The 54,394-nt window shown below is 60.6% G+C and carries 68 protein-coding genes (2 of these 68 running past the window's edge); 26 read left to right on the forward strand and 42 right to left on the reverse strand.

Going from position 1 to position 54,394, the window contains the following annotated elements; translation table 11 throughout:
• The 38 genes from AC4BBN_RS20645 to AC4BBN_RS20830 all read right to left on the reverse strand — a co-directional run.
• Positions 1–4,422 carry the 5' portion of an LPD38 domain-containing protein gene (locus tag AC4BBN_RS20645; RefSeq protein WP_490593894.1) on the reverse strand. 4,398 nt of this gene lie to the left of the window's left edge, so 4,422 of the gene's 8,820 nt are visible here — the first part of the coding sequence; its start codon is at positions 4,420–4,422; its stop codon lies beyond the left edge, outside the window.
• Between the two features lies 1 nt (position 4,423).
• Complete coding sequence (locus AC4BBN_RS20650; RefSeq protein ID WP_490593895.1) at positions 4,424–5,887, reverse strand: hypothetical protein; 1,464 nt, start codon at positions 5,885–5,887, stop codon at positions 4,424–4,426.
• A 66-nt stretch (positions 5,888–5,953) separates the two neighbouring features.
• The gene (locus AC4BBN_RS20655; RefSeq protein WP_490593896.1) at positions 5,954–7,849 is read right to left on the reverse strand and encodes a hypothetical protein; all 1,896 of its coding nucleotides are present in this window, start codon (positions 7,847–7,849) and stop codon (positions 5,954–5,956) included.
• A 23-nt stretch (positions 7,850–7,872) separates the two neighbouring features.
• Positions 7,873–9,531, reverse strand: coding sequence for a discoidin domain-containing protein (locus tag AC4BBN_RS20660; RefSeq protein ID WP_490593897.1), 1,659 nt, complete (start codon positions 9,529–9,531; stop codon positions 7,873–7,875).
• Between the two features lie 12 nt (positions 9,532–9,543).
• Entirely contained in the window at positions 9,544–11,823 is a 2,280-nt protein-coding gene (locus tag AC4BBN_RS20665; protein WP_490593898.1) for a hypothetical protein, read from the reverse strand.
• A 3-nt stretch (positions 11,824–11,826) separates the two neighbouring features.
• Positions 11,827–12,591 carry a hypothetical protein gene (locus AC4BBN_RS20670; RefSeq protein WP_490593899.1) on the reverse strand — a complete coding sequence of 255 codons (765 nt, stop codon included), beginning with the start codon at positions 12,589–12,591 and terminating at the stop codon, positions 11,827–11,829.
• Between the two features lie 15 nt (positions 12,592–12,606).
• Positions 12,607–13,776 (reverse strand): hypothetical protein, encoded by a 1,170-nt coding sequence (locus tag AC4BBN_RS20675; protein WP_490593900.1) that lies wholly within the window; start codon positions 13,774–13,776, stop codon positions 12,607–12,609.
• 52 nt (positions 13,777–13,828) lie between these two features.
• Positions 13,829–14,491: a phage adaptor protein gene (locus AC4BBN_RS20680; protein ID WP_490593901.1), complete on the reverse strand. Its 663-nt coding sequence runs from the start codon at positions 14,489–14,491 to the stop codon at positions 13,829–13,831.
• On the reverse strand, positions 14,488–15,813 hold the full coding sequence (locus AC4BBN_RS20685) for a glycosyltransferase family 9 protein (RefSeq protein ID WP_490593902.1): 1,326 nt from the start codon (positions 15,811–15,813) through the stop codon (positions 14,488–14,490). Before AC4BBN_RS20685 ends, AC4BBN_RS20680 begins: the two co-directional genes overlap by 4 nt.
• A 1-nt stretch (position 15,814) precedes the next feature.
• The gene (locus tag AC4BBN_RS20690; RefSeq protein WP_490593903.1) at positions 15,815–16,189 is read right to left on the reverse strand and encodes a hypothetical protein; all 375 of its coding nucleotides are present in this window, start codon (positions 16,187–16,189) and stop codon (positions 15,815–15,817) included.
• A gap of 1 nt (position 16,190) precedes the next feature.
• Positions 16,191–16,403 (reverse strand): hypothetical protein, encoded by a 213-nt coding sequence (locus tag AC4BBN_RS20695; RefSeq protein ID WP_490593904.1) that lies wholly within the window; start codon positions 16,401–16,403, stop codon positions 16,191–16,193.
• Positions 16,404–16,463: 60 nt separating this feature from the next.
• The gene (locus AC4BBN_RS20700) at positions 16,464–17,471 is read right to left on the reverse strand and encodes a major capsid protein (RefSeq protein WP_490593905.1); all 1,008 of its coding nucleotides are present in this window, start codon (positions 17,469–17,471) and stop codon (positions 16,464–16,466) included.
• Positions 17,472–17,499: 28 nt separating this feature from the next.
• Positions 17,500–18,555, reverse strand: a complete 1,056-nt coding sequence (locus AC4BBN_RS20705) for a hypothetical protein (RefSeq protein WP_490593906.1) — start codon at positions 18,553–18,555, stop codon at positions 17,500–17,502.
• A 23-nt stretch (positions 18,556–18,578) separates the two neighbouring features.
• Positions 18,579–18,869 (reverse strand): hypothetical protein, encoded by a 291-nt coding sequence (locus AC4BBN_RS20710; RefSeq protein WP_490593907.1) that lies wholly within the window; start codon positions 18,867–18,869, stop codon positions 18,579–18,581.
• The gene (locus AC4BBN_RS20715; protein ID WP_490593908.1) at positions 18,866–21,028 is read right to left on the reverse strand and encodes a portal protein; all 2,163 of its coding nucleotides are present in this window, start codon (positions 21,026–21,028) and stop codon (positions 18,866–18,868) included. The genes AC4BBN_RS20710 and AC4BBN_RS20715 overlap by 4 nt, the downstream gene beginning before the upstream one ends.
• Positions 21,025–21,369 (reverse strand): hypothetical protein, encoded by a 345-nt coding sequence (locus AC4BBN_RS20720; protein WP_490593909.1) that lies wholly within the window; start codon positions 21,367–21,369, stop codon positions 21,025–21,027. The genes AC4BBN_RS20715 and AC4BBN_RS20720 overlap by 4 nt, the downstream gene beginning before the upstream one ends.
• Positions 21,370–21,481: 112 nt before the next feature.
• The gene (locus tag AC4BBN_RS20725; RefSeq protein ID WP_490593910.1) at positions 21,482–21,613 is read right to left on the reverse strand and encodes a hypothetical protein; all 132 of its coding nucleotides are present in this window, start codon (positions 21,611–21,613) and stop codon (positions 21,482–21,484) included.
• Positions 21,606–21,803, reverse strand: coding sequence for a hypothetical protein (locus AC4BBN_RS20730; protein WP_490593911.1), 198 nt, complete (start codon positions 21,801–21,803; stop codon positions 21,606–21,608). Before AC4BBN_RS20730 ends, AC4BBN_RS20725 begins: the two co-directional genes overlap by 8 nt.
• A 2-nt stretch (positions 21,804–21,805) precedes the next feature.
• A complete protein-coding gene (locus AC4BBN_RS20735) occupies positions 21,806–23,479 on the reverse strand; it encodes a hypothetical protein (RefSeq protein WP_490593912.1) in 1,674 nt (557 codons plus the stop codon).
• Positions 23,476–24,075: a hypothetical protein gene (locus AC4BBN_RS20740; protein ID WP_490593913.1), complete on the reverse strand. Its 600-nt coding sequence runs from the start codon at positions 24,073–24,075 to the stop codon at positions 23,476–23,478. Before AC4BBN_RS20740 ends, AC4BBN_RS20735 begins: the two co-directional genes overlap by 4 nt.
• A gap of 143 nt (positions 24,076–24,218) precedes the next feature.
• The gene (locus tag AC4BBN_RS20745; RefSeq protein ID WP_490593914.1) at positions 24,219–24,704 is read right to left on the reverse strand and encodes a hypothetical protein; all 486 of its coding nucleotides are present in this window, start codon (positions 24,702–24,704) and stop codon (positions 24,219–24,221) included.
• Between the two features lie 11 nt (positions 24,705–24,715).
• Positions 24,716–25,342 (reverse strand): nuclease domain-containing protein, encoded by a 627-nt coding sequence (locus tag AC4BBN_RS20750; protein ID WP_490593915.1) that lies wholly within the window; start codon positions 25,340–25,342, stop codon positions 24,716–24,718.
• A complete protein-coding gene (locus AC4BBN_RS20755) occupies positions 25,339–25,494 on the reverse strand; it encodes a hypothetical protein (RefSeq protein ID WP_490593916.1) in 156 nt (51 codons plus the stop codon). The genes AC4BBN_RS20750 and AC4BBN_RS20755 overlap by 4 nt, the downstream gene beginning before the upstream one ends.
• Positions 25,495–25,496: 2 nt before the next feature.
• Positions 25,497–25,922, reverse strand: a complete 426-nt coding sequence (locus tag AC4BBN_RS20760; protein WP_490593917.1) for a crAss001_48 related protein — start codon at positions 25,920–25,922, stop codon at positions 25,497–25,499.
• Between the two features lie 54 nt (positions 25,923–25,976).
• Positions 25,977–26,186 carry a hypothetical protein gene (locus AC4BBN_RS20765; RefSeq protein ID WP_490593918.1) on the reverse strand — a complete coding sequence of 70 codons (210 nt, stop codon included), beginning with the start codon at positions 26,184–26,186 and terminating at the stop codon, positions 25,977–25,979.
• Positions 26,183–26,626: a hypothetical protein gene (locus AC4BBN_RS20770; RefSeq protein ID WP_490593919.1), complete on the reverse strand. Its 444-nt coding sequence runs from the start codon at positions 26,624–26,626 to the stop codon at positions 26,183–26,185. The genes AC4BBN_RS20765 and AC4BBN_RS20770 overlap by 4 nt, the downstream gene beginning before the upstream one ends.
• Positions 26,623–26,775, reverse strand: a complete 153-nt coding sequence (locus AC4BBN_RS20775) for a hypothetical protein (RefSeq protein WP_490593920.1) — start codon at positions 26,773–26,775, stop codon at positions 26,623–26,625. The genes AC4BBN_RS20770 and AC4BBN_RS20775 overlap by 4 nt, the downstream gene beginning before the upstream one ends.
• Entirely contained in the window at positions 26,772–27,335 is a 564-nt protein-coding gene (locus AC4BBN_RS20780) for a hypothetical protein (protein WP_490593921.1), read from the reverse strand. The genes AC4BBN_RS20775 and AC4BBN_RS20780 overlap by 4 nt, the downstream gene beginning before the upstream one ends.
• Positions 27,332–27,652 carry a hypothetical protein gene (locus tag AC4BBN_RS20785; RefSeq protein ID WP_490593922.1) on the reverse strand — a complete coding sequence of 107 codons (321 nt, stop codon included), beginning with the start codon at positions 27,650–27,652 and terminating at the stop codon, positions 27,332–27,334. The genes AC4BBN_RS20780 and AC4BBN_RS20785 overlap by 4 nt, the downstream gene beginning before the upstream one ends.
• The gene (locus tag AC4BBN_RS20790; protein ID WP_490593923.1) at positions 27,649–27,849 is read right to left on the reverse strand and encodes a hypothetical protein; all 201 of its coding nucleotides are present in this window, start codon (positions 27,847–27,849) and stop codon (positions 27,649–27,651) included. Before AC4BBN_RS20790 ends, AC4BBN_RS20785 begins: the two co-directional genes overlap by 4 nt.
• Complete coding sequence (locus tag AC4BBN_RS20795; protein WP_490593924.1) at positions 27,850–29,214, reverse strand: replicative DNA helicase; 1,365 nt, start codon at positions 29,212–29,214, stop codon at positions 27,850–27,852.
• On the reverse strand, positions 29,211–30,023 hold the full coding sequence (locus AC4BBN_RS20800; protein WP_490593925.1) for a YdaU family protein: 813 nt from the start codon (positions 30,021–30,023) through the stop codon (positions 29,211–29,213). Before AC4BBN_RS20800 ends, AC4BBN_RS20795 begins: the two co-directional genes overlap by 4 nt.
• A complete protein-coding gene (locus AC4BBN_RS20805) occupies positions 30,020–30,274 on the reverse strand; it encodes a hypothetical protein (protein WP_490593926.1) in 255 nt (84 codons plus the stop codon). The genes AC4BBN_RS20800 and AC4BBN_RS20805 overlap by 4 nt, the downstream gene beginning before the upstream one ends.
• Positions 30,271–31,965, reverse strand: a complete 1,695-nt coding sequence (locus AC4BBN_RS20810; protein ID WP_490593927.1) for a DUF4942 domain-containing protein — start codon at positions 31,963–31,965, stop codon at positions 30,271–30,273. The genes AC4BBN_RS20805 and AC4BBN_RS20810 overlap by 4 nt, the downstream gene beginning before the upstream one ends.
• Entirely contained in the window at positions 31,962–32,246 is a 285-nt protein-coding gene (locus AC4BBN_RS20815) for a hypothetical protein (protein WP_490593928.1), read from the reverse strand. The genes AC4BBN_RS20810 and AC4BBN_RS20815 overlap by 4 nt, the downstream gene beginning before the upstream one ends.
• Entirely contained in the window at positions 32,243–32,548 is a 306-nt protein-coding gene (locus AC4BBN_RS20820) for a hypothetical protein (RefSeq protein ID WP_490593929.1), read from the reverse strand. The genes AC4BBN_RS20815 and AC4BBN_RS20820 overlap by 4 nt, the downstream gene beginning before the upstream one ends.
• 12 nt (positions 32,549–32,560) lie before the next feature.
• On the reverse strand, positions 32,561–32,746 hold the full coding sequence (locus AC4BBN_RS20825; protein WP_490593930.1) for a hypothetical protein: 186 nt from the start codon (positions 32,744–32,746) through the stop codon (positions 32,561–32,563).
• Entirely contained in the window at positions 32,747–32,995 is a 249-nt protein-coding gene (locus tag AC4BBN_RS20830) for a hypothetical protein (protein ID WP_490593931.1), read from the reverse strand.
• Between the two features lie 73 nt (positions 32,996–33,068).
• On the opposite strand from AC4BBN_RS20830, the gene AC4BBN_RS20835 reads away from it, so the two are divergent.
• The 6 genes from AC4BBN_RS20835 (at position 33,069) to AC4BBN_RS20860 (ending at position 36,885) form a co-directional block, all read left to right on the forward strand.
• A complete protein-coding gene (locus AC4BBN_RS20835) occupies positions 33,069–33,551 on the forward strand; it encodes a hypothetical protein (protein WP_490593932.1) in 483 nt (160 codons plus the stop codon).
• Positions 33,552–33,792: 241 nt separating this feature from the next.
• Entirely contained in the window at positions 33,793–34,590 is a 798-nt protein-coding gene (locus tag AC4BBN_RS20840; RefSeq protein WP_490593933.1) for a hypothetical protein, read from the forward strand.
• Positions 34,587–35,105, forward strand: a complete 519-nt coding sequence (locus AC4BBN_RS20845) for a DUF4124 domain-containing protein (RefSeq protein ID WP_490593934.1) — start codon at positions 34,587–34,589, stop codon at positions 35,103–35,105. Before AC4BBN_RS20840 ends, AC4BBN_RS20845 begins: the two co-directional genes overlap by 4 nt.
• Before the next feature lie 125 nt (positions 35,106–35,230).
• Positions 35,231–35,377, forward strand: a complete 147-nt coding sequence (locus AC4BBN_RS20850) for an HNH endonuclease signature motif containing protein (RefSeq protein WP_490593978.1) — start codon at positions 35,231–35,233, stop codon at positions 35,375–35,377.
• 93 nt (positions 35,378–35,470) lie between these two features.
• On the forward strand, positions 35,471–36,445 hold the full coding sequence (locus tag AC4BBN_RS20855) for an ATP-binding protein (protein ID WP_490593935.1): 975 nt from the start codon (positions 35,471–35,473) through the stop codon (positions 36,443–36,445).
• Positions 36,446–36,537: 92 nt separating this feature from the next.
• Positions 36,538–36,885, forward strand: a complete 348-nt coding sequence (locus tag AC4BBN_RS20860; RefSeq protein ID WP_490593936.1) for an STAS-like domain-containing protein — start codon at positions 36,538–36,540, stop codon at positions 36,883–36,885.
• Between the two features lie 38 nt (positions 36,886–36,923).
• On the opposite strand, the gene AC4BBN_RS20865 is transcribed toward AC4BBN_RS20860, so the two are convergent.
• Positions 36,924–37,772, reverse strand: a complete 849-nt coding sequence (locus AC4BBN_RS20865) for an SOS response-associated peptidase (RefSeq protein WP_490593937.1) — start codon at positions 37,770–37,772, stop codon at positions 36,924–36,926.
• A gap of 159 nt (positions 37,773–37,931) precedes the next feature.
• Between AC4BBN_RS20865 and AC4BBN_RS20870 the strand changes: the two genes are divergently transcribed.
• From AC4BBN_RS20870 to AC4BBN_RS20965, 20 genes are all read left to right on the forward strand, one after another.
• Entirely contained in the window at positions 37,932–38,252 is a 321-nt protein-coding gene (locus AC4BBN_RS20870; RefSeq protein WP_490593938.1) for a hypothetical protein, read from the forward strand.
• Positions 38,253–38,573 (forward strand): hypothetical protein, encoded by a 321-nt coding sequence (locus AC4BBN_RS20875; protein WP_490593939.1) that lies wholly within the window; start codon positions 38,253–38,255, stop codon positions 38,571–38,573.
• A gap of 80 nt (positions 38,574–38,653) precedes the next feature.
• Positions 38,654–38,827 (forward strand): hypothetical protein, encoded by a 174-nt coding sequence (locus tag AC4BBN_RS20880; protein WP_490593940.1) that lies wholly within the window; start codon positions 38,654–38,656, stop codon positions 38,825–38,827.
• Position 38,828: 1 nt separating this feature from the next.
• On the forward strand, positions 38,829–39,074 hold the full coding sequence (locus AC4BBN_RS20885) for a hypothetical protein (RefSeq protein WP_490593941.1): 246 nt from the start codon (positions 38,829–38,831) through the stop codon (positions 39,072–39,074).
• Positions 39,071–39,250 (forward strand): hypothetical protein, encoded by a 180-nt coding sequence (locus AC4BBN_RS20890; protein WP_490593942.1) that lies wholly within the window; start codon positions 39,071–39,073, stop codon positions 39,248–39,250. Before AC4BBN_RS20885 ends, AC4BBN_RS20890 begins: the two co-directional genes overlap by 4 nt.
• Complete coding sequence (locus AC4BBN_RS20895; RefSeq protein WP_490593943.1) at positions 39,247–40,218, forward strand: hypothetical protein; 972 nt, start codon at positions 39,247–39,249, stop codon at positions 40,216–40,218. Before AC4BBN_RS20890 ends, AC4BBN_RS20895 begins: the two co-directional genes overlap by 4 nt.
• 10 nt (positions 40,219–40,228) lie before the next feature.
• Positions 40,229–41,923, forward strand: coding sequence for a YqaJ viral recombinase family protein (locus AC4BBN_RS20900; protein WP_490593944.1), 1,695 nt, complete (start codon positions 40,229–40,231; stop codon positions 41,921–41,923).
• A 5-nt stretch (positions 41,924–41,928) separates the two neighbouring features.
• Positions 41,929–42,201, forward strand: a complete 273-nt coding sequence (locus tag AC4BBN_RS20905) for a hypothetical protein (RefSeq protein WP_490593945.1) — start codon at positions 41,929–41,931, stop codon at positions 42,199–42,201.
• Positions 42,202–42,227: 26 nt separating this feature from the next.
• Entirely contained in the window at positions 42,228–42,530 is a 303-nt protein-coding gene (locus AC4BBN_RS20910) for a KTSC domain-containing protein (RefSeq protein WP_490593946.1), read from the forward strand.
• Positions 42,531–42,606: 76 nt separating this feature from the next.
• Positions 42,607–43,266: a hypothetical protein gene (locus AC4BBN_RS20915; RefSeq protein ID WP_490593947.1), complete on the forward strand. Its 660-nt coding sequence runs from the start codon at positions 42,607–42,609 to the stop codon at positions 43,264–43,266.
• On the forward strand, positions 43,263–45,191 hold the full coding sequence (locus AC4BBN_RS20920; protein WP_490593948.1) for a DNA cytosine methyltransferase: 1,929 nt from the start codon (positions 43,263–43,265) through the stop codon (positions 45,189–45,191). Before AC4BBN_RS20915 ends, AC4BBN_RS20920 begins: the two co-directional genes overlap by 4 nt.
• On the forward strand, positions 45,188–45,577 hold the full coding sequence (locus AC4BBN_RS20925) for a DUF551 domain-containing protein (protein ID WP_490593949.1): 390 nt from the start codon (positions 45,188–45,190) through the stop codon (positions 45,575–45,577). The genes AC4BBN_RS20920 and AC4BBN_RS20925 overlap by 4 nt, the downstream gene beginning before the upstream one ends.
• A complete protein-coding gene (locus AC4BBN_RS20930; protein WP_490593950.1) occupies positions 45,574–45,954 on the forward strand; it encodes a hypothetical protein in 381 nt (126 codons plus the stop codon). The genes AC4BBN_RS20925 and AC4BBN_RS20930 overlap by 4 nt, the downstream gene beginning before the upstream one ends.
• A complete protein-coding gene (locus AC4BBN_RS20935) occupies positions 45,951–46,178 on the forward strand; it encodes a hypothetical protein (RefSeq protein WP_490593951.1) in 228 nt (75 codons plus the stop codon). Before AC4BBN_RS20930 ends, AC4BBN_RS20935 begins: the two co-directional genes overlap by 4 nt.
• A complete protein-coding gene (locus AC4BBN_RS20940) occupies positions 46,175–46,633 on the forward strand; it encodes a hypothetical protein (RefSeq protein WP_490593952.1) in 459 nt (152 codons plus the stop codon). Before AC4BBN_RS20935 ends, AC4BBN_RS20940 begins: the two co-directional genes overlap by 4 nt.
• Positions 46,630–46,989, forward strand: a complete 360-nt coding sequence (locus AC4BBN_RS20945) for a hypothetical protein (RefSeq protein WP_490593953.1) — start codon at positions 46,630–46,632, stop codon at positions 46,987–46,989. The genes AC4BBN_RS20940 and AC4BBN_RS20945 overlap by 4 nt, the downstream gene beginning before the upstream one ends.
• Complete coding sequence (locus tag AC4BBN_RS20950) at positions 46,986–47,861, forward strand: hypothetical protein (RefSeq protein ID WP_490593954.1); 876 nt, start codon at positions 46,986–46,988, stop codon at positions 47,859–47,861. The genes AC4BBN_RS20945 and AC4BBN_RS20950 overlap by 4 nt, the downstream gene beginning before the upstream one ends.
• Positions 47,862–47,863: 2 nt before the next feature.
• Entirely contained in the window at positions 47,864–48,439 is a 576-nt protein-coding gene (locus AC4BBN_RS20955; RefSeq protein WP_490593955.1) for a hypothetical protein, read from the forward strand.
• Between the two features lie 2 nt (positions 48,440–48,441).
• The gene (locus AC4BBN_RS20960; RefSeq protein WP_490593956.1) at positions 48,442–48,654 is read left to right on the forward strand and encodes an excisionase; all 213 of its coding nucleotides are present in this window, start codon (positions 48,442–48,444) and stop codon (positions 48,652–48,654) included.
• Positions 48,654–49,787 carry a tyrosine-type recombinase/integrase gene (locus AC4BBN_RS20965; RefSeq protein WP_490593957.1) on the forward strand — a complete coding sequence of 378 codons (1,134 nt, stop codon included), beginning with the start codon at positions 48,654–48,656 and terminating at the stop codon, positions 49,785–49,787. Before AC4BBN_RS20960 ends, AC4BBN_RS20965 begins: the two co-directional genes overlap by 1 nt.
• A 143-nt stretch (positions 49,788–49,930) precedes the next feature.
• Here AC4BBN_RS20965 and AC4BBN_RS20970 read toward each other — a convergent pair whose 3' ends face one another.
• The 3 genes from AC4BBN_RS20970 to lgt form a co-directional block, all read right to left on the reverse strand.
• Complete coding sequence (locus AC4BBN_RS20970) at positions 49,931–52,357, reverse strand: sensor domain-containing protein (protein ID WP_490593958.1); 2,427 nt, start codon at positions 52,355–52,357, stop codon at positions 49,931–49,933.
• Positions 52,354–53,667 carry a cyclic di-GMP phosphodiesterase gene (locus AC4BBN_RS20975; RefSeq protein ID WP_490593959.1) on the reverse strand — a complete coding sequence of 438 codons (1,314 nt, stop codon included), beginning with the start codon at positions 53,665–53,667 and terminating at the stop codon, positions 52,354–52,356. The genes AC4BBN_RS20970 and AC4BBN_RS20975 overlap by 4 nt, the downstream gene beginning before the upstream one ends.
• A gap of 246 nt (positions 53,668–53,913) precedes the next feature.
• Positions 53,914–54,394 carry the 3' portion of a prolipoprotein diacylglyceryl transferase gene (lgt, locus tag AC4BBN_RS20980; protein WP_490593960.1) on the reverse strand. 332 nt of this gene lie beyond the right edge of the window, so 481 of the gene's 813 nt are visible here — the last part of the coding sequence; its start codon lies beyond the right edge, outside the window; the stop codon is at positions 53,914–53,916.

A 54,394-nucleotide genomic window follows, 5' to 3' on the forward strand; every position in this document is an offset into this window, starting at 1 on the left:
CATGACATCATCAAAGGCCTTTGCCATTTCTGGGCGCATGTTGTCCAGCCGCATCTTGGTGACTTGGGCCCACTTGCCTTGAGCATCCCTTTCCATTCGGGTTCTTGGCAAACCCTTGTACTGCTGCTCGTCATACCAGCCAGATGCGCCGCGCGCCTTAGTGGTGTAAGCATCCTTTTGGTTCAGCTCTCCAAAGTAGTGGTCCAGCGCATGAGCCCACTCATGGGCCATGCTGCCGCCGCCATTGATCTTGGTCATGTTGATGACCAGCTTGCCGGGTTCATAGTGAGCGGCAGCCTTCCCGCCGCCACGCGAGCCGAAGGCCATACCTAGCGTTCCATCCAGGCTCATGGCTTTAGGCGGAACGCCCATGATCTCGGCCAAGTCCATCAGCCCGTCATACGCCATGTTGATGATGCGCTGGCGCTCGTCCTGGGCGGCCCAGTTGCCAAACTCCACGCCACGGTAACCGAAGTCCTTTACAAAATCGTCGGCTGACACGTCTCGGTCAATGCGCTTGGGTAGGTTCTCACGCTTTAGTGCATCCAAGTTCGGGCGAGCGGGCTCAATTTTCTCAGAGGTTGTTTTCTTCAGGTCGCGCTCATAGATCGTTTTGGCGGTGGCTTCGGCGTCCACCTTGGTGGGCGCGTAACCCACGACGTTGCCATTCTTGGTGGTGATCCGGTAGAAGCCAGCTACAAGCTGCTCCTTGGAGAGTGGGGTGCCCAGTCCAGCAGATTCGCTCAATGTGATTCCCATACCGTGCGGCGTTAATCCGGCGCCTGAATAGGCGCGCAAAGCCAGACGTTTCTTCCATGGTTCGCCTTTAGCAGGGAAACCGTCCTCCACCATCTTTTTAGCCTTTGATAGCTCGGTGTAACCCATCACGAATGGATCACTACGGCCCTTGTATACGGAAAACAGCACTTCGCGCGCCAACTTTTTGGCAGCAGGATCGTCGGTGTATAGGCCAATGGCACGCTTCACCTTGTCACCGGCCTGCTTCACGTCCTCGGGGCCCTTGGCTTCGGAGTAGGCTTTGCGTACGGCTTGCATCATGGTGACGTAGTTGCGGCGCCCTACAGGTGTGTTCGCCTTGGGCTGGGCAGCTAGCTGGTCATAAACTGTCTTCACCATGGCGGCCGTCACCGGTTCGGTGGCCTCGGCCATGGCCTCATAGTCAGGCTTCCAAACATTGGCCTTGGTCGCCATCTCGGCACCTTCGGTTTCACTCATGGCGTCAAGGTCCGATAGGTCTAACCCGCGCTCCTTCCACCGGTCTTTGCGCGCGCCGCCGATCTTTTCTCCGCTGTCTTCGATCTTGTTGGTGGCCGTGACTTCTTTCGCTGGATAAGCCGACGCCAGCTCTTCCGGCGTGATGGCCCCAGCTTTCACATCCTTTAGCGCCTCGATGCGTTCCTTGCCGGTGACCTGGGCGGCGTCCAGGATGGTGGCAGCCTTGGCGGCGGGTGCGTTTTTTTGTTCTGGACTATCCACTACCGAAGTGCTGGGCGAATCTTTGGAGGCATGCTCTGCCGCATAGCGGATAGCCTCATCCTCCGTGGCGAACCGATGACGCTTTTGCGGGTCTGCTTCCATGCGAACACCGCGCTTATCCACCAAACCGAATAACCCGTTTTCCTTGGGTACGACTGTGGCGGCCTCTCCGCGATAGATTACCTTCGGGTAGCCGTTTTTGTCGCGGCTCACTGGGGTTGAGAGTTCACGACCCACCACCGCAAAGCCGTTCTTCAGCTTGTCGTCTTCCTCTACGGTGTACTGCACGCCTGGATTGGCTTTGGCCAGCTCGTTGCGGCGCTGGTTGGCGCGGAACTCGCTCATGCCCTGCTTGAACTGTCCGATGTCGCGGGAGACCTCCTTGCCAAGCGAAGCAGCGGCGGCCTTAGATGGCATGCTATCCGCTACGGAATTCATAGCTACTGGTGCAGATGTCGTTTGCGCCGTAGCCTCATTCACTGGCTTTTTCGTGTCGCCATTTTTCAGCCAGCCCTTGAACTCGTCCACCGACATCGTTTTGACTGGACCGACCTTCCAGCCCTTGTCAAAGTTGGATCGGTAGGCACGCATGGCCGCCATCTGATTGGGGAAGCCGATTAATGCTTTGTGCTCATCGAAACCGCCGGTCTTCTGGTCCAGCTGGTCCACCACGAACACCTTGGCGCTATCAGGCTGCGGCCCCACGTAAACATCGACCTGCTCGTTGTCGGCACCCACGGTGCGGCGGATGTAGCCGTAGTGGTCGCTCATGTCGTGCGACCAGGTGGAGCCGTCTGGCCGCTTGCCCGTGCGCGTGGAGCCTGCGGGGTTCTCCACCGAAATATCCAGGCCCTGGACGTTGATGTGACCCTTCTTGTAGTTGCCGGCCTCGATCTGCCCCTCAGTCGGAGCCTGCAGATCGTTGTGCGGACTGGTCGCAGCCTCGTGTGCTGCCACGTCCACCGGCGTTTCAGGTGCTTTCAGCGCCGGCTTGGTGCTGTCTGCTGGAACGGCAGTGGCTTGATTTGTTCCGCTTTCTGGGGTTGCTGTCGCGGGAGCTGGCACATCTGGAACGCTTTGTGCCGCTTCTGTTCCAACCTGCGTTCCAGCCGCTAGTGCATCGGTAGGCCTTCCGTCAGCTCGTGCAGCCATATCGCCTGGGCTATTGGCCACATCGATTCCGGCAGTGTTCTCTCCCCGTCCGGTGGCGTCAAGTTCTGCTCGTCCTGCATCTGCCAGGCCTGGGCCAGCGTCAGCACGCCCTGCATCACCAGTGTTTCCAGCCACTCGTCCAGGTTCGCCAGTTGTGCCATCTGTGGCTTCCTTGGTTGCGACATCTTCAACTGGGCGGACAACAAAGCCGCCCTGCACTGGCACCAGCTCGTGGCCTGGGCCCGCGTCCCGCAGCGCTTTGCCAGCACGCACGCGGTTGCTGATTACCTCTTCGGCGTTCTGTTCGCGGCTGATCGCCTCTGCGCGGATCTCCGGGCGGGCCACACCGTCAGGGCCCACCACCAGGGTGCCGGTGGGCGAGGTGTCCATCGGGATGCGGGCTTGCTCAGCGGCGGGCGCGGGCTGATCGATTGGCGTCACGGGGGTGAATGGCGACTGGCCCAGCTCCACACGGCGCTGGCGGGCCTCTTCTTCGGCCTGGGCCTGCTCGGTAGCGGCCTGCTGGCGGTTCACCACTTCGGCGCGGCCTTCCTGGCGCACGCCATCCTGGCCGGCAATCATCGTGCCGGTGGGGCTGTTGTCGTAAGTCAGAGCAGGCGTGGAGTCCACGGCGATCACAGCAGCCGCCGACAACGGGCCGGCGCTAGGGTCCAGGCCCATGGCCTCGGAACGCTTCACCGGCTGCGGGTTGGTGCGGTGCTGGAACTCCTGTTCGCCGTCCAACGTCACCGTGCCGTCCGGGTGGATGGTCGGCGTGCCGGCCAGCGGGCTGAACCCTAGCGCTGGCGCCGGGCCCTTCGGCTGATCGGCTGCAGTTGGTGCTGCCTCGGGTGCGGTCGCACCATCGTGATGTCCTTCCAGCGGGCCGCTGATCCCACCCGTCAGGCCACCGGTCAGCAGGCCCTGGGCGCCAGCTGCTGCAGCGCCCTCGTCCCATGGCTTGCCCTGGGCGATGTTCTGGGCCACCTGCTCCTGGTAGGACTGCGGCAGCTCCTGCAGCGCGCCCTCGGTGGCAAAGCCCTCGGCCGCCTTGCGCGCGATGCCCTTCTTGGCGCCAGCCTCCACCGCCTGCTCGCCAGCCGCACCCAGCTTTCCCTGGGCCAGCATGGTCTGCACATCGCCGATGCCCAGCTTGTTGGCTACCTTGCCGGCGGCGAAGCTCAGGCCACCGGTCAGCGCACCGGATGCAGCCAGGATGGCAGCCTGGCTAGGCGTCAGCGTGCCATTGGGATCTTCCTGCCGTACCTGCTCGGCGTTCTGGCCAGCAGCGACAGCGCCCTCGCCCGCCGCGCCGGCGGCCACAGCGCCCATGCCGGGCGCCAGCTTCATCAGGCCGCGCGAGATCCCGCCGCCCAGCAGCATGGAAGGAGCCGACTCCACAGCCGAATTGACGATGGTGGACGGGTTTTGCACCATGGCGCCGACCGTCGGCAGGAAGCCCTGGGCGTCCTGCACCTGCTGATTGGCCGCCTTCTGTTCAGGAGAGTAGTAATCGGACAGGATCTGCTTGGCCTCGCCCGGGCGGAACCCGGCGGACTCGGCCAACTTGCCGATGCGGCCACCGGTGACCAGATCACCCAGGCCCACTGCGGCCTCGGGCACGCCGATGACGCCCTTGGCCAGGGAGATGCCGGCATCACCAAGGCGGCGGATTACACCGCTGGGTTTAGGCGCTTCGCCATCCAATTGCCCGTCAAAAGGCTTTAGGCCAGGACCATCGAGTGAGCCAGTAAAGGGCTTTAGTTCTGCCATATCAGTTCCCTATGAAGCGCTTACCAGACGCATCCTCATACACCGGTTTGCCACCGGATGTACCCACTTGCCGTGCCATTCCTGCTGGCAATTTATCCGCCCCTGCCTGGCGAACCTCGCCAGTTTGTTCATTGAACAGCGTTACCGTGCCATCGTTCGTGCTGCCGTCAACGTTCTTGCTACCTGCCGTGGCCACACCTTTCCACTGAGCAGGTACCTCTCTAGCCTTACCCTGCAGAGACAGCAAATTGCTTTGAGCTGCGGCCCGTTCCTCTGGCGTCTTGGCGTTGGTAAGCGCATCTTGGGCCGCCAGCAGTTGAATACGGCCGCGCGTGTCCAGGCCTGCTGTTGCGGTGTCCAGGCCGAGACGTGCCTGGGCGATCTGGTTGCTGGCCGCCTGCTGTGCGCCGGACTGCTGCACCTGTTGCTGTTGCAGGCGCAAAGCCTGGGTGCCGAGCTGCGCCTTGGTCATTGGATTGTTGCGGTCGAACTGCGCTTGGTTGAATGCCTGGGCAGCTGCCACCTCTTGGTCGTACTGCGCCTTATTCTGCGCAGCGCGGATCTCGGTTGAACCATCGTTGCGGGCAGCAAGGGCATCTGCAGCCGCCATGTTCTGAGCGCTGATTGGGCCCATTCCAAGGGCTGGTAGGGGTGCTGGGGACATTTGCGAAATACGCCCTGGCATACCCCCCACTCCACCGGGTGGAACGGGCGTCTGGCTGGATGCCGGCTGCGGGCGTCCATCGGTAAAGACCGCGCCATCCATGCCGGGAGCTGCAAACGAGTTTGGCTTGCCGTTGGCATTCAGGCCCTGAACATAGTTTCCAGTAGGCGCACCAAGCATCTTCAAGTCGCGCCCTGCGCCGTCCGTCATTTGCACTTGCCCGTCACCGTTTAACCCTACGTTTTTGCCGCTGTAGGTCACACGACCGGTCTTGGGGTCAACAGTCTTGATCACGACGCCGCCCGGCATCTCCGATGGCAGTTCTTTCGGCACCGAATTCAATGCGCCAGTGAAATCCGGCGGTGCAGGCACAACGTTTGCAGGGTTGACACTACCCCGGCCTGCGTTGGCAGGCTGGGCCAAGTTGGCAATCTTCGGGGTGGTTGATGGTGGCGCGACTGGTGCAGCAGCCGCGTCTTGTGCTCGGATACGGTCATAAAACGGTGTTTGGGAACCAGGATCAGAGCCCGCCGGCGCAAGCATCGGGCTGACGTATCCAGCATTGATGCCAGCCGCACGCATAGGGCGCACTACGGCAGAGTCGTAGGCACCCGCAAGACCACGAGGAATGAAGGTGGCCACGTCCGCAATCGCCGCACCGACTCTCTGGTTGACGTCCTTGACGGTGCCCGCCGCGTTTGCGATGGACGCGCGATCTGACGCAGCTTGGTCATCCAGTGGCGCAACGCCTGCCACTGCAGTGTTTTGCTGCGCCATGCGCGGATCGTAGATGGTTGCCATGGAATGCCCCTTCAAATGGGAGCATTCTTTGCGTCCACCGCCCTGTGGCCAAACCCTACCGGGGGCCTACTGATTGATGATCTGCGACGCCAGTGTGTTCATGCCGCTCATAGCTGCGCTGGCCGCGCCGGTCAGGGTGTGGGCGTTGGATGCGCTCAAGTCGGCAATCGTTTTGCCATACGCCCGGCGGCTCTCTGCCTCCTGGATCTGGGTTGTCATCTTCAGCTCAGCGTTTTTGATCGCCACAGTAGCTGCCGACTGGTAATAGGCGTGCTGCACCTGGGCCTTGGCTACTTGGGCTTGGGCCTGGGCCGAGAACGCAACTACGGATTGCCGTTGATTTTCCAGCTTTGTGCGTGCCACTTCGCCAGTAGCCTGCACAACGGCACTGTAGCCGGACAACACAGCGGAATACTGCTCGGCCCGTGCTTTGTTTGTCAGTGCCTGTGACTGTGCCGCTGCCGACTTTCCGTCGATGGCCGCCTTGTAGCCGTTGATCTGTGCCCCAAAGGCCTCCACCTGGATACCGAAAATCTTGGCCTTGGCTGTCTGGCCTTCAATGGCCGCCACATAGCCCTGCCACTCCGAATTCTTGGCCTGCACCTGGGTGGCGTAGGTCTGCACCCGTGCCTGGAATACCTCCAGCTTGAGCTTTTCGAGATTAGTGCGGCCTACCACGGCATCGATCTGCGAACGGTAAACGTTGGACAGGGTGTTCAGCACGCCGATGCGGGCCTGGTACACCTCCACCTTGGCCCGATCCACGTTGACCATCGCCTGCAGCGCGTCTATCTCGGCCCGGTAGACTTCAATGCCAGCCATTGCCGCTTTGAGCCGGGTTTCGTACACCGCAGCCTCGGCGCGGTAGGCATCCAACTTGGCACCGAAGGCCCGCACCGCAGCGTTGTAGACCTCGATGATGGCGCTCAGTACCGTCTTGGCGTAGTCCAGCGCCTGGCCGTTGATGCCAACCAGGTTCTGGTGGTAATTTAGGGATGCACTCAGGATGGACTGGCGCAGGTTCAGCGAGGTCGTAACCGCAAACTGCAGGTTTTGCTGCTCCATCTGTGCCTGCATCACCACAATCTCGCGCGCCGCCGTGGCATTGTTGTCGGCCCCGGCCTGGCGGGCCTGCTGGATGGCGGACAGCACGGCACCACCAGGCAGTGTGAAGCCACGCGCCGCCGACTCGGCGTAGGTAGCATCCCGCACGCGGCGGGCTTCTGCACTACTCTTGGTGCGGGCCCGTTCGTAGATGGCGTTTTCGACGGCAGCATTCAGCCCGGTCCCGCCTTGCAGGTACTTGGCCAGCTGATCCTCGATCTTGCCCATCTGCTCAAAGTAGCGCGGGTTGTTCTTGGCGATGAACGCATCCACCTGGCCGTTCAGCATGGTGATGAAGCTGGGCGCGGCATTGCGGTAGGCGGCATCGAAGCTGGCGTCCAAGTCGTTCGGCGTATCAGGCATGCCGGTAGGGGCCATGGCGGTGAAGGACGGGATCAGCGTCTGTGGCTTGTCCGGCTCGGCCCGGTTGGGCAGCACAGGAGCATCCAGGATGGGGTGCAACAGCTCCGATGGCGGCTCGGGAAATGCGATGCTAGTGTTGATGGCAGGTGCCGACTCGGTGAACCCGGCCAACTGCGAGGGCTGAGTGGGTAGGTCAATCGTGGGGGGCGTGGCTGACAGCACGGGTGCGTTCCCCGCATCAAAGTTGGAAATGTCCTGGAAGGTTGGCGCGGTGCCTGGGCTGGCGGGCAGCACCAGGTCCACCGGGCTGAAATTGGGCAGCGTCAGGCTTACATCTGTCGGCGGCGGTGATGGCAGGTTGACTGCCACAGCGCCTGGGACAATAAAACCCACCTGCTGCACAGCCTGGGTGGCAGCCGCCATAGCAGTTGTGGCGGTGGAAACAATGCCAGCAGCATAGGCCCGTGCATCTGCCGTAATGGATTCAACGCTCATATCGTTCTTTCAGGTTGTGTGCTTCAAATTCCGCGCGACATGCCGTCGATTGGAATGTCCAAGGTGTCAATATCCATAACCCCACCATCCTGGTCAGCCAACCCGAAACCGTAATAGCGCGACTTTAGGCCCTTGCCCAACTTGATGCGGTAGTTCTGCGCGCCGGTTCGTGGCGTGGCGTAGCTGTAGGCCTGATCACCGCTCTCACCCACCACGGCGGTGGCGGTGGCCGTCGGCCCAATGCGGCCACCCACGTACAGTGCTTCGGGAGTTTTGAGCTTGAAACTGCCGAAGTCTGTCAAGTGGGTGCGCCAGTCGCTAGCAATAGGCTGACCAGCATCGGTATCGCCCCCCAGCAAATACAGCCCATCAGCTGCTACACCGTAATACGCATTTCGGTACCGAAGGATCTGGGTGAATGGGAAATTCGTGTAGTGCGTGACTTCGTTCGGCTGGCCTTCACGCGTCTTTTTCAAATTGATGCTGTAGGCCTCGTAGGTATAGGCCACTACGGTATATCCACTAGCCAGGGCCTGCAGCACCGGCAGCGTGACCCGCACGACACCTCGGTTCGTCGCCTGCAGCATGGGCAGAATGACCGCCACGCTGGCTTTGCTTTGTGGCGTGCCGCCCAGACCGGCTTTCAATGAGGGTAGGACCACCGCGAGGGAGGCAACGACGCCACTGGTGCTGCCACTCTGGCTGTTCAGGCTCGGTAGACTAGCCGACGCATTGCCGCCAGCCTGGGCCGCAGCGCTGAGCATGGGCAAGCCGACGGAGGAGCCGCCCACCGCACCGGGCGTGCCGGACGCGCTGGCTTTGGGTGCAGGCAGCACGGCCGAGGTCTGCACCCAGCCATAGAACGTCGCTGTGGAGAGCGCATTTAGGCTGGGTAAGCCAAGTACCGCGTTGGCTCCGCCCTGACTCCCAGCCTGGAGTGAGGGTAGCGATATGCCCGCGCCGTACGGCGTCGTGGCAGATGCCACGGCGTATGCACTAAGTGCGGGTAAAGCTACCCCGGCATTCGCGCCGCTCTGCGCCTGAACTGCCAACTTGGGCAACACGAGCGCGTATTGATTAGCCCCGAAAATCCGAGGCACAAGACTGGGCAAATTACTAAGAGCCTGCGCTGCACTGTAGGCGGTGACCGCCAGCATCGACAGGGCAGCAGAAGCGGTCACAACCCCATCCAACAGATACAGATCCCGGTATGTCTGAGGGGCCCAACCAGCGGTCAAGCCCGTAAAGCTGCGGATTACCGCTTCCTCGCCGGCAAAAGCACCGGTGGCGCTCCCAAGAACTTGTAGGTCAATAGGGTACCCGCTGGACGAATCCGGCATGTACCTGACACGGTTCACATCCACGCTAATACCGAAGTCAACCTGTATCCATTGCGACGCGCCCGGGTCCAACGCGCTGTGCCAGCGGCTCACATCCCCCGTCGTTGCCCCGTCGAACGCCAAGTAGGGGGGGTAAGACGAGCCGCTGGAATAGTAGCTAGAGGCCGTGATGGCATAGGGGGCCGGAGCGCTCGCCCCGGTCATGGAAGGTACTAGCGACGACCCCGAAGCGTTGAGGAGCTGAATTTCCTGAGCGCGAACTGCACCCGCTATGCCGTCGGTGCCACCTACCGGATCGTGCCATCTGGTGATAAGGACTCGTACGAATCGGAATGCGGTCATTTATTTGGGCCTTTAGACATAACCGACGAAGACCGGCATACCGCCGCCAGTGGTAATGCCGACAGGCGCGGGCAGCTTGTCTGCAATAACGACTGGATGGCGCGTTGACGCACCTGATAGCACCTTGAACTGGCCGGTGGCTTCGTCTGATTCAGGGTCGTGTAGCTGACCGATGCCGTCGAAGTTCGCAAGCTGCAGACTGCCGGCCTTACAAATCAGTTTTTTTGTGTCGAAATCGTTGAGGGTAGTGGTCTCGTATATTGGGGTATCCGGCCCCCGGGAAAAACCGTTTTCCCCTCCGAACGGGTTCCACCCGTACGACGTGAAGTAAAGCGGAGCGCTAAAGCTCCCCCCCGAATATATAGACACCCACGTCGTGTACCCGAACCAGCCGTAGGTCCAGTGACTGGTTGACCCAGTTTTGATCCGCAGTTTGTTTTGGCTGGCCTGGAGGTAGATGGCCTCCGAATCGTAGGGGGGCACCACAGCGGTTCCGATGCTGGACCACTCCTCATACACAGAATTGACCTCTATGTCGTGATCTCCCGTTTCCACGTAACTCGTGTTGACGACGGTCGTCGGGAAGGGCCCAGCAGTCGAGTAAGGCGGGTAGCCATATGAAAACGATCGGTTGTTTTGGAACGTAGGATCATCGTTGCTGTAACGCGGACCAATACGGGTTGTAAAGGTCTTCGTGAATTCTTTGTTGCTCTCGTTCTCGACTCGGCCCCACAGCATAGGGCCGGATGATTCGCTACCGCAAGAGATGGTGCACGAGTAATACTCGCTGCCGTAGTCCTTGGCCCGATAGTACCCAGGCCTGTCACCGAGGGAGCCCGGGGTCGTGCCGTGATATAGATCGTCGCTCGCGGCCACCGAGGGAGGCGGAGGGGTGTGCGCTGAAAACTTCACGCGACATAGCCGCAGCTCATCACCGACATAAAAAGCATAGAAAGGCGCATCGCACGTGAACAGCTCTGACCAACGTGGTGTAGTCTTGAGGAGCGTGCCAGCGGCCATGTCAGGCTCCGCAATGACCCAGTACGTCCGGTTGATGTACCAGCGCTTGTTGACCTCTAGCGGGGCCAATGCCGCCGACCAAGTGGGGGGAACTTTTTGGCTGTCTACATCAGGGTTGTGCTGCACCGTCATGCTGATACGGTAGTGGGATGACACCATGGCGGAACGCCGGTCTGCCTCATTCTCCGGGTGTTGCAGGTACTGGTCGTTGGTAACGATATCCGCCGCCGTTCCGCTCCAGTTCCAGTGCCAGCTGTACCCCATCGAGTACCAGCTCATCGTCAGCGGGCAGGCTGCTAATTGCGCGTTCTTCACGTCAGGTAGGCAGCGCGACAGGATGTAGGCCTCCAGGCGTTCTAGGGCTTCCGTGTCGAGTGCCGGAAGCCCCGCCGGGTAAGGTGCCTTGAGGAATCTGCGCATGGACTCTGCACAGGAGTCACCGACCAGCGGGGTCGCTACAACCCCGGCACCAGAGATCCCCAGCAACCAGTGAGCGCCGGTCGTTTTATCGAGGTAAACGCCGGTGTTGGTGAACACCGAAACATCCGGGTACTCTGCCTTTTCATCTGCGCGTCGGTACGCAGGTATCGTGATGTAGGGCGGAGAGCCAAACACCAGGCCTATGGTGACGCGGTCAGCGGTGACCTCCCCGCCAGACCGGGCGTACAAATGCCGGCCGTATAACGCCTGTACATAGAGCCGGGTCTTGCCGGTGAATATGGACGCAGGGCACAGTACGGCGGTTATTTTTTTTGCCCATAGCGCCTCGTCGTTTTTAGCCTGCCCCCACGTGGCCGGCACGGTGGTGTTGTCCAGGATAGGCTCGGGGGCGAAGGACGCAGCCGTTGCTTTATCGGCTGGTAGCTTCCCTTTGAACTTCCCGGCCTTGCTCGCTTTTACTATGCCGGCGAGTTGTTTACTGCTGGCCGTGGATGGGTTCAGTAGCCAGTCACCGCCGTCGGCCGGCAACACGAAGGAGGCGTTGTATATGGCGCCAGCATCCGTCTCGTGCATGATCCCCGGCAAGAATCTGGCCGGGTTCATCTCTAGTACGGCAGAGACATCCACCACGCCGCTGTCCATCGCCAGAGTGCAAGTACCGCCGCTTATCGTGATGTACTCGTGGTCCAGAGCGATCTTGACCTCAACCAGCGCATCCCCCATGTCAAAACGCTGGCTGGCGTACTGCAGCCCCGTCGCCCGCAAAGCCTTGACGCGGCTGCGGGCAAACGGCAGGTACTGCTCCCCGCCCTGGACCAGCTTGTGCTCCACGACTTACTGCGCGGGCATCGTGAAGCTGAACGTGTCGATCGTGTTCGGTGCGCCCACCGCGACGGTGATATTCGACAGCGACATTTCAGCACCGGAGGTGGCAATGGCACCATCCATACGGGCCAGCCACGGGGCGGCGGATACCAGGGCACCGGCATCGCTCACGCTGGCCACGATACGGTACCAGCCGGCAGTGCCGGCGGCAATACCGGTGAAACCCCACACCTGGTTGGAAGGCTTGTTTAGCACGCCTGCGGAAGGCTGCCCGAAGGACAGGCCGTTGGCCGAGTTCACACCGCCGGACATGTTGGCGTAGGTTGCGGTCAGCGTCGTGGTGGCGGTCACCACGTATCCGTTGTGCGAGGCGCCGACGCCGGGACGGGGCTTGAGCGTCACCACGGCACCGGAGAAGGTCGCCGAGTAGACCCCATTGCGGTTGATTGCGTCGGCCAAGTCCGATGCAGTCTGCGTAGCGGAGGTGTTGTATGGCACATCGGTGTCACCGATGATGTCGAAGCCGCCCACCGTCAGCGCTGTGATGGAGCCGCTGGAACCAGTGATCGTCACGGTACCGGCGGCCTGGGTTTCTGCAGTGTAGGCCGCAGAACCAAGGGTCACGGTGCCCAGCAGCGTGCCGGTGGCTGCAGCGTCAGCCGTGGCTGGCTGCGTACCGGAGTAGATGTTGACAGCACATTTGTTGAACATCCCCGACAGGCCCAGAGGGCCTAAGAGCCCGTTGCGGGCACCGGTAGAAAGGCGGTTGGTCATGATTTTCCTTTGGGGTTAGCTATGGAGGTTGAAGGCGGTACCGCCTTGCTTGATGGAGACGATGTAGCGTGTGTTCCCGCCGCTGTGCACAACCGTGCCGCCAGCGCTCAGTCCTGGGGCCACGCTCACAGCACCCTCGGTCAGGTTTTCAAATGGCAGTGCCGCGCAGGCCCCGCGCTCAGTCCAAAAGATGGCGCGCGCCGTGGGCTTGTCGTCTTCCAGGGACCAATGCTGGCCAGGCACCACGCCGTAGCTGGCAAGCTTTGCCAGGCTGGTGCCGTCGTAGGCATACACCGCCTGGAGGGCGCCGATTAGCAGGCCGGTGGGCTGGGGCGCCAGCATCACCACGTGGCCGGGCACCAGCAGAAAGTCGCTGGAGAGATTGAACAGGTGGAAGCCCAGCGGCTGCGAGAACCAAATGACCGATTGGTCTGCCTCGGGCAGGTACTGCGATGCGTAGATCCGCCCACGCCAGGCCTGCAGCACCTCGGTGCCAATGGGCAGCGAGTCCAGCAGCAGGTTCTGCAAGTCGGTGCCCAGTGCGTCCGGCGAGAAATTCCACACCATGGCAGTCCCAGAGGGCATGCCTGCAAACTGGTACACCGTGCTGTTGGCTGGGGCGATGTAAACATGAGTAGAAGCCCCGGCCATCTTGGGGATGCCCGAGATTTGCACCGCCTGGCCATCGGTCAGCGTGATCTCGGCGCTATCGCCTGAACCAGTTTCGCGGCCATCGGCGAGCACATACGTGCAGCGCACCTGGTACAGGCCTGCGGCCAGAGAACCGGTGACGGCAGCCAGGGCGGGCGCAGCGGGTGCGTTCCAAGCCCAGTCCAATACCTCGCCGCCGGGCTGGATGATCCCGCTGTCTTGGCCGTTGCTGTAAAAAACCTGGTCGTTGATCTCGGTCCAGTACATCGGCCGGGCCGACAGCCCAGTACGCAACACGGCACCGTCAAAGCTCTTTAGGCTGCCCGCGTCAACAAGATAGCCGCGCTGGTAGTCGATGGTGGAATAGGCCCCACCTAGAGGAATGATTGCGGGGGTGGCCAGCGCGTAGCCATCGCGGCGCTCAATCTTTCCGGCTGCGGTGATATTAATGTTGTCAGCCTTCGACAGCCAAGACAACCCCAGGCCCAGCGGGTCGCTGACGTTGTTCAGTCCGTTGAAGGTTTTGACTTGCATGGCCGCAAGTCTCGGAGAGGGTCAGCCTATGGCAAAACCCTACTGGGGGTAGCTAAAAGTAGCCTTCCTCTTCCATAAAGCCCTGCTCGTGCTGGATCCAGGTTTCATCCACGGCACTGCTTTTCTTGCCGAACTCGTTCTCGAAGAACGCCAGGTTCGTGGCCGCCTTCTTGTCGTCCTTGGTTTCGCTGTCCTGCTTGGAATAGGCCCGGTACAGCATCCAATACAGCAGCGACTCGTGCAGGTGCAGCTTAATCTCCGGCGTGTCGTCCAATTCCTCCATGTTCGCCATGGGTAGGCGTACCACCGTAAGCCGAACAATTCCAGCCTCAGTCGGTGTAGGGTATGGCCGGAACTTGTCGGTATCCATATCGGGAATAAAACCACGGGGTTCACCGACTTCATCTTCCCAGTCGGGTGCGCACTGGTCGAGGTCTTTGTAGCTGACGCGGGCGAGAGGCTGCGCCCTGCCCTTCAACTTTGCCCGCCGGATGAACAGCACGCGCTGGTCAAGGTCGTACACCCTGCCGCCAGCGCGTAGACGGATTTCGCCTATATCGCAGTTGGATGAATCCACGATCAGGCGAGCCCGGCGGCAGGCTTCGCGCTCGGCATCGTTGGCGAAGCTGGTCCACTCTGCATCGGACCACAGGAACGGAGCTGCTTTGTCATCGCTGCGATCACGAGCAGTGGAGATCAGTTCGCCCAGATTCATGATGTCACCTTGAGGTCGTTGAGCACCTGCCATTCCTGGTAGTGCTGCTTGATGGCCGCAAATGTGTGCTGCGGTGAAATGTCCACTTGGCACGCGGCGGCACCTGTGACCTGATCCTCGCGGCAGAACTCGCGGCCAAAGTGCAGGCGGTGGCAGGGATAGCAGGAGGTGCTGGCCGGGGTGAGCGTGTCGGCATTCACCCAGTGCTTGGTCAGGTTCTCGGCGGAAGAATGGGACAGCATGATGACCTTGGCCATAGGCTCAAAGGCCACAGCGTTCAGCACACCCGTTTCTGGGCCGACGACGCAATCCACCTGCTGGGCCAGCGCCAGGGTCTGCCGGATGCCCATCTTGCCGGACTCCAACCGAATGCGTGGTTCGTTCTCCCAGCCTACCTCCAGGATCTGGCAGGCCTCGTCACCGTTGAAGATGATGGACGCCATCGGTAACTCGTCCAGGATCCAGGCGATCACCGTGTCCTGGTGGGGGTAGAACTTGTGCGGGGCGGACCCGGACAGGCACCACAGGATATTGAAGCGGGGTGGCAGACGCATGCCTATGGCGAGCTCGCCCGCCTGGGCGCGCCGGAATTCGCCCAAATAGGACCAGGCCAGGGCCTTTTCCTCGGCCGACGGGTAGAACCGTGATTCCGATGCATAGGCCAGCTCAGCCAGCTGCGACGTCCACTCCAGGTAGTTCTTGCTGCCCATCTCAGCACGGCGCACAGAGTCTGGCCAGGAATGGTTTGCGCGGCCCGGGTAGGCCAGCAAGGTGCCCTCCACCGACTCGCACAGGTTGATGAAGCGGTCATAGCGCAGGGACTGGGCGGTCCAGTAGTACAGCAGTTCCTGGTTTGGCACCTGGTCGTCGTCCTGGATGGCCCAGGCGTCCACGTGCGGGTCATGCTTGATGACCTCGTAGCCGCGCGGCGTGGTCATAAAGGTGATGTGGTAGCCCTGGCGCTTGAGCTCGGGCAGGATATTGGCCGCCTGCAGGGTGTCACCGAAGCCGCCGTAGCGCACCACGCAGGCGGATTTCAAGGGCAATCGGCCGCCTGTTGGCAACAGCGTGCCGTCTTTGCGCTTTACCAGTATGGACAGCTCGCCACCTTGCACGCTGACCAGGTGGCCTCCGACCTTTACCAAGCTGTCCCAGCCGGCTGGCGATTCGGTCGTGAAGACGAAATCCAGACTTTCGAATTCTTCCATGTCGCCCGGCGGCCGGAAATGCGGATACAGCTGCCCGCCCCCCACCTCTACCCCGTTGCCACGGGTGTACTGCACGATGTCGTATTTAAAGCGGAGGGCGGGATGGTCGGCCATATCAACCGTTCAGCTGCTGGTCTACCTGGGAATCCGTGGGCGTCGCGGTGGCGGAGGGCACGGGAGATGCAGCGACGATGGCAGCGCGCAGCTTCACAGCACCCAGCTGGGGCGGCAGACCCAAACTCAAATCGATAGCGATCTGCTTGAGGGCTTGCTGGTCCAGGTCGTCCAGCACCAGCGGTACGCCTTTGATCAAGGCGATCTGTGGCGCGGCGGGAGCCTTGGAATCGGTCTTGGTGGTGTCGGTGTCGTCTTCCACCACGATCTGCTTGCCCTCGTGGTCGAAGTACTTGCCGTCCTGCTCGTAGCGGTGCGGCGCACTGTCGCCGAAGACTTCACCGTAGGGGCGTTTTCGGTCCAGAGTTGCGGCCATATCAGTCATCTCCATCTGGATACATGTCGGAATCACCCTCGAAAGGGGCATCGCTGCGGGTCGCGTTGCCGAGGCCACCCAGGCGGTTGGTGGCGTTGCCAGAGATGTCAGCACCATAGGTGTCGCCATTCAGGCCAGTGCCCGTGCCACGGTCAGGCATGGGCTTGGTATCGCCCTGCAGCTGCCCGCTGGGCGTGTACTTGTCAGTGCTCATGGAAGCTCCTTGAAGTGAAAAAAGGGGCGCCCATCACAGGCGCCCCAATGGATGCCGCACTTAGGCCGCACTGTCCCACATCACGATGCGGGAGTTCATGCTGTTGTTCGCAGCATTCAGTGGGTGCACGATGCCGAAGCCACCGATGTAGTACCAGGCGATGCCGCGATTGCGACCAAAGTCGGTAGGAATCTTCCCGCGCATCTCTTCTGGCACCGCCACACCCTCGGCCACCGTATCCTGACCAAAGAAGAACGCCCAGCTGGATTTGCCGTTGTTCCAGGGATCAGGGGTATCCGTGGTGGGGTTGAACGTCAATGAGTCAGCAGCGCCGCCCTTGGGGATGTTGGTCTGCTCCACGAAACGGGTGTTTTCGTAGCGGCCAATCTCACCGTTCAGGATCAGCTGGAAGCCGTCATCGGTGTATTGCTTGACGGTCTCCAGCTCGTTCTTGAACGGGCGGAAGGTGCTGGGGTGGCTGATGGAGATGTAGTCATCGCCCATTGCTGGGGGAATGTTCCGCTCCTTCATCAGGTCCACGATTGCCTTCACGTGGGCCTTGCCCAGCGCAACGTTGTTGGTTGCGGTGGCCGTGCCGTTGGTCGTGAGGGTCACCGTGTCGGTGGCCGTGCCCAGGGTGGGAACCACACGCAAGGGGGTGGCACGAAATTGCGCATGGGCCGCAATGTCGAACACCTTCTTCGCGTCGTTCTTCAGCACCTTGTTGATCACTTCCTTCACTGGCTGCTCGGACAGGTCGTCCAGCTTGCCGGTGTAGGGTACGGAGTTACCGTATTCCGTGATCTGCATGGTGCCCTGGGTGATCGTGTAGTTCGTCTCTGGCATGGCGGTGGTTTCCACCAGCGTCGTGCCACGGGTCGCTACATCGGAATACACGTTCCAGTGAAAAACGTCACCCTTACCCTTTTGCTGCAAAGCAGCGTCCTTCACGTCAGCGAACTGACGGAACTTAACCATCGGCTGCACAGCGTTACGGAGCACCTTCGACAGGTTGTCCGAATACATGTAGCCGCCGAGGCTATTGGTTAACCATACTTGTCCTGCCATGGCTGAAAACCTCCAAGTGTTGACTTGGCTATACGTCCATGCCGCGCGCCTTACGCATCTCCGCAATGATTTGCGATGCGGTCTGCACGGGCGGCTCGGTCGTTGTCGCCGATTTATTCAAAGCTGGAATCACATCGATCCCGGCCTTGCGCTCCAGCTTCGCGGCCCTGACATCGGTTGGAGCTGGTGCAGGAGCAGGCGCCGACGATGGGGCCGGGGCCGACACGCCCTTGCTGCTGAGCCAATCTCGCGTGCGGGTGGCGGCGCCTTCGAGTGCTTCGGTGAAGGGTTTACCGCCCTTCAACTCCGCATCCAGGAACTCGTCTGCCATCCGCGCAAGGTATGGGTCGTTCACAATGTCCGCGTGCTTGCTCTTGAACGTATCCAATGCGCTGTCTTCAACCAGCTTCTGCCTAATTGCAGGCGTCAGTTGCGCGGCGAGCTGCTGAGCATCAATCTGGGTAGAACCTTCTTCGGTTCGCCCGATGCCTAGCTTTGCCAACGCTTCCAACGCCTTCGCTTCGTCCCCCTCAAACAGGGCTGACACGAACTCTTTACCTTGCTCTAGGCCCCCTGCGGACTTCGAGCTGGCTGTATCTTCTGCGGCAGGCGTCTTTGCACCAATCCCTACTGGGGGTGGTGCCGCTGCTATCGTTTTTGCTTCGTTCAACAGCTGGGTCGCTTGCTGCAGGCGGAGGTCGGCGGCATTACCCTTCTGGTAGGAGCGCTGCATGTCGGCAACGCTGACTTCGCTCTCCACGCCATCCACCTTGATGCGGACCATCACCTTGTCCAGGCCATCGGTCAGCACGCGCGGGGTGTCAGCGTCCAGCTGGGCGGTGAGCTGGTCCTGCTGTTGGCCCTGGTCCACTTGGTCGTTGTGGTTGCCGTCGTCCACCTGGCCGGTGTCTTCCTTGAACTTGGTGATCTCGTCATTCACAGCAGACTCGCGGCGGGCCGCTATCGCTTCCATAGCAGAGATACGAGGCGATTGCTCTACCTGGCGTTCCTGCTGTGCTTGGGCGCCTGCGCCCGTGGTGTCGTTCTCAGGCACGCCCGATTGGGTAGCGTCTTGGGTGGTCATGGATTAGCTCCTTCGTTGAAAAATCAGTCTTGGCGCTCAATGAACGCCTGTTCGGCCAGCTCGCCCTCGGTGACCAGCTCGCCCATCCATTGCAGGAAGTTGCTGGCCACCTTGATCTCGTTCTGCAGCTTGCGGATGGCTTCGGGGTCGGTGGGGTCCACCGTGCTCAGGCCCTGCAGGGCAGCCTCAATGTCATCGTTCGCCCGCTTTGTCAGGTAGCGGCCAATCTGTGAGCCCATGAACACCTTGGCGTCCATGCCCAAGGCCATAGCGGCCTGGGCTTTTACCAGGTCCGGGTCTTGTGGTTGGCTCACGAGTCGCTCCTGGCTGTTTCAATGCCGGCGTTCTCCCCGACGAATGGGCTTGCGGGCGCCTGCGGCAATGCGGGCGTGTTCGGCGTGGTGTCACCTGGCACTGCAGCTGCTGCACCAGGCTGGCCAGGTTGGAACTCGGTACCGGTATGCCGCTCCTTGATGGTGTTCAGCGCGATCTCCGGCGATGCTGCCACTGGTTGCTGGAAGTTCGGATCGGTACCAGGCACCGACTTGAACCCGGCCTCCTTCACCATGGCGTCGGCAATCGTGGCCACGGCCGGAATGGCAGCCACGACCTCGGCTGCCTGCATGCTGGCGAAGAAGGTTTCCATGTTCTTCTTGACGGCAGCGGCCAGAGTGTCCTGGCTCTTGGAGCCTATGGCCTCGATCTCGGCGTCCAACTTCTCGATCTGCTTGGCCACCATTTCCGGGCTGACCTTCTGGGCCAGTTGTTGCTGCAGCTGGGAGATCGTGTTCTGGGCGGCCGTAAGGCGCGGATCCTGGTCTTGGGTCTTGAAGAAGCGGCCGCCGTCCTTGTAGCCGAGCTTGCCGAATATCTCCTTGATGACTTCTTCGACATCCAGGCCGAAGCGCTCCAGGTCGCCGCCCTGCAGCAGCAGGCGCAGGTTCTGCATGCCCTTCATGAAGTTATCCAGCTGCTGCTGGGGATTGGCTGCGCCAGTGCCAACGTTCACGCGCAGGGTGAGTTCCTGCATCAGCAGATCGTCAGTCACCTGGTCCATGCCAAAGCGCTGAACCAGATTCGCCTGGCGGCCGGCCTTGGCCAGCAGCACCACGTCGGTTTCGTAGTACTGCTCCAGCAGCACCAGCTGGCGCAGCACCGGCTCCACCCAGGTTTCCACGAAGGTGCGCAACTGGTAGCCACCCACCTGGTTCGCGCTGGCGCCCAGCATGGCCATGCCACCCACGGTTTCATTCAGCTTGCGGTTGGACTGCACCGATGATTGCGAGAATGCCCCGGCCACATCGTCAAAGTCGTTGTTCAGCCGGTCCTGCTCCTGGTAGGCCGAGCTGGTCACATCGTTGGTTTCCTGGACCTTCACGTCGTCCAGGCTGTTCATGAGGGTTGCACTGCCCGGCACATTGCGCGTCAGGCTGCGCAGGTCCACCTGGGCGCCACGTTTCACAAAATAGCGCTTGTTCATGGCGAACTTCACGTTGTCCATGCGCTGGTTGGCCACCTCGTTGATCTCGATCTGGGTGTCCTTAGTGATGCCGGCGATGCCGTCGGGGTACACCTTATGCGTTTCCAACACACAGAAGCCCATCACGAACGGGCGCACTCCATGGAAGTACACATCTTTGAGCGGCACGGGCTTGGACAGCAAGGCCAAGGTGCCCAACGTGTAATACAGCATGTCCACGCCGTCCACCTCCACGATGTTCTGGTGCACCCACACGATGGCGAAGTCCCGAATGGCGGTTTGCTGCTCCTTACTGTCGGTACGGCCGCGCTCACGGGTCATGCGGGTGGTATCGCTGTAACCATTGGTGGCCGTGAGTATCTGTGCGTCTTCCACCTTGATCCACTTGGGCTCGCCGGTCTTAGCGTCCGGGTTATTCATGCGGGCCTTCACGTCCTTTACGAACATGGGGATCATTCGGATCACGTACGGGCTGGAGTTGATCGGGTCGGCCCAGTTGGAGCCTGGGTCGATGCGTATGTTCTCCACTGGTAGTAGCTCCACGCACGGCTTATCCAGCTTCTTTTTCTCGCTGTAGGTCCAGTACTGGTGCGAGAGACACACACCCACCGTCTGGGCGTCCTGGTAAGCGCCGATGGCCAGCAGGAACCAGGGTATGGACTTCTGCAGCCGGTAGTCCATCAGGGCCTGCATGACCTCTGCGGAAGCCTCTTGTGCCGGGTTGCTGTCGTCCTCGGCCGTGATCGTCACCACATCGCTGGTACTGAACATGGCTTCTGCGGCCATGGCTTCGTTCTTGCGGATGGTGCTGCGCGTCTTGGGTCGGAATAGCCGCGATCGTGCCTTGTATGTCTCAGAGTGGTACTTCGACCCAGCCGGGTGTACACCTTGGAACTGGCGCAGCGCAGCCTCGATTGAACCCCGGATGCTGCTGTCGAAGTAGGTGGTGGATGTGGAGAAGGCCTCGCGGGCCATAGCCAGGTAGTCGGTCATAGATCCGCCTTCAAACGTCCAGCGAAGTCCATGGGGACATCGGAGTACTGGGTTTCATTGAACGCACCACGGCGCAGGCGATAGCGCTCCAAGATCTCGCCCCCCGCGCGCAGCACGCGCTTCTTGAATTCACTGGCCGTGTAGATGGTGTCCAGGCGCAGGCGAAAGCCCCAGTTGCCGGACAAGGCCAGGTTGCGCACATCGGCAAAGCCGGTCTGGCCATCCACCGAAACAGCCCACATGTGCCCGGGGTAGGCGCTGTGCAGGGCCTCGGCCATCTCTTTGGCCATCAGGATGTCATTGGCAGCGCCAACAGGGTTTTCAGTGACGAGATCGCTCATTTCAGGCATGCCTCTATCGAAACGACGATCCACAAAGCATTTAGACCAACGCCAACAACCCAAAATCCAAGGGGGTCGCAGAGGCGCCATTCATTCATATTTCGAAGGAAGTTCACAGTTCACTCTCCGGTTCGGTTTCTTTTTGGATCAGGCGGGCTTTCTCGGCATCCGACAGCCACAAGTACTGCTGCTCGGTGTATTCCGCCTTGATGCCGTCGGGCAGGGACTCGTAGTCGCTATTCATCTGCAAGCCCCTGGGCCCAGGCGTATGGATCTTTGTCAACAAAGCGCTTTCCATTGCTAAACTGGTATGAAGGGTCGTGCGGCGGTACTGGCTCATTGGCGTTGGCCAGGCCCACCTCTTCGCTCCACAGGCGGGTGCTGATCTTCACGACGGTGCGCGGGTCTTGTTGGGGGTGATTGGGTGTAGCCATGGTCATGCTCCGTCGTTGAAGGTTTCGGGCTCCAGCGCGCGCTGATCCACGATGAGCGGCGGCACGGGCTCCATGTCGTAGATGCGGCTGACCGCATCGATCAAGTCCTTTTTGGAGCTGAATGGGTAGGTCAGGTATTCCTCCAGGAACCCCTTGTTCAGGCTGTACACGTTGCCTTCGTGGTCCCGGCGCTTGACCGGGCGGAAGATGCGGAAGGGCTGGCCAGCCTCGCGGACCTTGACCTGGTTCGAGGTTTCGTAGGCTTGCGGCTCCAGGATGTCCTTGCCCTGCTCGTCCACGCCAACCTTCACAAGCCGTGTGCAGACTTGGGCTAGAAAGAACTTGTGGCCGATGAAATCAGGCTGCAGGCGCTGCACGCGGTCATCCTTGGCCTGGGCGCCGTCGCTGGTCCAGTTCAGCTCGGTGATCTCGAACGAATCTTTCACCAGCAGCATCTGCTCTTCGAAGTACTCCAGGTCGGCCTGCATGCCGTAGCGCTCGTACCCAACCTTGACCATCTGCACGCCTGGTGCGGCACGCCAGAACTTGACAAGGCCATACATGGCTTCCCAGCGCTGGCGCAGGCCCATCTTGTGGCGGTAGCCATCCAGCAGGTACTTGTTGTTGCTGGCGTCGATGCCGACCACGGCCATGGCGGTGTTGTCGCTGCCCTTCTTCTTGGAGTGGGCCGGGTCCACCATGATGTACACGTTGAGCGTCGCCGGCCGCACATCCAGGAAAGCCAGCCACTCTTTACGGAACATGGCTTCGTTGCCGGCGGCCGGGTTCATCAGCTGCTGGCAGGCAATGGTGGCCGGGCCCTGCTTCATCTTGAGGTCTGACCAGGCCGCGCGCGACAGGAACACCGGGTTGCCATCGGGCAGCCCGTTGTCGGTAGCCGGGTAGATGCGCAGTTTCAGCGCGCCCTTGTCGATGATGTCCTGGTAGGTATCGGCGAAGCTGTAGCGGGTGCCGACGTGCCAAGCCCGCTTTTTTCCGTCTGCGCCGCGCGCGCCCAGGTTGTCCGAGATCTCCCAGGCGTTGGTGGTCTTTTTCACCTGCTCGGGGGTGGTGACGTTCTCCAGGGTCACCACGTCGTCATACACACGCAGCAAGAAGTGGGCGCCAGTCGGCTGGCCATCCACCAGACCATGGGCCTCCAGCGTGGCCTCCTTGGGGTTGGAATTGCGCCGCACCACGATGCCCTTGTCCTCCGACCAGCGCGAAGACTGCCGCCTGGGGTCAGCCCAGAACACATCGGGGTAGACCGCCTGTAAGTCGCGGTTGCTCTCCAGCTCCTGCTTGACCTGGTTCAAAAACTTCTTGGCCGTGGGCTTGTTCAGGCTAAACAGGCCAATGGTGATCTCTGGATCGCGTGCAATCTCCTGGATGACGCCGGCGAAGGTGATGATGGTGGACTTGTAGTGCTCGCGGGCCCACAGGTCCAAGTAGCCATCCGGGTTGGCCTCCACCTCTCGGCACCGGGCGTATATCCATGGGTCCACAGCATCGAAGCGGTGCAGCAGGCGCGTCAACAGGTAAAACCGGTCGTTGCGGCCCAGCCAGGCCTTGCCCTCCACGCCCCGCTCCTGCTCGATTGCCTCCCACAGATCCACCACGGCACCGAAGGGCGCCGCCTGCAGGTCTGCGCGCAGTGGGTCTAGCACGTGGGTCATGGCTTGCGGCCCAGCTTCTGCGCGAACGCGGCTTTCAGCCCTTCAATGCCGTTCTCCACCGCCTCGGCCATGCGCGCGGCCGGGTCCACCGGGGTGTCTTCAACGATGTTGTTGACTAGGCGCTCCATGCCCACGATGGTTTTGAAGGTCTCGGACGCCTTGCGCAGCTGGTCCAGCCGCGTGGCGATTGGCAACGGCGGAGCAGCGGGCGTCTCCATTTCCACGACGATGGTGTTGAACAGCACCCGCAGGCGCTGCACCCCCTTGCGCTCGGCCAAGATGATGTTGGCCTGGATCTCAGCATTCGTGGCCACCGTCTCGGCTTCGGTTACAGGATCAGTCGCCGCTGCAACCTGCTCCTGCAACCGTTTGGCCGCTACTTCCTGGCGTGCCACGATGGCATTGGCCTGGGCTGCGATCTTGCCGCTCAGGTCGCGGCCAATACGCAGCTTGTCCCAGTGTTTAAGGATGCCCGCCCGGGAGACATTGAAGTCCTTCGACAACTGAGACACCGAGACGACCCCGGCTTGCCAGAGAGGCTGCATGCGCTCCCAGTCAGTGCGCGGGTTCGGAGTGGCGGATTTGGTCGCTGTCATGTGCCCGCATGATGCGGACGGTCAAGCAGTTGACGAAACCCTACTGGGGGTTGCAGTTACATGGTGGGTGTAACCACGGTGCAACCAGATTGCAGGCAAAGAAAAGCCCGCATGGTGCGGGCTTAGTCAGGGCGCCGAACGGTTTAATGCTCAGGGAACAGCGAAGGTTGCGGGGCCAGCTTCTCCTTGCAGGCGGCCAAGTCGCGCTCGGCCCTGCGCAGGCGGGTCTGCAACTCCATCACCATCACGCCGACCTCGTGCCCGGTCTGGATCGCTGAATACTGGGCCGCAGCCCCGCTAAGCAAGCTGGCCAATTGCCGCTCTTCCCTCGGCCATAGCTCCAAGTACTGGTCCCCGATTTCGATCTTTGTCACACCGCTGGGAACTTTGGTCACCGACACGGGCCGTTCTGGCGGCGGCGTATCCACCGGCACAAACACCCCGGCCTTGACGCGGCGGACCTTCTCGTCAGCGATCATAGTGGCGAGGTGATCGTCAATCAGGGTCATTTTCAGACCGGTGACGTCGCGCAGCACCTCGCGGGTGACTACCTGCTCCTGGTTGTGCAGGTCGCGGATGGCGTCGAAGATGATTTCACCGGTCGTGCGGATTTTGGATTGATCGGTCATGTTCGCGCTCCTTAAATAATAGCTGTCAACGCAGGTAAATCGTGCGCTGGCGACAGATTTGGTGTTGCGTTCAACAGGTCCAGCGCCCACTTGGCGGCCTTGCGGTCAGCCTGGGGCCGGCTGGGGTCGGCGGCTATCTGGCGCCACAGCAGCACCTGGTCGGCGTGCGCGCGCATGAAGGTCAAGCGCTTGATGGACTGGGGCGCGCTGCCTTGGTCCAACCAGCTATGGCAGCAGTGGCAGGCCCAAGCGCTGTACTGGTCATTTGCCTTGCGTGCGCCGGCCTTGCCATGTGCGGCCCAGTTGCTGTGCGCGGCCACGGTGGTTTCAGGATTGCGGTTGCAAACACCTGGGACGCGGAGTAGGCAAGGCATGCCCCGGGCCAGGTCCAGCAAGCGGCGGTTTCGGTGCTGCTGCTCCTTTGGCACTGGCACTACAGAATTAATAGCTGCATGCGCAGGCACCATCCGCGCTGGACGCCATTTATTGTCAGTTTGCACAATTTCGCAAGCTGGTGCATTTTTGATAGCACGCTTCGCACGAATGGCAAGGCGCTGCTCCCGATTCAGCTCTTTTTCCGGGGGTGGTGCTGAACGTCGCATTTCAGTGCGTTTCATCGGCGCGCGATTCAGCATCATTGGGGCATTTCCTCTTCGTCAGCATCTATGCCGCCAGGGTGCGGCACATCGTTGTGGCAGGTGATTTCGGTGTCATCAAAGTGCAGGCGCAGGCAAGGCCCGCACACCACGCAGTAGTGGACGGTGGTGGTCTCGTCTACGCTGGCGGTCATGGTCAGAATGCAGCGATGCGCTCGGTCAGCACTTCGCTGTAGGCCTCCATCAGGGCTGCCTGCTTCATCAGCCGACCACGCTCTTGCGAGCCAAGCTCAACAAATATGGGTTTCCCGAAGAACGCCTGCAGCTTTGCCAAGCGCGAGTCCAGTTCAGATTTCTCTGCAAGCACGCGCTGCTGGTGCGGGGCAAAGCCGGAAGCACCAGGGACTTCGACGTAAGCGCCTTCAAACTGCGCCTTGGGGCTCCAGCTGACATAGCCGGCAAAGTCGGGGTGGTTCGGCTTCCCGCCGTCCAGGTATTCAACCAGGTAGCCTTCGTCGTCGCCGTTCTCGTCGGCAGGGAGCGCCCAGCCGCGCATGGCGTTGTAGCTGGCCCGGGTCATGGGCTGAGCGTTGATCATCTTGGTGCCGATGTAGGTTTTCATGGTTCTCTTTCAGGTTCTGCGCCCAAGGCCGGGGCCGCGCGGCATCGGGTTGGGTTACCAGGCGCGTTTGCGCCCATGGTTGGCCAGGACGCGCAGGCGCTCTTTGCGCTGCTCCAGGGTTTCCGGCCGTGGCAAATCTGTCGCCACGTACGCCGGCGGCTCGCGCCAGACGTAATGACCATTTGTAATGAAGACCACAGTTGGACGCGTGCCCACCGAGAGCATGCCGACCGAGTACATAGGCTTGTCGTTAAATGCAGTCATTGGCCGCCCTCTTCCGTGAACTCCACGCCCAGCTCGCACACGGCGAACGCCTGGACCTGCAGCAGGAACACAGAAAACTGGTCGTCTGTCAGTTCCTCAGAACTGCGATGGCGCTCGCGTACGACCTTCTTGCCCTTCACGACCACCTCTTCGAACGTGGGCGCGATAAACATCTGCGCGAACAGGATCTTCCAGGCCGCGGGCACGTACCGGACGCGGCGGCTCGTCACCGGATCGAACACCCACACCTGCTCGGAAATGTCTTTCAGCACCGGGCCGTGGAACATCTTGCGCAGCTGGTGGCGGCGATCTGGTTCTGAGCTGATCAGCTGCATCAGGAAGCTGCGGCCCTTCTCTGTGCCGCGCCAGGCTGTGCCATAGAGCGCGGTAGCGGCGGCGTGGGCGCTCTGGCGGCTGTCAACTAGGTGCTGGACGATCACGGCAGCACCTCGGTAATGCGGAACTTGGCATGGCCCAGCACCCAGATAGCGCCCACCTCCACCACAAACGGTGCCAGGTGGTAGCCATCGATGTGCATGGTCAGCACATTCCAGCGGCCACGGCCGCAGGGGACTAAGTGGATGGTCAAGCGGCCTCCAGCTGCAGCTCAGCGACAGGCTGCTCCAGCTCCACATTCAGCCGCCGCCACCAGTGCGCGATCAGGATGGCCTCGGCCCGGTTGTGGTCCTTGGCCCGCGCAATCTCGCTGCAGCCCGGGAACAGCGCGCGCGCGGTGGTCATGGCCTTGGCCTTGCGTGCCGTTGCAGTGGCGTCAGAGTCGATCAGCCCATACCAGCGTTTCCATTTTTGCGGGTTGGCATAGGTCACTGGAAATTTCAGGCACTCCGCTACAGTTTCCAGAGCACCCAAAGAACGCAGCAGCGAGCCCTGCGTCTGCACAGCGTTGTTTGCGCCGCCCATGGTGCCCACAGCTTCGATGACAAACGTGGGCTTAGCTTCGCTGGCCGGGCAGTGCTTGAGCAGCAGCGCGCAGAAGGCGCGGCCGTCGATCTTGTTCTGTACCAGCGCCTTCGGGCCAACGCCGGGAATCTTCATCGTGGGCAGGTCGAAGACGGCGCGCAGGCCGTTGTGGTCCAGCACGGCGCAGGCGCCAGTCAATCCCGGGTCACAGCCGATAACTATGGTCATGCTGCCACCAGTTCTGCGCTGGGCGCGGGCAAGATCAGCAGGGTTTCATCAGCGGCATCTTCGCCAGGGTTGCCAATGGGTCGGAGCCAAGCATCAAGCAGGTCCTCTTGGAAAACCTTTCGTCCCTGCCATTCAAACGGCGCGTGAAAAGTACAGTTCCACAGTTTTCGGCCAGAGGCATCGTGTGTTGCTACCCGTTGTCGCGGGCTCATATCGTTCCGGCCACCCGTTCCGACATCAACAAACTTGCCGTCCAAGAGCTTGTCGAATCCAGGTGGAACGACGACATAGGCCAAATCTCCAGGTTTGCAGTTCATGTTTTCTCCGGTTGGTTGAGTGCTTGGGCCCGGCGTGCCTTCTCGGCTTTCACGTCGGCCAGGATTTGCGGGTTTGGGCTGTCCGGGTGTGCGCGGTAGGCCTGCAGGGCGTACTTCGCGTACTCCACTTCCTGGGCCTCCAGCCAGAGGAAGTGCGCCACCATGCGCTGGTTGTGGGCTTGGTAGTCGAACGGCATTCACAGCTCGCCTCCCTTGGGGCGCACGCCGGAGCTGGGGCGATCACCCTGCCAGTCGAAGAAGCGAACCGATTGGCCGGAGTAGTGCATGTCCACCACCATGCCGCTGTCACCGTCGCGCTGCTTGCCCACGATGACCTCGGCGTAGTTCTTCCACTCGTCGCCCAGCTCGGGCTTGATGTGGACGGGCCGGTGGACGAACAAGATGATGTCGGCGTCCTGCTCAATGTCGCCGGACTCGCGCAGGTCGGACATCATGGGCCGCATGTTCACGCGCTTCTCTACCTCGCGGTTCAGCTGGGCCAGCAGCAGGATGGTGCAGTCCAGCTCCTTGGCCAGTGCCTTGATGCCGCGGCTGACTTCACCCAGCTGGGTGGAGCGGTTGGCCTTCTTGTCCGTGCCCTCCATCAGCCCGATGTAGTCGATCATCAGCACACGCAGGCCGTATCGGCGCTTGAGCTTGCGGGCCTTGAGACGCACTTGGTTGATGTTCAGGCCGCCCTGGTCGCTCACGTACACCGGCGCCAGGCGCATCTTGTCCGCCGCTGCGGCCATCTGGGACCATTCCCAGTCGTTCATGCGCTCCGGCCGCTTGAGCTTGTGCAGTGGGATGCCGGAAATCATGGCCACGCGGCGCCGGTTCACCTGAGCCTTCGGCATTTCCATCGACAGAAAACCGACATGCTCATTGGCCGCCGCGACGTTCTCGCTGATCGTCATGCCCAGCGCGGTTTTGCCCATGCCTGGGCGGCCGGCGATCACGATCACCTCGCCCTTGCGCATGCCGCCGTCCAGCCGGTCGTCGATGTCCTTCAAGCCGGTGGGCAAGAAGTCTTCCTCCCCGTCGTGTGCCTTCTGGATGGCGTCAAGGAACTGCACAGTGCCAGCGGCAGGGTCTTGCCAGTCGTCGCGTGGCGAGTCTGGCAGCAGCTTGGCTAGCTTGCCGGCCGCAGTGTCCATCCGCTCTTCAATGCCCACGGTGTGGTCGCGCGCCAGGTCTTGGATCTCGGCGGCGGCGGCCATCAAGTCGCGGCTGAGCGAGCGCTCCCGGATGATGGTTGCGTACTGCCGCATGCTGCTGAACGACGGCGCATACTGGGCCAGGCGGTGCAGGTACTTCAGCTCCACTTCGCCGCCCAGGGCATCGAAAACGCTGATCACGTCGGCTGGCTTGCACGCGTTCACCATCACCATCACGGTCGAAAAGATGGATTGGTGCACTTCGGCGAAGAAGTCGGAGGGCTTCAACGTGTCGCCGCAGGCATCCCAAAGGCGGTTATCGCAGAGCAGGCCGCCCAGGATGGCGTGCTCGGCTTCGGTGCTGGCAATGGCGTCCAGCAGTTCTGGTTCAGCGGCGGCGTTCATGTTGTCTCGGTCTCACGGGTTTTTTCGATCACCTGCGTCATGCCCTTGTCGGTCAGCAGGAAGTCCAGGTCGCACTGCCAGTTCGCGTGCTCGCCGAAACGGGGCGTGCGGCCCATCAGAAAGTCGTTGCTGCGGGCGCGTTCGAAGTAGTTGCGCAGCCAGGCCACCGCCTGCTCCGCAGATTCCGCGCGCCGTGAACCGTCGGACTTCTTTTTCGAAGTCAGCACCCAGTCCCAAATCTTGGCGATGGCTTTCTTGCGCTTAGGCGGCATCAGCCGGACTTTCGGCAGCTCGTGCAGCACCTCGTGGTACAGGTCCACGATGGCGTCGTATGGGCAGGTCGGCAGCTTGGCTGGCGACGTAACTGTCTTCTTTAAAGATTGGTTACTGGTGTCTGGTGACTGGAGAGCATTGCCATCGCTATGCGTTCGCATGTCCGATGCATCATGCGGATCGGATGCGAACGCATCAGGTTCGCTATGCGATTTGTCCTTACTCCACCGTGCATCCGCAGATGCCTTTGCCTTGCGTTGCTTGTCCTGGTAGCGTGCGATTTCGGCGTTGATACGCTTCTGCACATAGCCTGCCTCGGTCTCCACAAAGAACTTGCGCAGCACGTAGTCCACGGCCTTGCGCTCGGCTGCGGAAATGGCCCGGGCTTCCCGATAGATCTCCTTCACATCCAGCGGCAATGGCTTTTCGGTCTGGTAGCACTGGTCGATCAGACGGTTGTAAGCGCCGTCCTCCAGCATGGACAGGGAAACCGTGTCCTTGATGTAGTCGCCGATGTGCTTCTCGTAATAGTTCACAGAGACCCCCCCCTATCCGCTATGGCCTGGCCGTCCAGGTCGCCCGCAGCAGCAAAGAAGCACTCACCCCGCGCCTCAGCCTTTGCCAGCTCGGCGTCCTGGCGCTCGGCAATCAGCGCGTACATCTGCACACGGAAGCCTTCGGCCACGGCGCGCTGGCCCAGCAGCATGGCGCGCTCCAGCTCGCGCCCGGCCAGCCGAATCTTCAAGTGCAGGATCTCGGCGTCTAGCGCCCTGGTGTCGGCGGTCATGTGCGCACCGCCACCAGGATCACCACCGACACGCTCACGCCAGGGAACTCGTTGGCATAAGGGCCGTGGAAAGTCAGCTCAAAGCCTGGCAGCTTGATCTTGGCTGCGCTGGCAGGCAACACCGCAGTGATCTGGCCCAGTGGCGCCACCAGCGTGGCCGCAGCCTGCAGGTGGGCCAACCAACGGCCCTCGCTGAATGGTGGATTCATGACGATGCGCGTGAACGTCTTGCTTGCAGCTGCGGCGTGCTCAGCCCATTCCAGGAAGTCAGCCTCGTGGACGGTGTGGCCCTTGGACCGCAGAATGGTGCAATGCAGTGGAGACACCTCAATGCAGGTGGTCTGCTCCTTCGGCATCAAGTCGGCCAGGCCGCCCTGTCCCGCTTCTGGTTCGCAGCAATCGTCATCTGGCCCAATGTCAGCCAGGTCAATGACTCGCTGAGCCAGCCCGGCAGGTGTGGGGTAGAACTGGTGTGCCTTCTGGTCAGGGATGCAGCCAGATGCCGTGATCAAGTCCAGCACATCCGTCGCGTCGTAGTCGAACTGCCAGTAGTCCAGGTCTTTGCCTGCCACTTTGCGCACGCCACCGATGGCCTGCAGCACGGCTTCTGCCTGCTCCAGCACGATGCCTGTTCCGCCGTGGAACCGCTTTGCATTCGGCACCTGGCGCCATTTCTGCTGGTGCCGAAAATCTGTGCCGTCTGGCTCTTTGTGATCAATCAGGGAAGCCAACAGACCCAGCACAGCGAATGGCAGCGGCTTTTCGATCATTGCGTATTCCTTGGCCTTGCGCTTCGGCTTCTGGCGAAACTGTGCGGGGATGGCCAGGGGGTACAGGTGGGCCAGAATGGAGTTCAGGCGCCAAGCCATGTCGGGGTGCACCTCCATGTGCGCGGTGCCCTTCTTGTAGAGGCGGATCTTCAAGGCGTTGCCATCAATGGCGACCCATTCGCCCCAGTTCCTACGGAGCGTCTGCACAAGGTTGGATGTGCTGTTCCAGTGTGGCTCTTCGCGCCCCATGAACTTCGCAATGACGCAGCGCAGATCGTTGATCAGGCCGCAGGTGGTGTGCTCGCTGGTGTCGTAGCTCGTGAGAACACGGGCAATGATCATCCGCTTGCCGAAGCCCTCGGGGGTGTTGGTTACATGGTCGCCTGACAAGCCACGAAACATGCCGTCAACGCGCTCAGCCAGGAACTGCTGGCGCATGTTCAGCAGGCTTTGGATCGTGGGGCGCACTGCTTCTGCCGTGTACTCTGGCAAAGGCTCGATCTCCCATACTGCGGTGCTGCCGTAGGACTTGCTGGACTTCTTGCCGGCGGGGTTCCGAATGGACTCAGCCCACTCGTCACGGCGCTTCTGCGGCATGCAGTTCAGCACGTCGGTCAGGTTCAAGGTCTTCGACCAGTAGGCCGCGTTCAGCGCAGCCACGGCGCCGGGCACCTCGAACATGTTTTTCACATGGCTGATGCGGTTGCGTTCATCGCTGCAGTTGCCTTCGATGAAGTAATGCACCACGCTGCCCAGGGTGCCATCGACGATGCTGCCCAGTTGGTTAATCTGACCGCGCAGCTGCTGGTATTCACCCAATAACTGGTCGATCAAGTCGGAATCGGTGGGCGCAAAGAACTGTGCGCTGTCGTCCACCAGCTCGGTGTCCAGTTGCTCCACTGGGGCCAGGACTTCGCTCATATCGCAGCACCCCGCTGGCGCTTGACCTTCTTGTCTGCCGGCGTAGCAATGGAGCTACCCAGCACCCGGGTTTCCATCAGCACAGTCTTGCGGCCAGCGGCGTCAATGGCATGGCCGAAGCCAGCGGTGCCGTTGTGCATGCGGGTGGCGTACGCTGCAGATGCCGAGGTGGACCATTCAACTGGCTCAAAGCCGGTGTCGCCACAGAATGCGTTTTGCGTGCTGCGCCAAGATCCATCGGGCCACTTTGGCGAGCAGTCAACCCAGGTGGCGGCGCTCATGCTGCAGCTTTCGATTCGCCCGTGCTTGGCATTTGCTCCACATTGCCCACGGCGCGGCGCAACCGGTCGTTCGCTACAGTCTGCAAATGCTCAAAGCCCCACACGCGAACTCGCACTACCGTACGGATGAACTCGCTCAAGTTCATGCGCGATTCGTTGGCCAAGCGCTGCAGCTCGATCAAAGTCTGGTCGTCAATGCGCACTGGAGGCAGCTCGTTGTCCAACTTGCCGAATGCATCCGTCGCAGAACTGCGGGCGAACTCGTTGTGATGGTTCGAAAACTCGTCGTCGTAATCTGGCATGGGGGGAATCTCCTAATCTGCAGGCTGCAGTTCGTCTTGGCGTTCAAGGAAGGCAATGGCGAACTGGTCGCGCTGTGCCTGTTGGCCCAAGGTGAAGGGGTTGGCTTCGTCCAGGTCTTCGCCACGTTCAGCGGCAGCCTGGGCGAGCGTGCAGATTTCGGCCTCGGTCAGGGAGGCCAGGGGTTTGATGGAGTGCATTTACTGCCCTCCTACCGGGGCGGGGTCGGCGGCGACGGACTCCAGTTCTGCACCGGGTGCGCCGACTTGACGCCCCAAGAACAGCTCGGGGAAATCGACTTTGACAGCGGCAGGTATTCCGCGCGTCATCCAGTTTTGGACTCGCTGCACGGCGCCCTTTTCCGTATAGCCCAGACGAGCGGCGAGCTTTGTTGGCCCGCCCAATTTGGTGATTAGTTCGGCATCAGTCATGCCCGGATTAAACACCATGTTTAGTCCTCCGTCAAACATGGCGTGTAACAACGTACTGTTTAGTTTGGCATCATCTCCCTATATGAAAGACATGCCCTCGGACCGCCACCCTTCCCTGGAAAGGTTGCTGTCTGTCGCGCGCGATCTCGACGGATTGGTGGGCCCTGCAGCCCTGGCAAATGCATTGGGACAATCTGAGCAGACGGTCACCAATTGGGGCAGGCGCGGGGTATCCAAGGTCGGGGCACTCAAAGCCCAGGATATTTTTGGGTGTTCCGCAACGTGGGTGATGAAAGGTATCGGCGCTCGCCTGGTCACCGGCGAGGATGAAATAGGTGGCGCTCTTGCTACTCCGAGAGCATTCATCCCACAGAAGCCGGGCATCCGCTACGTTGCGAAACAGCTGGCTGACATGCTGGTGGAGCTGGACCAGGACGATAGAGAGCTGGCCTCGGTGGCGCTCAAGAACTTGGCGCTGCGGCCGGATGACCCGCAGAAAATGATCGATCGGCTCGGCCAGTTGCTGGGGGAAATCGACGCTCAAGAACCCCCGTTGCGCTCCACGGGCACCTAAGTTCTAACGTCTCACGAATCATAAAAGTGGACTTTGTAACACGCACGTTACTGACCTGCGTCTCGGCTTGGTGCGCGCGTGCTGCTTTATCCCCAAATGTGTGGATGGCGATTGACCTTTTGTGACAGATACCGGATGAGAATTCATGTAAAGCACTCGTCGAACACATGAATATTGCTGCAAATTTCATAGCTATCGCACTATTTGCGACATGTACCTATTCACTTTTTTGGTGCACTCCATGAACAGGAGCAACGACGATATTGTTGATGTGGAAGCGCGAGTCCTCATCGATGACAGTCAGGCCACCTACCGGAAAAAACGGCTATTACTTGATGATGGGTGGTCGGCTACTGGTTTGGCAGGTGGAATTCTCGCTCTTAGTCCATACATTATTGGATGGATACCAAACGCCATTTCAATGTGGTTTTCCATGTGGATGGCGGTGGTGGTATTTGCAGGCCTAGTTACGGTGGTGCCTAGCATATTTTTCAGTCGTCTTCAGTCAAAACTAACATCCAACTATTCAATTCTTGTGATGGTGATGGCCGTGCTGGTGCAATTGGGCCAATGGTCGTCTGTGGATCATCCTAGTGCGCCGCCCGCCGTCGATTGGTCGGCTGGTCAGATGTCACCTCCGGCAAAAAACCCTTTCGATGACTTCGCACCCGTTGCAACCATCCCGCCAACCCAGCCGGCAGGAAGCCAGCCACCTACAGCCGCATTCTCTTACGAAGACGCGACCACTCCGACCAAGGCACCAATTGCAGCATGGAACGGGCAACCCAAGGCGAAGCAACAGGCTGAGGCCGTACAAACGATGCCTGCGCCGCGCTTATTCACAACTACAGAGCTTACAGATATGCAAGCTATCGCGGCCAGGGCCGCAGCAGACTATCCCTACCTGGATACACCGGAGGGCGCACCCATCGTTGAAAAGATCATTGTTCGGCGAGATGAACTGATTCAGCAAGGTGTTTACCCATCCATTGCTCTGACCAGAGCTGTGAACGCCTTTGCTGCTGCGCACGCACCATGAAAAATGCTCTTCTATTTATAGCTGCCTGCGCAATATCCATAAGCGCTAGCGCACAGATCATCAAATGCAAGGACTCAGCCGGAAGGATCACATTCAGCGATGCGCCATGCGCAGCTGGGCAGGCGGGCCAGCAGATTCAAAGCGCACCCAATCCCCAGGACATAGCCGCAGAACGAGAGCAGGCGGCCAATGCCCGCCGAGACTTCTTGGCGCGTCAAGCAAGGGAATCCAGGCAGGCAACCTGCAGCAATACGCCAGTGAATCCAAACGCGCTTGAGTGCAAATTCTCTTATTACGCACTGGGTGACGAAAAGGGAAAGCTGCTTGCACAAAATGCAAAGGCTGAGTGCTTGGACAACTTGGTGAAGGCGGCGTGCGGAGGACAGCGTTCTACTCAAGCCTATGAACTCTGGCGCGACCATGCCGGCATCAAAGCTACACAGCGAGCTGCGGCCATTGCAGCACAGCCGAAGACCTGCACCAGGATTGGACCAGACCAGGTCATATGCAATTAATGCTTTTGGCGATCGTGTTATCGCTTGCCGCCCTGCTGCCGCTGGCGGCCGACGCCCGCATCCCTCGCAGCAAAGCCGCAGTGCACGCCTTCCAGGCAGATCACCCCTGCCCTTCCACCGGCCGCATGCGTGGATCTTGTCCCGGCTACCAGGTGGACCACATCATCCCGCTGAAGTGCAACGGACCAGATAGGCCGGAAAACATGCAGTGGCTGTCCATAGAGGACCACAAGGCGAAGACACGGCGGGAGGCAAGGCTATGTCGACACTGAGCGCAACTCTATTGCGAACGAGTGGTACAAACCAAATTAGCCTTCCGCCAGCAGAAATATATATTTAACCATTAGAAAATATCATAACCAACAATGGAACTGTATTTACCAAAGTTTATTGGAAGCCGGGATTTATCCTCGCTTTTCTCACTGAGTACTCAAGTGAAAAACTGCCAGGATTCCAAAATTGTACTAGACGGGTCAAACGTTGAATTTATTGACCCCCTAGGATTATCGACATTGGCGGCATTATTAGCACCTAGAGACACACAAAGAATATCCATGCCTTGGTTACGCAGGGAAATTACAAGCTACATGACCAGGATGGATTTTTTCGAACATATCGACATAAATGATGTCGATATTCCAGAACAAAATAGAACCAACCTACGGGATGGCATGACAGAATTGACTTGCATACACAGTCACGCGGACAGTGATGACGTGGCCAACCGGTTAGCTGACGCCATCACAGGAGCGCTTACCCCTCCCAAAGCTGGAGAGGCAAGCAACCCTGACGCAGACTCCATTAATTTTGATAAATATCGCCATCCTATTTGGTACTCCCTATCGGAATTACTAGAAAACTCATTAACACATGCCCGCCAGAAAAATAACCTGCGAGCCACAGTCTGGGTAGCGGCTCAATATTACAAAGGATCTGGATATGTAAAAATGGCGGTTGTAGATAATGGCTGCGGCATGCTTGAAACGTTAAAAAATCACGCACAACTTATAGAAAAAAGCCATATTGGCGCCATTCAGACAGCTCTACTCCCCAAAGTAAGCTGCAACCGTGATGGGTTGCTTTACAACACCCATGCCAACCAAGGCGTTGGCCTCACTACAACCGCGAAAATAGCGAAGTCTGCCAAGGGTGGGCTCACAATCTCGTCAGGCAATGCGCATGTGGTGTCAAACACTTATGCGACAGAAGTTTGGCCGAATGAAGGGTATTGGGACGGCGTTGCAATCGGCTTCTCTTGCAGGCGTTCGGCGCTACCGTCCATCCGATTGCAAGAACTTTTACCCAAAGAAGATGATCCTTTGGAGGTCTCATTTTTGTGACGCACATCACCAAGTGCTTTTCTCTGCTAGAGTTGCTCTGAAGTTAGATATCGCAAAACTTATATTTTTCCGATGAAGTCTCAGGAGCATTTATGTTGACCGAGCTTTCACTGCACCCTGCTAACCTTGGCCCAATCGTCAGCCCACGAGGCCTTGGAAGTCGACCAGCTGCTGTTCCATTCCGTCTGCAAGTCGAGGAAGCCCTGAGCATGGGCGAAACCGTGATTATTGATTTTGAAGGCACCGAGGCCACTCAATCTTTCGTGGATGAGCTGATCGGTGTTGTAGTGCTGAACCATGGCAAAAACGTATTGCAATCCGTGAAGTTCCGCGGTTGCTCGGATAACATGAAAGCGATCATCAAGTTCGTTGTTTCTGATCGAGCCCGCCAATACGAAGAACCGAGGAAAGCATCTCGCCCTAGTCCGGTTCTGCATTGACGTCTAAATAGCCCGCCCAGCGCGGGCTTTTTTACGTCCTAAAACAGCTGCCCAGTTCCTCCTAGGGCAACACCCTCCCCCGTTTCTAGGTCCAGCCCTACCCGCTTCTCCGGGTCTTCCGGCCCATGAGCTATCAGCTCCAGCGCAGGCAACTTGATCAGTGCCCTCGCCTGCTCCACCGTGCCATGCAGCCAGGCGTCCCAGTCCCCAGCCTCGATGGGCACCACCGCCCGCTTGTCTTGCTCCAGCAGCAGTAGCTTCGTCTTCGGGTCCAGCTCCGGCTTGTGCATCAACTTGAGCAGCGGGTGCGCATCGCAGTTCTGGGTAAGCATGGAATAGCTGGGCACCACCTCGCCTGTAGCCGGGTCGGTCCACTCGCTCCAGATTCCGGCCAGCGCCCAGGGCCGGCCATCCGCTCGGACGAAGCGCCACCAGATGTTCCTGCCGCCATAGCCCCAGTACGGCTCCACATATGCCATGGCCGGAATCAGGCAGCGCTGGCCGTGCTTCCAGGGCTGGGCGTAAGTCCAGGCGCTGGCCACCCGCTCAACGCGTGCATTGTTGGTGGACATGCGACGACCGTCGGCGGTCGTGGGCGTACGCGTCGCAGACCGTGGCGGGATCATTCCCCACTGCCCCACCTGCAGCACCCCCTCCTGTCGAATGTACGGCCCTATCGACAACGGTGCGATCTCCCGGCCAAGCTTGGCTGTTTCCCACCACCGCAGCGGGTTGCGGCCTGTCACCTGCCAAAGGCGCTCCATATCGATTACGTCCGGGGCTGTGTAGCGGTTGCACATCGCGTCATGGTACTGGCACCAGCCACGCCATGCCGTCCTCCATCTTGAGTACACGGCAGCCAATTTTCTAAACATTTTCCTTTTCATACTAAACACCGTGTTTGACAAAACACTAAACGTGCTGTTTAATACGACTTAACAAACCAAACAACCCAGCCGAGCGATACGCGGCGAACCGACAGGATGCAGAAAGGGGTTTAGGGCCGGTGGCCCGTGGTGCGTGAACTGAAACAAACAGGAGTCGAAATGCGCTTAACCACGGGCCGTACTGCGCCCATATCTCAGCCGTTGCTGCGCCAGCCGTACTGGTCCGAAGACACGCCATCGGATGCAGAAATCCGTGATGCCGAGAAGCGCCACAAGGCCGCGTTCAAAGCCGAGGACATCTGCGAGCTGATTAACGTTGAAGACCCGGTGCTGGTGGCCGCGTTCCGTGAGAAGAACGTCACGGTCATCGGTGCCATCTTGTCGCAGCGCTTCGAGGCGCGGATGGACGAGCTGGTGGAGTACTCGGTTTATGGCCGGGTGCTGGACAAAGTGAAGTTGGCAGCGGGACAGGTGGCGTAAATGAACGCGCCGCTATCTCTCCCCGTCCAGCTGCTGTGCCCCGAGCCAGCCCAGCCCGCGCTGGCGGCAGCCCTAGACCTGCACCGCGAAGCACTGGCGGCTTGGGACAACCAAGCAAACTGGAAACCAGAGCTGTACTTTGAACGTGTGCGCGCTTTGCTGGCAGCCCAGACAGTCCTGCCGCTGTCGCCAGCCTGGTGCGCCTCCATCGACGACGACCTGGCCGAGCACGCGGCTGCCGATGCTCTCATCACCCTGCCGACAGCAGCTGTAGCCGAAGGGCTGGAGCGCGACAGCAACAGCTTGGAGCAAGCATCGTGAGCGCGGTGGATGACGGAGGCAACGCGTTCCCTCTCCCTCTAGGAACCATGAACTGCTCCGAGCCTAACGAGAGCGGGGGCATGTCGATGCGTGATTACTTTGCAGCCAAGGCTTTGCCTGCATTGCTCACTTCGACTGCAAGTTGGCGCGATCTGGGCTTGGTACCGTCCGATGGCCTGGATGAAAAAGCCCAATACGCCCGATTCGCATATCAGTTTGCCGACGCAATGCTGGCAGCACGGAAGGGAGATTGACATGCCCATCAACTTCATAGAGCTGTGGGCCGAGCAGAACCCATCCCGCCGCTGGCCTGCCGTCTTCGCCCTGCTGTTCGGGCTGATCTTGGTGGGCTGCAGCCTGGAGTCACCCGAGGACCAATACAGCGAGCCGCTGACCCGCGACGAGGTGAAGGCCTTGTGCCGCCAGGCCAAAGGTGCAGACGCCACGCTGATCGAAACCACCGAGGGCCACCTCATTTGCCGGCGGGGGAGGGCAGCGTGATCCAGCTCCACACCCGCAACGGCGGCCAGGTGATCGACACCGAAGCCGCGCCCAAGCCCAACCGTCTGCGCCCTGCCCTCTGCGGCCTGGCCTTGGCCGCCCTCCTTTTCGCCGAGTGGCAGGCCATCGACTTCCTGTTCTCCCCCCTGATTTCCAACCTTTGGAGCTACTTGTGAAAACCTCAACACCTGAAGCGACCGCGCTTGCAGTGGCCGCACCCCGCCAACAACTCGATCTGAGCCCGCAGAACTTTGATCAGGCGCTGATCTTCGCCGACTACCTGGCCGATAGCGAAATGGTGCCCAAGGACTTCAAGGGCAAGCCCGGCAACTGCCTTATCGCTATGCAGTGGGGCGCTGAGCTGGGTCTCAAGCCGCTGCAGGCCCTGCAGAATTTGGCGGTGATCAATGGCCGCCCTTCACTGTGGGGTGACGCTGTGCTGGCGCTGGTGCAAAACAGCTCGCTCTGCGAGTACGTCCGGGAGAGCGATGACGGCACCGAAGCCACTTGCCGGGTGAAGCGCCGCGGCGATGTTGAGCACGTTGTCACCTTCAGCATGACCGATGCCAAGACCGCCGGCCTGCTGGGCAAGCAAGGGCCTTGGACCCAATACCCCAAGCGCATGCGCCAGATGCGCGCCCGGGCCTTTGCCCTGCGCGACAAGTTCGCCGACGTGCTCAAGGGCATCGCCATTGCCGAAGAACAGCAGGACATTGCAGCTGCAGGTGCAGCAGTGCGCGACATGGGCATGGCCGAGGAAGTGAAGGTGGAAGCGCCCATCACCTACCCCGCCGACAAGTTCGCCACCAACCTTCCGACCTGGTTGAAGGTTATCGCCGATGGCCGAAAGACTGCCGACGAGATCATCCAGATGGCTGAGGTCAAGCACCCCCTGACAGACGAGCAAAAGACAGCAATCCGCAAGAAGCCCGCAGCGCCCACGGCAGATGCCGCCAGCACTCCGGCAACCAGCGCCCAACCGATAGCCGTCACGTATGCGGAGGTAGCCGACAAGCTGCACAAAGCCGAGACAGAAGAGCAGTTGGATGACGCCGCCGACCTGATCAACGCCATCACTGTTCCAGACCAGACAGCCGAACTGCTTGCGCTGTACGACACCCGCCGCGCCCAACTCACCACGTAAGGAAAAGACCATGAAAACCACAACCCTGATCCAAGGCAGCCCCGAATGGATAGCACACCGCCGCAGCCATTTCAATGCCAGCGATGCGCCGGCCATGATGGGCTGCAGCCCGTACAAGACCCGCACACAGTTGCTGCACGAAATGCATACCGGCATTGCCCCGGAAGTGGACCCAGTCACACAGCGCCGTTTTGATGATGGACACCGCTTTGAAGCCCTCGCCCGCCCGCTGGCCGAGGAAATCATTGGCGAAGACCTGTTCCCCGTCACTGGCACTTCTGGCAAGTTGTCGGCTAGCTTTGATGGCCTGACCATGGGCGAAGACACGGCGTTCGAGCACAAATCTTTGAACGCCGAGTTGCGCAAAGCATTCGACGCGATTGACAGCATCGCACCGGAATACCGCGACAAGCATGGCGGTGCTGAATTGCCGATGGCCTACCGCGTCCAGAACGAGCAGCAGTGCATGGTTTCAGGTGCTGGCCGAGTGCTGTTCATGGCGTCCAAGTGGGTGGGCGAAGAACTGGAGGAAGAGCGCCACTGCTGGTATTACTCCGACCCTGCATTGGCCGCAGAAATCCGCGCAGGGTGGAACCAGTTCGAGATCGACCTGGCGGCCTATGTGCCCGCCGCATCGGAAGCGCCTAAGCCCGTGGGCAAGACGATGGAATCACTGCCTGCGCTCATGGTTAGCGTGCGTGGCGAGGTCACTGACAGCAACCTGGCCGCTTACCGTGATCACGCTATGGCAGTGCTGGGCGCCATCAACCGCGAACTGAACACCGACCAGGACTTTGCCACTGCCAAGGCCACCGTCCGCTGGTGTAACGACGTAGAAAAGCGTATCGCTGCCGGAAAGGAGCACATCCTCGGACAGACTCAAACGATCGATGCCGTGTTCCGAACGATGGACGAGATCAGCGCCGAAGCCCGGCGCATTCGCTTGGACCTGGACAGTTTGGTTACTCGCCGCGAGAACGAGGTCAAGGAAAAAATGGTGCTGGACACCCGCACGGCCTACAACCAGCACATCACCGCCTTGAAAGAGGAAACCGGTGGCCCTTGGGTTCCTCTGGTAATGCCAGACTTTGCAGCCGCCATCAAGGGTAAGCGCAACCTGGCACTGATGCAGGATGCTCTGAACACAGCATTGGCGGCCGGCAAGATCGCAGCGGACACCTCGGCGCGAAGCATCCGTGCCAACCTGTCCACCATTGACGCCGCCGGCCATGCCGAGCTTTTCGCCGATCGCGCGCACCTAGTGGGCAAGGCTCCGGATGATCTGGCGCTGCTGATCAAGTCCCGCGTCGAAGCGCATGAGGCTGCCACCAAGAAAATTGCTGATGATGCCGCAGCTGAAGCGATACGAAAAGCGGCAGAGTCCGTGCCAGTGCAGGCGGCTACTGCGCAAGCAGCTACCGAAGCTGTAGCAACACCAGCACAGGCACTATCCGCCAACGTCGTACCCATGCGCGCCGCCGCGCCAGCACCGATTCCTGCCGCCAGCGCGCCGCCCACGCTCAAGCTGGGTTCCATCGCCGACCGCCTGGGCTTCGCGCTGTCGGCCGACTTCCTGCGCTCGCTGGGCTTCGAGCCAGCGGCCAAGGTTGGCGCCCATGGCGTGTACCACGAGGCATCGTTTCCGCTGATCTGCGCCGCCCTGGTGGAGCACATTGAAGCGGTCCAGTCCAAGCAAGCCGCGTAACCGCCATGCAAATCGAACACTCCCGCAGGCTCGACATTGGGCTACGCGACACGGAAATCGACACGCTGCGCGCCGTGCTGTTGCTGGCCCATACCCACCTGCGCAACTCGCCAGAGTTCCAGTTGCATGGCTGCCCGCTGAAACGGCAGGCCGGCCTCTGTGGCCCGGAGCTTGTCCGCGTGAAGGGGATGCTTCTGGATCTGGGTATGACGATTGGCGTTGACCTTCCTTTCGAAGCCAGCCCGGACCCTCAGTTTCCTCTCGCCCTCGTCCCTTGACCAGCCCAACCACCAAAGGAGCAACCATGACCAAGACATTCCCCACCCCCGCCGCCTTCAGCGACAAGCCCCGCCCACCCATCACCCTGGTGCCGGTGCAATCGAATCAGGTGGCGGCTATTGGCTACGAAGAAGCCACCAAGACCCTGGCTGTGCAGTTCACGCGCGGCGCTGGCGCCGTTTATCACTACCCGGATGTTCTGCCCGAAACGCACGCCGCGTTTATCGGTGCCGAGTCCATCGGCACCTACTTCGGCAAGCATATCAAGCCCTTGGCCTTTGAGAAGTTCGCGCCACCCAAGGAAGAAACGACTGAGGCCACGGCCTAAGCCGCTCTCAAATTAATAGCTGCTAGCGCACATAAGGCGTGCGCTGCAGCCTAGTTCCATCAAACAGAAAGCATCCATGACTTCCTTTGCCCTGCGCGAACTCACCGCCGTCCAACTCTCCCATATCAACCTGCGCCGCGAACTGCACGGCGACGATCACGTGCCCGCCATCGACATGAGCATGCGCATCGAAGGCATGAACACGATCTTGAACCTGCTGGACCCCGAGCTGCTGCCGGCCATCTACTGCAACCGCGCCGACAAATCTGGCCAGGAGGAGATCGAGGGCGTGCCCGCTGTGCTGCCCAACCTGCGCAACCCCCACCTGAACAGCAGCAAATTCAGCTGGCGCAAGAAGGAAAAGCGCAAGGGCTATTACATGCACCTGGACTTCGGCCTGGGCGACGACCGCAGCAATATTGACCTGGACCTGTGCACTGTCACCGGGTTTGCATTTGAAGCGAAGGAAGGCGGCACGGTGATCCTGTACTGGACGGTGCAGTATTCCGGCGAACTGCTCACGCAAGAAGTGCTGGGCAAGATCGCCAGCCTGACGGACGAGCAAATCCACATCACGCTGACTCCGCCCGCTGTGGCCCAGGTGGAAACGCCTACCGCCAGCAGCGACAACGATACCAATCCGCTGCCGTTCGACCTGGACCCTGACGATCTGCCGGTGGACCCGTTCAGCCCGGAAGATGCACTGGTGCGTGCGGTGGCTGGGGATGCAGCGTGAAACGTGACACCTTCACCATGCCGCTGGCCTTCCCCGGCGAGCTAATCATCGACAACTTTGCCGGCGGTGGCGGAACCAGCACCGGTCTGGAAGCCGCTTTCGGTCGCCCGGTGGACATCGCTATCAACCACAACGCCGAAGCGCTGGCGATGCATGCGGCGAACCATCCGCACACCCGGCACCTGTGCGAAAGCGTATGGGATGTGGACCCCATCGAGGTGACACAGAACCAGCCCGTGGGCCTGGTGTGGCTGTCGCCAGACTGCAAACACTTCAGCAAAGCCAAGGGCGGCAAGCCCGTGGAGAAGAAGATTCGCGGCCTGGCCTGGGTGGCACTGCGCTGGGCTGCAAAGTGCAAGCCGCGCGCCATCATCCTGGAGAACGTCGAAGAGTTCAAAACCTGGGGCCCACTGATCGTGGATGCCGACGGCTCTGCCCGGCCGGACCCCGCGAAGAAGGGCAAGACCTTCGAGAGCTTCATTCGCCAACTGAAAGCGCTGGGCTATACGGTGGACTGGGAGGAACTGCGCGCCTGTGACTACGGCACGCCCACTATACGCAAACGCTTTTTCATGGTTGCGCGCCGCGACGGCCTACCCGTCGTAGCCCGGCCGCCGGCCACGCATGGCGCACCTGGCAGCCCAGCAGTGCAGACCGGCAAGCTGCTGCCCTGGCGCACGGCGGCCGAGTGCATCGATTGGTCCATTCCGTGCCCATCAATCTTTGAGCGCAAGAAGCCGCTGGCCGACGCCACCCTACGCCGGATTGCCAAGGGGATCATGCGCTACGTGGTGGACGCCGAGCAGCCGTTCATCGTGCCGCTGACCCACCAGGGCGGCGACCGGGTGGAAGCCCTCGATGCGCCCATGAATACTGTTACCGGCGCAAACCGAGGCGAAAAGGCTCTGGTGGACGTGACGATGGCACCATTCCTGACCGAGCACGCCAACAGTTCGACCCAGCGCGTATTCGGCGCCGACGAGCCACTGCGTACCCAGTGCGCCCAGGTCAAGGGCGGTCACTTTGCCCTGGCTGCCGCCACGCTGGTACAAACCGGCTATGGAGAGCGCGAAGGCCAGGCACCCCGGGCACTGGACATCGAGAAGCCGCTGGGCACCGTGGTGGGCGGCGCGGCCAAGCATGCGCTGGTGTCCGCCTTCCTGGCGAAGCACTACACCGGCGTTGTCGGCAGCGATGTGGCCGAGCCCATGGGCACAGTAACGGCGGTGGACCACCACAGCCTAGTGTCGGACACCATCGTGGGCGTGGGCGCCCGGGCCGGCCAGAGTCGCCCGCGCGGCATCGAGGAACCGGTAGCAACCATCTGCGCGAAATACGACACCGCACTGGTGGCCGCGCACCTTGTGCACATGGGCCACGGCGAGCAGGCCAACGGCAAAGCGCGCTGGAGCCATGGCGTACGCGATATTGAGGTGCCGCTGAATACTGTGGCGGCGTCTGGTATGCCTGCGGCCATCGTCACAAGCAACCTGATCAAGCTGCGCGGTACCAGTAGCACGGCGGCGGCCGACGAGCCGCTGCACACGGTCAGCGCCGGCGGCCAGCACCATGCCGAGGTCCGCGCCTTCCTGCTGAGCTACTACGGCACCGACCAGGCGCCGGAGATTACCGACCCACTGGCAACGGTCACCAGCCGCGACCGCTTTGGCCTGGTGACTATCAAAGGCCAGGACTACCAAATTGTGGACATCGGCTTGCGCATGCTCACGCCGCGCGAACTGTTCCGGGCCCAGGGCTTTCCAGCCAGCTACATCATCGGCGATGACCCGGCCCAGGGCCTGGCGCTGACGAAGACGGCCCAGGTGCGGATGTGTGGCAACAGCGTGTGCCCACCGCTGGCTGAGGCTCTTGTCCGGGCGAACTTCGCTCACGAAGCGCAGATCTACGGGAGGGCAGCAGCATGATCCACATCACCCAAGCCCAGCACGATGCATTCACTGCGGCAGTGGCTGAGCGGGACAGGCTGCTGCCGCTGACTGCATGGCTGCCGATAGCCACCGCGCCACGTGACGGCTCCTCCATCATCCTGGGCCGGGCGCCCGAAGAAGACGGTGACCCCGGCGAGTCGGTGCAGGGCTACTGGCTGGAGGCTGAGGAAGACGGCGCCGATTACATGGGTGCGGATGCCGGCTTCACGGACGTGAATTTCCAGAGTATGTCCCCCGGCCGCTCGTTCGGCGCCGAGGACCATCGCTACCCTGGCCGCCAGCCCACGCACTGGATGCCGCTGCCAGCACCGCCAAAGGTTGTGCCGGCCAGCGACGGCGCCCAAGTTGGTGCCGCACCATGAGCGACAGCTTCTACCTGCAAGACTCCCGCAGCTTCGTGGGCAATGACGTGTTGTGGTGGGCCAAGGGCAGCAACGGCTACACCACGGACCTGAGCAAGGCCGAGGTCTACACCAAAGATGACGCCGTACGGATGCACCAGGCGCGCCGAAGCGATATCCCCTGGCCTTGCGCTTATATCGATGCACGGACGCGCCCGGCGGTGGACTTCCAGTACATCAAGCGAGCCGAGGCGCTGGAAGGCACTGGCATCGTTTTGGAGAAGAAAGAGCGGCCAAATGTCCAGCAGTACCGATGCAATGGCTGTGGCGTCTTTGTGTCGGCGGCTGACTACTACGGCGGCCAGTGTGCGCGGTGCGGAACGGACAACCGGCCATGACTACACAGCAATTCACCGCCCTGCGCCCCAAGATCCAGGCTGCCCTGGTGCACGTCAAGACCACGTACTGCGCGCCGCCGGCGTTCAAGCCTGCAGCTGACGTGGTTGAAACGATGCCCTGCCCGAAGTGCGGCAGCGCGCTCAGATTCAACGTGGCTGCGTCATCCGGCGCCAGCTCTGGCCAGTGTGTTGCCGCTTGCGGCGTGAAATGGAGTAACCAATGAAAACAGCGCATCGAAATCAAGCACGCGCCAAGCGCGACCCACGCGCCATGGAGCGAGCCTTTGGCCGAGTTGGATCATTCCAACAGAGCGAGATCACCGCCATCCTCATTCCGCCGCACGCGGCATTTGAGGCAATGAAGACTGGGCGCGCCGTGGAAGAAGACTTCCACACCCTGGCCGGGGCCGCCAATGTCTCGCTTGTCCGAAGCGAATCCATCGACCAGCAGTGTGTCGCGGTATGCCAAGCCGCGATGGATGCCCTGATGCGCATCAAGGCGCGCCATCAAACCACTCAGCGATGGGGATTGGATGGCTTGGGCCTGACAGACATCGCCGTGATGCTGCAACTTTACGACCAACTGGTGGAGAACAGCAGCCCGCAGCAGATGCGCGATGCGATGACTGAGGTGGTGCGCAGGATGAACGCTGGGCATGCTCTGGAGAGCGCAGCATGATCAAGCACAACCGCGAAGCCGAAGTGCTGGACCTCATCAAGACACACGGGCCCATCACAAGCAAAGACATCGCCTTTCGGCTAGGCATGTCTACTGCCAGTGTCAGCTTCTACACCAGCGGACTGAAAGGGAAGATCCATGTTGGAGATATGGATGAAACCCGCAGCATCAGCGGAAAGCGAATCCTGAGCAGCATGTGGGCAGCCGGTCCTGGAACGGACGTCACAAAGGCGAAGTCCAAGCGCGGGGCAACCAAAACAGCGCCACACGCCACCGTGGTGCTGGACCTGGCGCAGATGCCCTATCGCAGCGTGTTTGCCGGTGGTATCAACCCATGGGCGGGGGTGTCGGCATGACCACAATCACCCCGGCGCAGGCGCGCTACATCGCAGACCGAGCTGACGGCAAGCAAATTCCAGCGGGGCTCATGGGCGCCTCTGTGTCGGCCATATCCAGCACTACGGCCCTGCGCTCCCTCGCCGATCAAGTAGAAGCCCTAGAAGCCCAGCTTGCTGCTGCAAACCCAGACGCCCCATGGCTTTCTGATGCGCATGCTTTATGCGCAGACCAGGGCATCCCGCCTGGAAATATCTCCTGGCGTCTGGCGGTATTACGTGGCCTGCTTGCCACTCCAGTAGTGCCAGCACCTGTGGCGAGTAATCCGCAAGTTCTGGAGCTGGATTTGAAGCAGGCAACCGAGTTGCTTGAGATGTACGCGGGCGAACCTGCCGTGATCGGCCTATCGTTAGGCGACGGCCACAGCGGGCGCGGTATCTATGCGCACTACGTGGAGGTGCCAGAGGAAGGCGCTGAGTTCCTGGGCGTAGCTGATGATGAAGCCATGCCGGAAAGCATCAAGCAGACTGAGGCGGCATGTGGCCGCCCGGCCTACCCAGTCGGTGAAGTTGTCGGGCCTTGTGTCTGCGGCTCATGGCCAGGTGGTGAGTGCCTGAAATGCGAATGGGTACCAGCTACCCCACCCCAAGCCGCACCTGTGGCCCAACTGAGTGAGCCGCCGGAAGGATGGAAGCCGATTGAAACTGCTCCCAAGGACGGAACTCGGGTTCTTCTTTTTTGGGATGGTTCTGTTCGCGAGGGATGGTGCGCAGGTGCCGGACTGTCCCGAGATGGTGGGGACTGGTGGCGAAGCCACTCCCTAACCGTATGCAATGGTAGGCCAACCAAATGGCAGCACTTGCCCACCGCCCCCACGACTACAAAGGACTGACTATGAACTACCCAGAATTGCCCACGCATCCAGATCCCCACGTCATGCAGTGGACTGAGTTAGAAATAGCCACTATCAAAAAGTTCGGTGAACAGTGCTTTGAGGCTGGCCGCGCACAACGTGCAGCGCCGGTAAGCGAGGCGAAGCCGGTGGCGTGGCTGATTTATTGGGGCATAGGCGAAATGCGGCCAAGTTACCCAGCGCATACCACCAAGGAGGAAGCCGAAGAAGTCGCAAAATGCATCAAGAGCTACACGGAGGTGCGCCCACTCTACGCCACCGCGCAGTCAGTAGAGGAGCAGCATGTGAGGCTGACGGATTGGGAAATTGACGGCTGCAAGAAAGGCCCTTCCCAGGACTATAGAGAGTTTGCCCGTGCCATCGAAGCCGAAGCCCTCAAGTCACAGCAGCAGGCTATCAATGCGGCTGTGATGGCAGAGCGGTACGCCTGCGTTGACATAGCTAACGAATGGGCCGTGAAATATTCGCAAACAGGTATCGCGTCTTGCACCGCAGGCGCTGCCATCCTGCGCGCCCGCACTCAACCAGCACCCACTAGCGCACAGAAGGAGGAATAACCATGAGCACCGCAAAACCACTCGTATCCCTGACCACCTGGGCGCAGCAAACCTACCAGGAAAACGCGCCCTGCCTGAATACCCTGCGCAAGTGGGCTCGTGATGCATTGATCCAGCCCACGCCCCAGCTGCACGGCCGGGCCTATTACGTAGATCCCGACGCTCGTTACACGCCGGCGGCCAAGAAGCGCTCACTTCGTAGGTCCGCAGCGTAATGGGGCGTCCAAGATCAGCAGCTCGTCGTTCCTTCCCGGATGGCCTCTACGTCAATACCAAGGGGTACTTCTACTGGGTGGACCCGCTTGATGGCAAGTCCTACGGCCTGGGTGTGGACCGGGCTGCCGCCTTTGCAGACGCTCGGGCTGCCAATGCCAAGCGTGCAGCAGAGCAGTCGCGCAGCCTAGTGGATCGCATTTCAGCGAGCGGCGTTCCCACGCTGCGCGCCTGGTTCGATGACTGGATTGCACGCGTCGGCCTGACCCTGGCCGCAAAGACCATCAAAAACCACCAATCTGCCATGCGCGAGCTGCTGGCTACCTGTGGGCACATCCCAATGTGCGACGTCACTACCACCATGATTGCGGACGTGCTGCGCAGCTATGCGGACAGCGGACGGGTGCGAATGGCTGAGTTGATCCGGGCCACTGCGCAAGAGGTGTTCCGCGCCGCCGAGGTGCATGGGCACATTAAAGCCGGTGCCAGCCCAGTGACGGCCACCGCTACGCAGAAATCCAAGGTGGCGCGCATGCGGCTGACGCTGGAGGATTTCTTGAAGATCCATGCGGCGCAGAAAAAGCCATGGGCTAAACGTTCCATGGAGCTGGCGCTGGTGTCGGCCCAGCGTCGGGGCGACGTGGCGGCGATGCAGCGGGCCCATATCATCGACGGCCACTTGCAGGTCGATCAGCGCAAGTCTGGTGGCGAAACTATGCTGGGCATCCCACTATCCCTACGTCTTGATGCCGTTGGCTGGAACCTCAAGGATGTGATTGCGAGTTGCCGCAGCGCCGGGCTGCTCACGCCGCACTTGGTACACCATCGCACTGGCGGTGGTCACTACGATGCCGGCGCTCCAGTGGACGTGGATACTCTCAGCGAAGCGTTTGCAAAGGCCCGCGATCTGGCGGAAATTCCGGTTGAAGATGGCCGCACACCGGCTACCTTCCATGAAATCCGTAGCCTAGCTATCCGCCTCTACCAAGCCCAGTACGGCCAGGAATTCGCCCAAACGCTAGCCGGCCACAAGAATCTAAAAACGACCTTGCTCTATGCCGACCCCCGCAATTCGGAGGCCAAACGCATCATGGTCCCAGACCCCAGGGCCGAGAAAGTTTTAAACGAGTTTTGAACGAGTTTTGAATCAGGGCAACGGGCAAAATTAAAAAAGGGCCACAGCCCTTGTATTTATTGCGCTCTCAGCTACGGTTTATGTAGCATATAAATTTATCGGGTATGCTGACATTCGCAGACACCTTCTACCCCGCTGCTGCCCTATTGACTGGCCTCGGCAAATCTTCCTACCGCATCGTCGATTACGCCATCGAGATCGCCACTCGGCACCGCCGCCGAATACAAAAACCCCTGGTACTGCTCACAACGCAAGCCCTGCAGCACCTGGCGCTGGGCGATGGTTTCCACCCCCTCGGCAATGATGGTGAGCTTGAGCGCACGGCCCATCTGAATGATGGCGCTGACGATCGCCAGATCGCTCTCGTCCGACGGCAAGCCACGGATGAATGAGCGGTCGATCTTGAGCTTGTGGATGGGAAACTTCTTTAGATACGCCAGGCTGGAATAGCCAGTGCCGAAATCGTCAATCGACAGCACCACGCCCAGCGCGGCCAATGCCTGCAGGCGCGCAAAAGCTTCCTCAGCATCCTGCACCAAAATGGACTCGGTGAGCTCCAGATCCAGTAGCCGGGGGTCCAACCCAAATTGGTGCAAAACACCGGCAACTTTCTCTACAAAATCGGCTTGCTGGAACTGCAAGGCCGAGACATTCACCGATACGGTGCGCGCCGTTCCCGCGCGTTGCCAGGCAGCAGCCTGGCGCACGGCCTCGGTCAACACCCAGGCGCCAATAGTGATGATGTAACCCGACTCTTCGGCAATCGGTATGAAATGGGCCGGCGACACCTGACCCAGTTCGGGGTCGAACCAGCGTATCAACGCCTCCACACCCAGCACCTCGCCGTCGTCCAGATTCACCTGGGGCTGGTAATACAGTTGCAGGTGGCCGGCATCCAGCGCCAGACGCAGGCGGTGTTCCATCTTCATGCGCGACAGCAAAGCCACATTCATTTGCGGCTGGTAGAAGCGGAAATGGCCGCGCCCGCGCTCCTTGGCGCGGTTCATGGCGGTGTCTGCCGCCTTGATCATGTCGTCCAGGTTCTGCCCGTCGGCGGGGTACATCGACACACCAATACTGCAGCCCACAGAGAAGTCCATATCGTCCATGTGGAAGGGCTCGGTCATGCTTTCCAGCACCCGCTCGGCCACCATCTTGGCACCTTCCGCATCGGCCTGGTGCACGTACATCACGAACTCGTCGCCTCCCAGGCGACACAGCGTATCCACCTGGCGCAGGCAAGCTGCCATACGGCGCCCGACCTCGATCAACACCCGGTCGCCAAACAAATGGCCCAGGGAATCATTGATGTTCTTGAAGCGGTCCAGATCCAAAATGAGGATGGCGAATTCGCCACCATCACGCTCAGCCAGGCGCAACGCAAAGTCCACGCGCTGCGACAGCATCAGACGGTTTGGCAAGCCGGTCAACACATCCGTGTAGGCTAGCTGCTCGATACGCTGGTGGTTGGCCTTCTTTTCGGTCAGGTCCTTGAAGAAACCTATGCTCTGCACGATCTGCCCCTGGGCGTCGCGCACGGCAATCCACGCCAGATGGACGGTACAGACGCTGTCATCACCCCGGGTATGCAGGGCCTCGCCATCCCAGTGGCCGTCACGCTGCCAGCCACCCTGGATACGAGAGAACAAGGCAGCACCGCTGGTGTCCTGGAACAGGTCCGGGATATACCGGCCCAGCAGCTGCGATTCCAGGCAACGGCTCAGGCGCATGCATACGGGGTTGATGGCCACAACATGGTGCTGCGCATCGGCGATGAAAATTGCGTCCAGGCTGGCCTCGAAGACCTTGCCCGCCAGCTGCAGCTTGGCCTCGGACTCCACCCGTTCGGTGATATCGCGAAACGAATACACCCGCCCTATGGCACGGCCCTGGCTCATTTGCGGCCGGGTCACGCGCTCCAGCACACGGCCGTTGCGCAGCAAAACGATGTCCGTCCCCTGGTAGAGCGGTGTCGCAATAATGTGCTCCATGCGCCGCCGGTATACCGCAGCGTTGTGCACAACCTCTGACATATGCGCGTACAAGGCTTGGCTATTGCGCTCATGCAAAAGCTCGGGCGGCGCACCCCATAGCTCCGAAAAGCGCTGGTTGCACACCGTAACCACGCCATTCAGATTACAGGCCAATATGCCGTCGACAGTGGACTCCAGTGTGGCCTGCATTTCAGCCAGCACCAGCTCCAGTTGGCCTTCGACCAGGCGTAGCGGGCCCAGATCGCGTAGCCCCACCACATAGACCGATTTGCCATCTGGCAGCAAGACCGGGCTGACAGAGCGCTCCACCGATCGGCTGCTGCCGTCGCCGCAGCGCAGAGTGGTTTCCGAGCGTATGCGCTGGGAGCCCCCCTGCTCGACTTCACTCCAGAAAAAAACATCTTCCAGCGCCGCCAGGAACACCGTGACCTGCTGGCCCACCACCTGTTGCCGCAGCATGCCCAGCAGGTCCAGCGCGGCGACGTTAACCTCCATCACAGAGAAATTTACTCCCGACACGATCCAAACGGCTTCTGGCAAGCCTTCGATCAACGTCCCCAACACGGAAGCCGTCATGCGACGCTACCTGGCCTCTCGTGAATAGGCATCTGCTCGAAGTAATACGCTACTCGCTGACGCGGAGACAGGTAATCCTGCACCACGCGCGGCAGCTGCGACGGCTTCAGGCTGCGGCGAATGCCCATCTCGGGTGCATGCTCCAGATTGACGATCAGCGCCTCTTCGCGAGGCACGTTGGCATCAAACACAATTACGCTGGGCTTTAGAGGCCGGCTGGAATTGACCGACACCACCATGGCATAACCGTCGTTGACCAGCTGCACCACCGAACCCGGCGGGTACACGCCCATCATGCGTACAAATGCGCCCAGCGTAACCGCATCGAAACGCGACTTCATCTGGGCAAAAATCAGGGACAAGGCCTCATGCGGCGTCAGCGCATTTACCAGCCGGGGCGGGTTGCACAGATTGTCATAGCGGTTGACCAGGGCCAGTATCTTGCCCATGTCCGACATGTTTGCGCCCACCAGGCCCGATGGAAAACCGCTACCGTCGGCCAGCTCATGGTGCTGCGACATGGCGCGTAAAACATCTTCCGATGCACCCATGCGCCTCGCCAGCACCAGGCTCAGGTCCACGTGCTCTTGGTAGGCCTGCAACTCCGACGCGGAAAAACCCGGATCTGCGGAACGCAGCCGATCGGGCATCTGGATCTTGCCCAGGTCATGCAACAGCCCGGCCATGCCCAGGTCGGCCAGTGCAGCAGCCGGCAGCCCCAGGGCTTTGCCCAGCAGCATCGAAATCACCATCACATTCACGGGGTGCACGGCGCTGCGTTCCCCCATGGCTTCGGACAGTAGGCGAATGGCCGACTCCCCTTCGGCCAGCAGGTCCTGCACGCAACGCCCGACCAGCGCACGGCTTTCGTCATGCAGCTGCTCTGGCCGCAGGGCGGCCTGGTCCGTCAAACGCCGGTATTGTTGTGTGGCCTCGCCAAAACGCCGCTCGCACAGCGCCAGACTGCGCCGCTGCGCCTCCAGGCGCTCACGGCGCAGATCGCGTGCGCTGTCTTGCCCGCCAGCGGGCGCGGGCGCTACAGGCTCATCATCCGGGCTGGGGTGCGTTGACACATCAGACACAGGCTCATGCTGAGGCCCATCCGGCACCGCGGAAATCTCATCGCTTTGGTCGGGGAAATAGCGGACGCGACTCAGGCCCAAGGAAAGAATCGTCTTGATCTGGTCGTCCGAAGTGATCTTGAAACTGCCCTTGGGAAAGGGGTGGTCCATCCAGCCTAGCTCCAGCTGGATAAACAAGCCATGGCGCAGCTGCGCTACATCAATCCATTTAGCGACGCGTTCTCCCATGGTCTTATGTGTATAAAGCTATAAGTGGCATGATTTCATTATGCCGTCTTGGGGTGACATTTTGTTACCAGGTGTGAAATAGTTACTTGAAACCCACAGCCCAAAGGCGTCTTTCCTATCGGCGGCAGATTTGCGTAAACCAATACGAGAGAACCCTAGAAACTGCATACAACTTTTCAAGAACTCTAACGCATGCTACCGATTAAATAGCAAAAGATGTAACAAAAATAAGCGGTAAAGACAGTCTTAATCCGTCTTACGCTGGCGCCCCAGCCACCACCATGCGGCTGCACCGCCCAAGATCATCGGCACGCACAACCACTGGCCCATGCTCATACCTAAAGACAGCAAGCCCAGGAAGGCATCCGGCTCGCGGAAGAACTCGGCAATGAAACGGAACACCCCGTAGCCAAACAAGAAGGCGGCCGCCACCTGGCCCTGCGCACGCTCCTTGCGCGCATACAACCACAGAAGAATGAACAGCAGCAGCCCCTCCATCAGGAACTGGTAGACCTGCGAGGGGTGGCGTGGCAATGGGCCACCGTCGCGGAACACCATACCCCAGGGCAGATCGGATGAACTCAGCCGCCCCCACAGCTCGCCATTGATGAAATTGCCCACCCGGCCCGCCGCCAGGCCCGTCGGCACACAAGGCGCCACAAAATCAGCCACCTGCCAGAAGGGCCGTTTACGCGAATAAGCAAACCAGACCATGGACGCAATCACG

The sequence above is a fragment of the Rhodoferax sp. SPJ21 genome (genome assembly GCF_058216335.1).

Coding starts and splice junctions, on each gene's coding strand:
- AC4BBN_RS20785 (WP_490593922.1), bottom strand. CDS start 27,652: ATGAACTGCAAACCTGGAGATTTGGCCTATGTCGTCGTTCCACCTGGA.
- AC4BBN_RS20900 (WP_490593944.1), top strand. CDS start 40,229: ATGAAAACCACAACCCTGATCCAAGGCAGCCCCGAATGGATAGCACAC.
- AC4BBN_RS20945 (WP_490593953.1), top strand. CDS start 46,630: ATGATCAAGCACAACCGCGAAGCCGAAGTGCTGGACCTCATCAAGACA.
- AC4BBN_RS20820 (WP_490593929.1), bottom strand. CDS start 32,548: ATGCCAGATTACGACGACGAGTTTTCGAACCATCACAACGAGTTCGCC.
- AC4BBN_RS20965 (WP_490593957.1), top strand. CDS start 48,654: ATGGGGCGTCCAAGATCAGCAGCTCGTCGTTCCTTCCCGGATGGCCTC.
- AC4BBN_RS20760 (WP_490593917.1), bottom strand. CDS start 25,922: ATGAAAACCTACATCGGCACCAAGATGATCAACGCTCAGCCCATGACC.
- AC4BBN_RS20815 (WP_490593928.1), bottom strand. CDS start 32,246: ATGAGCGCCGCCACCTGGGTTGACTGCTCGCCAAAGTGGCCCGATGGA.
- AC4BBN_RS20850 (WP_490593978.1), top strand. CDS start 35,231: ATGCGTGGATCTTGTCCCGGCTACCAGGTGGACCACATCATCCCGCTG.
- AC4BBN_RS20680 (WP_490593901.1), bottom strand. CDS start 14,491: ATGAATCTGGGCGAACTGATCTCCACTGCTCGTGATCGCAGCGATGAC.
- AC4BBN_RS20875 (WP_490593939.1), top strand. CDS start 38,253: ATGAACGCGCCGCTATCTCTCCCCGTCCAGCTGCTGTGCCCCGAGCCA.
- AC4BBN_RS20695 (WP_490593904.1), bottom strand. CDS start 16,403: ATGAGCACTGACAAGTACACGCCCAGCGGGCAGCTGCAGGGCGATACC.
- AC4BBN_RS20880 (WP_490593940.1), top strand. CDS start 38,654: ATGTCGATGCGTGATTACTTTGCAGCCAAGGCTTTGCCTGCATTGCTC.
- AC4BBN_RS20715 (WP_490593908.1), bottom strand. CDS start 21,028: ATGACCGACTACCTGGCTATGGCCCGCGAGGCCTTCTCCACATCCACC.
- AC4BBN_RS20650 (WP_490593895.1), bottom strand. CDS start 5,887: ATGGCAACCATCTACGATCCGCGCATGGCGCAGCAAAACACTGCAGTG.
- AC4BBN_RS20720 (WP_490593909.1), bottom strand. CDS start 21,369: ATGAGCGATCTCGTCACTGAAAACCCTGTTGGCGCTGCCAATGACATC.
- AC4BBN_RS20670 (WP_490593899.1), bottom strand. CDS start 12,591: ATGACCAACCGCCTTTCTACCGGTGCCCGCAACGGGCTCTTAGGCCCT.
- AC4BBN_RS20810 (WP_490593927.1), bottom strand. CDS start 31,965: ATGAGCGAAGTCCTGGCCCCAGTGGAGCAACTGGACACCGAGCTGGTG.
- AC4BBN_RS20925 (WP_490593949.1), top strand. CDS start 45,188: ATGATCCACATCACCCAAGCCCAGCACGATGCATTCACTGCGGCAGTG.
- AC4BBN_RS20750 (WP_490593915.1), bottom strand. CDS start 25,342: ATGATGCTGAATCGCGCGCCGATGAAACGCACTGAAATGCGACGTTCA.
- AC4BBN_RS20675 (WP_490593900.1), bottom strand. CDS start 13,776: ATGCAAGTCAAAACCTTCAACGGACTGAACAACGTCAGCGACCCGCTG.
- AC4BBN_RS20865 (WP_490593937.1), bottom strand. CDS start 37,772: ATGAAAAGGAAAATGTTTAGAAAATTGGCTGCCGTGTACTCAAGATGG.
- AC4BBN_RS20735 (WP_490593912.1), bottom strand. CDS start 23,479: ATGACCCACGTGCTAGACCCACTGCGCGCAGACCTGCAGGCGGCGCCC.
- AC4BBN_RS20915 (WP_490593947.1), top strand. CDS start 42,607: ATGACTTCCTTTGCCCTGCGCGAACTCACCGCCGTCCAACTCTCCCAT.
- AC4BBN_RS20830 (WP_490593931.1), bottom strand. CDS start 32,995: ATGGTGTTTAATCCGGGCATGACTGATGCCGAACTAATCACCAAATTG.
- AC4BBN_RS20905 (WP_490593945.1), top strand. CDS start 41,929: ATGCAAATCGAACACTCCCGCAGGCTCGACATTGGGCTACGCGACACG.
- AC4BBN_RS20910 (WP_490593946.1), top strand. CDS start 42,228: ATGACCAAGACATTCCCCACCCCCGCCGCCTTCAGCGACAAGCCCCGC.
- AC4BBN_RS20845 (WP_490593934.1), top strand. CDS start 34,587: ATGAAAAATGCTCTTCTATTTATAGCTGCCTGCGCAATATCCATAAGC.
- AC4BBN_RS20955 (WP_490593955.1), top strand. CDS start 47,864: ATGAACTACCCAGAATTGCCCACGCATCCAGATCCCCACGTCATGCAG.
- AC4BBN_RS20930 (WP_490593950.1), top strand. CDS start 45,574: ATGAGCGACAGCTTCTACCTGCAAGACTCCCGCAGCTTCGTGGGCAAT.
- AC4BBN_RS20940 (WP_490593952.1), top strand. CDS start 46,175: ATGAAAACAGCGCATCGAAATCAAGCACGCGCCAAGCGCGACCCACGC.
- AC4BBN_RS20725 (WP_490593910.1), bottom strand. CDS start 21,613: ATGAATAGCGACTACGAGTCCCTGCCCGACGGCATCAAGGCGGAATAC.
- AC4BBN_RS20660 (WP_490593897.1), bottom strand. CDS start 9,531: ATGACCGCATTCCGATTCGTACGAGTCCTTATCACCAGATGGCACGAT.
- AC4BBN_RS20870 (WP_490593938.1), top strand. CDS start 37,932: ATGCGCTTAACCACGGGCCGTACTGCGCCCATATCTCAGCCGTTGCTG.
- AC4BBN_RS20935 (WP_490593951.1), top strand. CDS start 45,951: ATGACTACACAGCAATTCACCGCCCTGCGCCCCAAGATCCAGGCTGCC.
- AC4BBN_RS20825 (WP_490593930.1), bottom strand. CDS start 32,746: ATGCACTCCATCAAACCCCTGGCCTCCCTGACCGAGGCCGAAATCTGC.
- AC4BBN_RS20730 (WP_490593911.1), bottom strand. CDS start 21,803: ATGGCTACACCCAATCACCCCCAACAAGACCCGCGCACCGTCGTGAAG.
- AC4BBN_RS20970 (WP_490593958.1), bottom strand. CDS start 52,357: ATGACGGCTTCCGTGTTGGGGACGTTGATCGAAGGCTTGCCAGAAGCC.
- AC4BBN_RS20885 (WP_490593941.1), top strand. CDS start 38,829: ATGCCCATCAACTTCATAGAGCTGTGGGCCGAGCAGAACCCATCCCGC.
- AC4BBN_RS20795 (WP_490593924.1), bottom strand. CDS start 29,214: ATGAACGCCGCCGCTGAACCAGAACTGCTGGACGCCATTGCCAGCACC.
- AC4BBN_RS20805 (WP_490593926.1), bottom strand. CDS start 30,274: ATGACCGCCGACACCAGGGCGCTAGACGCCGAGATCCTGCACTTGAAG.
- AC4BBN_RS20685 (WP_490593902.1), bottom strand. CDS start 15,813: ATGGCCGACCATCCCGCCCTCCGCTTTAAATACGACATCGTGCAGTAC.
- AC4BBN_RS20855 (WP_490593935.1), top strand. CDS start 35,471: ATGGAACTGTATTTACCAAAGTTTATTGGAAGCCGGGATTTATCCTCG.
- AC4BBN_RS20700 (WP_490593905.1), bottom strand. CDS start 17,471: ATGGCAGGACAAGTATGGTTAACCAATAGCCTCGGCGGCTACATGTAT.
- AC4BBN_RS20655 (WP_490593896.1), bottom strand. CDS start 7,849: ATGAGCGTTGAATCCATTACGGCAGATGCACGGGCCTATGCTGCTGGC.
- AC4BBN_RS20705 (WP_490593906.1), bottom strand. CDS start 18,555: ATGACCACCCAAGACGCTACCCAATCGGGCGTGCCTGAGAACGACACC.
- AC4BBN_RS20960 (WP_490593956.1), top strand. CDS start 48,442: ATGAGCACCGCAAAACCACTCGTATCCCTGACCACCTGGGCGCAGCAA.
- AC4BBN_RS20690 (WP_490593903.1), bottom strand. CDS start 16,189: ATGGCCGCAACTCTGGACCGAAAACGCCCCTACGGTGAAGTCTTCGGC.
- AC4BBN_RS20840 (WP_490593933.1), top strand. CDS start 33,793: ATGAACAGGAGCAACGACGATATTGTTGATGTGGAAGCGCGAGTCCTC.
- AC4BBN_RS20740 (WP_490593913.1), bottom strand. CDS start 24,075: ATGACAGCGACCAAATCCGCCACTCCGAACCCGCGCACTGACTGGGAG.
- AC4BBN_RS20860 (WP_490593936.1), top strand. CDS start 36,538: ATGTTGACCGAGCTTTCACTGCACCCTGCTAACCTTGGCCCAATCGTC.
- AC4BBN_RS20975 (WP_490593959.1), bottom strand. CDS start 53,667: ATGGGAGAACGCGTCGCTAAATGGATTGATGTAGCGCAGCTGCGCCAT.
- AC4BBN_RS20780 (WP_490593921.1), bottom strand. CDS start 27,335: ATGACCATAGTTATCGGCTGTGACCCGGGATTGACTGGCGCCTGCGCC.
- AC4BBN_RS20745 (WP_490593914.1), bottom strand. CDS start 24,704: ATGACCGATCAATCCAAAATCCGCACGACCGGTGAAATCATCTTCGAC.
- AC4BBN_RS20950 (WP_490593954.1), top strand. CDS start 46,986: ATGACCACAATCACCCCGGCGCAGGCGCGCTACATCGCAGACCGAGCT.
- AC4BBN_RS20765 (WP_490593918.1), bottom strand. CDS start 26,186: ATGACTGCATTTAACGACAAGCCTATGTACTCGGTCGGCATGCTCTCG.
- AC4BBN_RS20790 (WP_490593923.1), bottom strand. CDS start 27,849: ATGCCGTTCGACTACCAAGCCCACAACCAGCGCATGGTGGCGCACTTC.
- AC4BBN_RS20835 (WP_490593932.1), top strand. CDS start 33,069: ATGCCCTCGGACCGCCACCCTTCCCTGGAAAGGTTGCTGTCTGTCGCG.
- AC4BBN_RS20755 (WP_490593916.1), bottom strand. CDS start 25,494: ATGACCGCCAGCGTAGACGAGACCACCACCGTCCACTACTGCGTGGTG.